Source organism: Chitinimonas sp. BJYL2, assembly GCF_027257935.1.
Lineage (GTDB): Bacteria > Pseudomonadota > Gammaproteobacteria > Burkholderiales > Chitinimonadaceae > Chitinimonas.
The window spans coordinates 1,198,917-1,245,966 of record NZ_JANZKW010000001.1; the positions used below are offsets into that span (position 1 = coordinate 1,198,917).

General features: G+C 61.3%; 43 protein-coding genes, 1 tRNA gene and 2 riboswitches. Of the genes, 31 read left to right on the plus strand and 13 right to left on the minus strand.

The features are described 5' to 3' along the window. Positions 1 to 159 precede the first annotated feature (159 nt). The 4 genes from O9X62_RS05605 to O9X62_RS05620 all read left to right on the plus strand — a co-directional run bounded on the left by O9X62_RS05605 (position 160) and on the right by O9X62_RS05620 (position 2,139). Positions 160 to 411: a type II toxin-antitoxin system prevent-host-death family antitoxin gene (locus O9X62_RS05605; RefSeq protein ID WP_269531782.1), complete on the plus strand. Its 252-nt coding sequence runs from the start codon at positions 160 to 162 to the stop codon at positions 409 to 411. Beyond that, a complete protein-coding gene (locus O9X62_RS05610) occupies positions 401 to 841 on the plus strand; it encodes a putative toxin-antitoxin system toxin component, PIN family (RefSeq protein WP_269531783.1) in 441 nt (146 codons plus the stop codon). Before O9X62_RS05605 ends, O9X62_RS05610 begins: the two co-directional genes overlap by 11 nt. A 144-nt stretch (positions 842 to 985) precedes the next feature. Continuing rightward, on the plus strand, positions 986 to 1,771 hold the full coding sequence (locus tag O9X62_RS05615; RefSeq protein WP_269531784.1) for an HNH endonuclease: 786 nt from the start codon (positions 986 to 988) through the stop codon (positions 1,769 to 1,771). Beyond that, positions 1,768 to 2,139, plus strand: coding sequence for a hypothetical protein (locus O9X62_RS05620; RefSeq protein ID WP_269531785.1), 372 nt, complete (start codon positions 1,768 to 1,770; stop codon positions 2,137 to 2,139). The genes O9X62_RS05615 and O9X62_RS05620 overlap by 4 nt, the downstream gene beginning before the upstream one ends. 152 nt (positions 2,140 to 2,291) lie before the next feature. Here the strand turns inward: O9X62_RS05620 and thiC are convergent, their stop codons facing one another. Continuing rightward, positions 2,292 to 4,208 (minus strand): phosphomethylpyrimidine synthase ThiC, encoded by a 1,917-nt coding sequence (thiC, locus tag O9X62_RS05625; protein ID WP_269531786.1) that lies wholly within the window; start codon positions 4,206 to 4,208, stop codon positions 2,292 to 2,294. Positions 4,209 to 4,248: 40 nt separating this feature from the next. Beyond that, a riboswitch (TPP riboswitch) is annotated at positions 4,249 to 4,349 on the minus strand. A 113-nt stretch (positions 4,350 to 4,462) separates the two neighbouring features. On the opposite strand from thiC, the gene O9X62_RS05630 reads away from it, so the two are divergent. Then, positions 4,463 to 5,113, plus strand: a complete 651-nt coding sequence (locus O9X62_RS05630) for a protein-L-isoaspartate O-methyltransferase (RefSeq protein WP_269531787.1) — start codon at positions 4,463 to 4,465, stop codon at positions 5,111 to 5,113. Positions 5,114 to 5,249: 136 nt separating this feature from the next. Here the strand turns inward: O9X62_RS05630 and O9X62_RS05635 are convergent, their stop codons facing one another. Then, entirely contained in the window at positions 5,250 to 6,119 is an 870-nt protein-coding gene (locus O9X62_RS05635; protein ID WP_269531788.1) for a lysophospholipid acyltransferase family protein, read from the minus strand. Further along, positions 6,116 to 6,982 (minus strand): lysophospholipid acyltransferase family protein, encoded by an 867-nt coding sequence (locus O9X62_RS05640; RefSeq protein ID WP_269531789.1) that lies wholly within the window; start codon positions 6,980 to 6,982, stop codon positions 6,116 to 6,118. Before O9X62_RS05640 ends, O9X62_RS05635 begins: the two co-directional genes overlap by 4 nt. A 90-nt stretch (positions 6,983 to 7,072) precedes the next feature. On the opposite strand from O9X62_RS05640, the gene metK reads away from it, so the two are divergent. The 5 genes from metK to plsB all read left to right on the plus strand — a co-directional run bounded on the left by metK (position 7,073) and on the right by plsB (position 14,094). Beyond that, positions 7,073 to 8,242, plus strand: coding sequence for a methionine adenosyltransferase (metK, locus tag O9X62_RS05645; RefSeq protein ID WP_269531790.1), 1,170 nt, complete (start codon positions 7,073 to 7,075; stop codon positions 8,240 to 8,242). A 60-nt stretch (positions 8,243 to 8,302) separates the two neighbouring features. Continuing rightward, positions 8,303 to 8,371: riboswitch (S-adenosyl-L-homocysteine riboswitch) on the plus strand. Positions 8,372 to 8,477: 106 nt separating this feature from the next. After that, the gene (ahcY, locus tag O9X62_RS05650; protein WP_308446428.1) at positions 8,478 to 9,878 is read left to right on the plus strand and encodes an adenosylhomocysteinase; all 1,401 of its coding nucleotides are present in this window, start codon (positions 8,478 to 8,480) and stop codon (positions 9,876 to 9,878) included. A 56-nt stretch (positions 9,879 to 9,934) separates the two neighbouring features. Beyond that, positions 9,935 to 10,441: a GNAT family N-acetyltransferase gene (locus O9X62_RS05655; protein ID WP_269531792.1), complete on the plus strand. Its 507-nt coding sequence runs from the start codon at positions 9,935 to 9,937 to the stop codon at positions 10,439 to 10,441. Between the two features lie 76 nt (positions 10,442 to 10,517). Next, positions 10,518 to 11,345: a methylenetetrahydrofolate reductase [NAD(P)H] gene (metF, locus tag O9X62_RS05660; protein WP_269531793.1), complete on the plus strand. Its 828-nt coding sequence runs from the start codon at positions 10,518 to 10,520 to the stop codon at positions 11,343 to 11,345. Positions 11,346 to 11,565: 220 nt separating this feature from the next. Then, on the plus strand, positions 11,566 to 14,094 hold the full coding sequence (plsB, locus tag O9X62_RS05665; protein WP_269531794.1) for a glycerol-3-phosphate 1-O-acyltransferase PlsB: 2,529 nt from the start codon (positions 11,566 to 11,568) through the stop codon (positions 14,092 to 14,094). Positions 14,095 to 14,319: 225 nt separating this feature from the next. On the opposite strand, the gene O9X62_RS05670 is transcribed toward plsB, so the two are convergent. Beyond that, on the minus strand, positions 14,320 to 15,063 hold the full coding sequence (locus O9X62_RS05670; protein WP_269531795.1) for a pseudouridine synthase: 744 nt from the start codon (positions 15,061 to 15,063) through the stop codon (positions 14,320 to 14,322). A 120-nt stretch (positions 15,064 to 15,183) separates the two neighbouring features. On the opposite strand from O9X62_RS05670, the gene O9X62_RS05675 reads away from it, so the two are divergent. The 6 genes from O9X62_RS05675 (at position 15,184) to metH (ending at position 23,948) form a co-directional block, all read left to right on the plus strand. After that, positions 15,184 to 15,960 carry a tRNA threonylcarbamoyladenosine dehydratase gene (locus tag O9X62_RS05675; RefSeq protein ID WP_269531796.1) on the plus strand — a complete coding sequence of 259 codons (777 nt, stop codon included), beginning with the start codon at positions 15,184 to 15,186 and terminating at the stop codon, positions 15,958 to 15,960. Between the two features lie 51 nt (positions 15,961 to 16,011). After that, positions 16,012 to 16,476 (plus strand): DUF4124 domain-containing protein, encoded by a 465-nt coding sequence (locus O9X62_RS05680; RefSeq protein WP_269531797.1) that lies wholly within the window; start codon positions 16,012 to 16,014, stop codon positions 16,474 to 16,476. A 188-nt stretch (positions 16,477 to 16,664) separates the two neighbouring features. After that, the gene (glnL, locus tag O9X62_RS05685) at positions 16,665 to 17,726 is read left to right on the plus strand and encodes a nitrogen regulation protein NR(II) (RefSeq protein WP_269531798.1); all 1,062 of its coding nucleotides are present in this window, start codon (positions 16,665 to 16,667) and stop codon (positions 17,724 to 17,726) included. A gap of 16 nt (positions 17,727 to 17,742) precedes the next feature. Then, entirely contained in the window at positions 17,743 to 19,143 is a 1,401-nt protein-coding gene (gene ntrC / locus O9X62_RS05690) for a nitrogen regulation protein NR(I) (protein WP_269531799.1), read from the plus strand. A gap of 89 nt (positions 19,144 to 19,232) precedes the next feature. Further along, a complete protein-coding gene (locus O9X62_RS05695; RefSeq protein ID WP_269531800.1) occupies positions 19,233 to 20,132 on the plus strand; it encodes a succinylglutamate desuccinylase/aspartoacylase family protein in 900 nt (299 codons plus the stop codon). Positions 20,133 to 20,243: 111 nt separating this feature from the next. Continuing rightward, positions 20,244 to 23,948, plus strand: a complete 3,705-nt coding sequence (metH, locus tag O9X62_RS05700; protein WP_269531801.1) for a methionine synthase — start codon at positions 20,244 to 20,246, stop codon at positions 23,946 to 23,948. Positions 23,949 to 23,992: 44 nt separating this feature from the next. On the opposite strand, the gene O9X62_RS05705 is transcribed toward metH, so the two are convergent. The 3 genes from O9X62_RS05705 to glnA form a co-directional block, all read right to left on the minus strand. Next, complete coding sequence (locus O9X62_RS05705) at positions 23,993 to 24,355, minus strand: hypothetical protein (protein ID WP_269531802.1); 363 nt, start codon at positions 24,353 to 24,355, stop codon at positions 23,993 to 23,995. A gap of 107 nt (positions 24,356 to 24,462) precedes the next feature. Continuing rightward, the gene (locus tag O9X62_RS05710; RefSeq protein ID WP_269531803.1) at positions 24,463 to 25,482 is read right to left on the minus strand and encodes a substrate-binding domain-containing protein; all 1,020 of its coding nucleotides are present in this window, start codon (positions 25,480 to 25,482) and stop codon (positions 24,463 to 24,465) included. 376 nt (positions 25,483 to 25,858) lie between these two features. Then, the gene (gene glnA / locus O9X62_RS05715; protein ID WP_269531804.1) at positions 25,859 to 27,268 is read right to left on the minus strand and encodes a type I glutamate--ammonia ligase; all 1,410 of its coding nucleotides are present in this window, start codon (positions 27,266 to 27,268) and stop codon (positions 25,859 to 25,861) included. Between the two features lie 301 nt (positions 27,269 to 27,569). Between glnA and O9X62_RS05720 the strand changes: the two genes are divergently transcribed. Continuing rightward, the gene (locus O9X62_RS05720) at positions 27,570 to 28,022 is read left to right on the plus strand and encodes a rhodanese-like domain-containing protein (protein WP_269531805.1); all 453 of its coding nucleotides are present in this window, start codon (positions 27,570 to 27,572) and stop codon (positions 28,020 to 28,022) included. Between the two features lie 102 nt (positions 28,023 to 28,124). Further along, entirely contained in the window at positions 28,125 to 28,937 is an 813-nt protein-coding gene (gene aroE / locus O9X62_RS05725; protein ID WP_269531806.1) for a shikimate dehydrogenase, read from the plus strand. A 29-nt stretch (positions 28,938 to 28,966) separates the two neighbouring features. Here the strand turns inward: aroE and O9X62_RS05730 are convergent, their stop codons facing one another. Then, entirely contained in the window at positions 28,967 to 29,908 is a 942-nt protein-coding gene (locus tag O9X62_RS05730) for a carbohydrate kinase family protein (RefSeq protein ID WP_269531807.1), read from the minus strand. A 217-nt stretch (positions 29,909 to 30,125) separates the two neighbouring features. Between O9X62_RS05730 and O9X62_RS05735 the strand changes: the two genes are divergently transcribed. From O9X62_RS05735 to O9X62_RS05745, 3 genes are all read left to right on the plus strand, one after another. Then, positions 30,126 to 30,533, plus strand: coding sequence for a thioesterase family protein (locus O9X62_RS05735; RefSeq protein ID WP_269531808.1), 408 nt, complete (start codon positions 30,126 to 30,128; stop codon positions 30,531 to 30,533). After that, positions 30,530 to 31,039 (plus strand): GNAT family N-acetyltransferase, encoded by a 510-nt coding sequence (locus O9X62_RS05740; RefSeq protein ID WP_269531809.1) that lies wholly within the window; start codon positions 30,530 to 30,532, stop codon positions 31,037 to 31,039. Before O9X62_RS05735 ends, O9X62_RS05740 begins: the two co-directional genes overlap by 4 nt. A gap of 145 nt (positions 31,040 to 31,184) precedes the next feature. Continuing rightward, positions 31,185 to 33,992: a pitrilysin family protein gene (locus O9X62_RS05745; RefSeq protein WP_269531810.1), complete on the plus strand. Its 2,808-nt coding sequence runs from the start codon at positions 31,185 to 31,187 to the stop codon at positions 33,990 to 33,992. Positions 33,993 to 34,073: 81 nt separating this feature from the next. On the opposite strand, the gene O9X62_RS05750 is transcribed toward O9X62_RS05745, so the two are convergent. Genes O9X62_RS05750 through O9X62_RS05760 form a run of 3 tightly spaced genes read right to left on the minus strand, consistent with a single transcriptional unit; the run spans position 34,074 to position 35,783 of the window. Beyond that, the gene (locus tag O9X62_RS05750) at positions 34,074 to 34,670 is read right to left on the minus strand and encodes a YqiA/YcfP family alpha/beta fold hydrolase (RefSeq protein ID WP_269531811.1); all 597 of its coding nucleotides are present in this window, start codon (positions 34,668 to 34,670) and stop codon (positions 34,074 to 34,076) included. Continuing rightward, on the minus strand, positions 34,667 to 34,969 hold the full coding sequence (locus tag O9X62_RS05755) for an STAS domain-containing protein (protein WP_269531812.1): 303 nt from the start codon (positions 34,967 to 34,969) through the stop codon (positions 34,667 to 34,669). Before O9X62_RS05755 ends, O9X62_RS05750 begins: the two co-directional genes overlap by 4 nt. Positions 34,970 to 35,012: 43 nt before the next feature. Then, positions 35,013 to 35,783: an exodeoxyribonuclease III gene (locus tag O9X62_RS05760; protein WP_269531813.1), complete on the minus strand. Its 771-nt coding sequence runs from the start codon at positions 35,781 to 35,783 to the stop codon at positions 35,013 to 35,015. Between the two features lie 77 nt (positions 35,784 to 35,860). Here O9X62_RS05760 and pyrE point away from each other — a divergent pair, with 77 nt between their 5' ends. Continuing rightward, the gene (pyrE, locus tag O9X62_RS05765) at positions 35,861 to 36,502 is read left to right on the plus strand and encodes an orotate phosphoribosyltransferase (RefSeq protein WP_269531814.1); all 642 of its coding nucleotides are present in this window, start codon (positions 35,861 to 35,863) and stop codon (positions 36,500 to 36,502) included. 9 nt (positions 36,503 to 36,511) lie between these two features. Continuing rightward, the gene (locus O9X62_RS05770) at positions 36,512 to 37,135 is read left to right on the plus strand and encodes a DUF4124 domain-containing protein (protein WP_269531815.1); all 624 of its coding nucleotides are present in this window, start codon (positions 36,512 to 36,514) and stop codon (positions 37,133 to 37,135) included. 95 nt (positions 37,136 to 37,230) lie between these two features. Here O9X62_RS05770 and O9X62_RS05775 read toward each other — a convergent pair. Next, positions 37,231 to 37,307 (minus strand) — tRNA-Pro (locus tag O9X62_RS05775). A gap of 50 nt (positions 37,308 to 37,357) precedes the next feature. Next, the gene (locus tag O9X62_RS05780) at positions 37,358 to 38,287 is read right to left on the minus strand and encodes a polyprenyl synthetase family protein (RefSeq protein ID WP_269531852.1); all 930 of its coding nucleotides are present in this window, start codon (positions 38,285 to 38,287) and stop codon (positions 37,358 to 37,360) included. A gap of 230 nt (positions 38,288 to 38,517) precedes the next feature. Here O9X62_RS05780 and rplU point away from each other — a divergent pair, with 230 nt between their 5' ends. From rplU to O9X62_RS05820, 8 genes are all read left to right on the plus strand, one after another. Then, positions 38,518 to 38,829, plus strand: coding sequence for a 50S ribosomal protein L21 (rplU, locus tag O9X62_RS05785; RefSeq protein ID WP_269531816.1), 312 nt, complete (start codon positions 38,518 to 38,520; stop codon positions 38,827 to 38,829). 16 nt (positions 38,830 to 38,845) lie between these two features. Then, a complete protein-coding gene (gene rpmA / locus O9X62_RS05790; protein ID WP_269531817.1) occupies positions 38,846 to 39,118 on the plus strand; it encodes a 50S ribosomal protein L27 in 273 nt (90 codons plus the stop codon). Positions 39,119 to 39,238: 120 nt separating this feature from the next. Continuing rightward, a complete protein-coding gene (obgE, locus tag O9X62_RS05795; protein WP_269531818.1) occupies positions 39,239 to 40,363 on the plus strand; it encodes a GTPase ObgE in 1,125 nt (374 codons plus the stop codon). A gap of 25 nt (positions 40,364 to 40,388) precedes the next feature. Next, positions 40,389 to 41,639 carry a hypothetical protein gene (locus O9X62_RS05800; protein WP_269531819.1) on the plus strand — a complete coding sequence of 417 codons (1,251 nt, stop codon included), beginning with the start codon at positions 40,389 to 40,391 and terminating at the stop codon, positions 41,637 to 41,639. 1 nt (position 41,640) lies between these two features. Next, on the plus strand, positions 41,641 to 42,327 hold the full coding sequence (locus O9X62_RS05805) for a hypothetical protein (RefSeq protein WP_269531820.1): 687 nt from the start codon (positions 41,641 to 41,643) through the stop codon (positions 42,325 to 42,327). Then, a complete protein-coding gene (locus O9X62_RS05810) occupies positions 42,327 to 45,146 on the plus strand; it encodes an ATP-binding protein (protein WP_269531821.1) in 2,820 nt (939 codons plus the stop codon). The genes O9X62_RS05805 and O9X62_RS05810 overlap by 1 nt, the downstream gene beginning before the upstream one ends. Before the next feature lie 38 nt (positions 45,147 to 45,184). Then, positions 45,185 to 45,550: an MmcQ/YjbR family DNA-binding protein gene (locus O9X62_RS05815; protein WP_269531822.1), complete on the plus strand. Its 366-nt coding sequence runs from the start codon at positions 45,185 to 45,187 to the stop codon at positions 45,548 to 45,550. Then, positions 45,547 to 46,710 carry a class I SAM-dependent RNA methyltransferase gene (locus O9X62_RS05820; RefSeq protein ID WP_269531823.1) on the plus strand — a complete coding sequence of 388 codons (1,164 nt, stop codon included), beginning with the start codon at positions 45,547 to 45,549 and terminating at the stop codon, positions 46,708 to 46,710. The genes O9X62_RS05815 and O9X62_RS05820 overlap by 4 nt, the downstream gene beginning before the upstream one ends. Positions 46,711 to 47,050: the final 340 nt, after the last annotated feature.

Genomic DNA, 47,050 nt, shown 5'->3' on the forward strand with positions numbered 1-47,050 from the left:
GGTAACAGAATCAATTGCTTAGGGTTGCTTGTCTGCTGGGCGGCGGCACAGCATGACACCGTAGATCGGAGAAGTACTTGATCGAATTGAACGAATCGTTCGATTCGATCAGACTGTTCAGTGTCAACTATCGCCAACGATCACCACTGGGAGCCCGCGATGCAGACATTTACCGCCAACGAAGCCAAGACCCGTTTTGGCGAATTCATCGACCTAGCGCAACGCGAACCCGTGCGCGTGATGCGCCGCGACAGGGTGGTGGGCGTCATGGTATCCGCCGCCGATTACGAGGCCATGCGCGCCTTCTATGCCGACCGCCTGCGCCACACATTGGACCAAAGTGCCGCCCGCGCCCAGGAACAAGGCCTGACCGACGCCAAGCTGGCCGAACTGCTTGCCGATGAAAGCTAAGCGCGCCGTTATCGACACCAATGTGCTGATCAGCGCGGCGCTATCGGCCAACACGCCACCAGCCCAAGTCGTGCGCTGGTTTGTGGCCAACGGCACCATCGTGTTCTCGGCCGACACCTTTGCCGAGTTCGAAACCCGCATCTGGCGACCCAAGTTTGATCGCTACCTGAGCATGGAAACGCGCAAGGCGCTGTTACACGACTTTGGCGCGATTGCCGACTGGGTGGATTTGAGCGCGTTTCCTGCCATTACCGCGCAGACCCACAGCCGTGATGTGGATGACGACAAGTTCATCCATACGGCGCTGGCTGCAGGTGCAGACTATCTCGTCAGTGGAGACGCGGACTTGCTGACGCTGGCGCCGATTACCGGATTGGAGATTGTTGAATCGGCGGTGCTGTGGGGGCGTTTGCTCAGAGACGAATCATGAGGTGCGCCGAGTGCCGAGCAAGTAAACGCCAACCGGTACTCAACCTTCTTCAGCGTCCCCTGCTTGAAACTACTGTCAAACTGAGGGCCCTGAATACAAAGAGCAGGGAAGGTACCGGTTAATCGCTCCAAGGCACTGAACAGCATGGCGACCTCAAAGAACTGGACAAAAGCACAGCTGAAGTTGGCATTTCATTTGTACTGCCAATTGCCATTTGGCAAATTGCACAAAACCAACCCAGAAGTCATACGCCTTGCCACACTGATTGGCCGCACGCCTTCTGCCGTCGCGATGAAACTGGTCAATTTCGCCAGCCTCGATCCCGCCATTACTTCGACTGGACGCAAGGGTTTGGCTGGTGCATCCAATCTAGATCGTGAGGTCTGGGTGGAGTTTCACGCCGACTGGGAGGGGCTTGCCATTGAGTGTGAAATGCTTAGGCGCGATCTTGATCCTTCGCCGACTATGGATGAAGCCGATGAGCTATTCACGTCGGAAGACTTTACTGGCGAAACGCGTACGGTTGTGATGGAACAGCGCATCAAGCAGCACTTCTTTCGCCGTGCTGTGTTGAGTAGCTACGGTGGGCGCTGCTGCATGTCGGGCGTTGCTGAGCCACGCTTGCTAATTGCCAGCCACATTGTGCCGTGGAGTAAGGACAAGCAGAATCGGCTAAATCCGAGTAATGGTCTGTGCTTGTCGGCTATTCATGATCGCGCTTTTGATCAAGGGCTAATCACACTCAGTGACGATCTCAAGGTGATCGTGTCTGATGAGTTAAAGCGGCGCAACGACCAGTTCATTCGCACTGTCTTCCTGCCACTTGAGGGGGGCGTGATCACGATGCCTGATCGTTTCATCCCCGATCCGGCTTTCATTAGCCGTCACCGTAATGAAGCGTTCATAGATAACCGCAAGGCAATAGGATGAAACACAGCATCTTTGAGTACCTCTACCGCGATGCTGGCAACTTCAAGGCATGGGGTGAGCTGTTACTGGACGGCGAATTGACGGATGAGGAAGTTGCCCGGATGTCCGCGCGATTTGAAGGCGGCGAGCTATTCATCGCCGAGCAGATTGGCGTACCCGCACTTTGTGAAAAACTTTGGCGCGAATGCGGGAGCAAGCCTTCAAATGAATTCGACCACGTCTGGCACGAGTTCAGCGGAGTTAGGACGGCAAACAGTGAAGAGTGTGCGCGATTGAAGCTATGGGGTACGGCGTCAGCGTTACTGGCACGGATCGAAAAGGTAGCGTCGTGGGACATAGCATGTTCGCCGAACCGAAGACTTGGTTAATCGCGCTTGGCGGTTCAGACCGAGCCACCAAGCGCGATTAACCAATGTCGTAGCAATACGCTAAGCGCCGCCGAGCGACTAGATATCTCGACCGGCAAGGCCTAGATATTGGCGAATGATGCGGTGGGCAAGGAGCAGTTCGGCATCCATGATCAGGCTTTATGGTAAACCTGCGCTCCGGCCTTCACGAATTCGATGGACTTCACTTCCATCCCCTTCTGCAACGCCTCTTCCGCCGCAATCCCTTCCTTCTCCGCATAGTCACGCACATCCTGCGTAATCTTCATCGAGCAGAAATGCGGACCACACATCGAGCAGAAGTGCGCAACCTTGGCGCCTTGTTGGGGCAGGGTCTCGTCGTGATATTCGCGGGCGCGGTCGGGGTCTAGGCCAAGGTTGAACTGGTCTTCCCAGCGGAATTCGAAGCGGGCTTTGGATAGCGCGTTGTCGCGGATCTGCGCGCCCGGGTGGCCCTTGGCCAAGTCGGCCGCGTGGGCGGCGATCTTGTAGGCCATGATGCCTTCCTTCACGTCGTCCTTGTTGGGCAGGCCGAGGTGCTCCTTGGGCGTGACGTAGCAGAGCATGGCGGTGCCGTACCAGCCGATCTGGGCGGCGCCGATGGCGCTGGTGATGTGGTCGTAGCCGGGGGCGATGTCGGTGGTCAGCGGGCCCAGGGTGTAGAACGGGGCTTCGTCGCACCAGTCGAGCTGCAGGTCCATGTTTTCTTTGATCAGCTGCATCGGCACGTGGCCGGGGCCTTCGATCATGGTTTGTACGTCGTGCTTCCAGGCGATCTGCGTGAGTTCGCCCAAGGTCTTCAGTTCGCCCAGTTGCGCTTCATCATTGGCATCCCAGCCGCTGCCGGGGCGCAGGCCGTCGCCGAGGCTGAAGCTGACGTCATACGCCTTCATGATCTCGCAGATGTCTTCGAAGTGCGTGTAGAGGAAGTTTTCCTTGTGATGCGCAAGGCACCACTTGGCCATGATGGAACCGCCACGCGAGACGATGCCGGTCATGCGCTTTGCCGTCATCGGCACATAGCGCAGCAGCACGCCGGCGTGGATAGTGAAGTAGTCAACGCCCTGCTCGGCTTGCTCGATCAGTGTGTCGCGGAACAGCTCCCAGGTCAGGTCTTCGGCCTTGCCGTTGACCTTTTCGAGCGCCTGGTAGATGGGGACCGTGCCGATCGGCACGGGGGAGTTGCGCAGGATCCATTCGCGCGTTTCGTGGATGTTCTTGCCCGTGCTCAGGTCCATGATCGTGTCGGCACCCCAGCGCGTGCCCCAGGTCATCTTGGCGACTTCTTCTTCGATGCTGGAGGTGACGGCGCTGTTGCCGATATTGCCGTTGATCTTCACCAGGAAATTGCGGCCGATGATCATCGGCTCCGATTCGGGGTGATTGATGTTGGCAGGGATGATGGCGCGGCCGCGGGCGACTTCCTGGCGGACGAACTCGGGGGTGATCACCTGTGGAATCGCCGCGCCAAAGCTCTGGCCCGGATGCTGGCGCGTAAGCAGATCGACCATGCGGTCGGCAAGCTTGCCGCCGGCTACTTTGAGCGACTCGATGTACTGCTCGCGCTGCAGGTTCTCGCGGATGGCGATGTATTCCATCTCGGGCGTGATGATGCCCTTCTTGGCGTAATGCATCTGCGTGACATTGGCGCCGGCCTTGGCGCGCAGCGGTTTGCGTTGCAGATTGAAGCGCAGCACGTCGAGGCTATGGTCGGCTTCGCGCTCGCGACCGTATTGGCTGCTCATGCCGTCGAGCTGTTCGGTATCGTTGCGCTCGGCAATCCAGCCGGCGCGCAGCGGGTTCAGACCCTTGCGCACATCAATGGCGACAGCCGGGTCGGTGTAGGGGCCGCTGGTGTCGTATACATAGATGGGCGGGTTCTGCTCGCCGCCGAAGCTGGTGGGTGTATCGGTCTGGGTGATTTCGCGCATGGGCACGCGGATATCAGGGCGCGAGCCCTCTACGTAGACCTTGCGCGATGCCGGGAACGGCTGCACCGAGGCTTCGTCGACATGGGCGGTTTGCGAGAGGAATTGCTGAGGCGCGTTCATTGCGTACTCCATGAACGGCGCAGGGGCGGGCGAGGGGCGGGTTTGCCTTACGACGCGCTCCCTACGCCGGTATTAACCGGATCAGGTGCTGAGGGTTTGTCTCATCTTCCAGTCATGCTGAAAGAACCCCTGGCGTCTGGCCCTAGGCGGGCAGAATGCCTGCGAAGCTAAGGCAAGTGTGGAATAATTACAAGGATTTGATACCTGTTTTGACCGGTGCCGCGATCAGCGGCATCTAGCGAAAGGAAGCCGCGATGGATTGGGAACAAGCCCGTTACTACATGGTGGAACAGCAGATTCGTCCTTGGGATGTGCTGGATCAGACCATTCTGGGTTTGCTGCTGGAGCTCAAGCGCGAGGACTTCGTGCCTGCCGCGCATCGCGATCTGGCACTGGTGGACATGGAACTGCCGCTGGGCAATGGCCAGCGCATGCTGCAACCCAAGCTCGAAGCGCGCATCGCACAGGAAGTGGCGCTCACTGGCAAAGAGCGGGTACTCGAAATCGGCACTGGCGGTGCTTACCTGACTGCCCTGCTGGCGCGCCTGAGCAAGCAGGTCTACTCGGTGGAAATCGACGCGACCTTGGCCGATGCCGCGCGCCCCAAGCTGGCCAAGGCCGGCATCCAGAATGTGGTGGTTGAAATTGGCGATGCCGCCCGTGGCTGGACCAAGCACGCGCCTTACGATGTGATCGTCGCTTCGGGCTCCTACCCGACCACGCCGGATTTCCTGTTCGATCAGCTGACCGAGGGTGGCCGCCTGTTCGCGATTGTGGGCGAAGAGCCAGTGATGACGGCCACGCTGTATACGAAGACCGGTGGCTCGGTAGTGGCGACCAAGCTGTTCGAGACGGTGGTGCAGCCGCTGCAGAACGTGCCGCAGCCCGAGCGCTTCGCATTCTGATCACGGCACCGACCCGCACAGCAAACGAAAAGCCCGGTTATGTGCCGGGCTTTTTCATGGGCCGCAGGGTGCAATCAGCAACGCGCCTTGCATCAATGGCTGGCATGGCCTTGGCGCTATGCGGCCTTGATGCGGCTCACACCTTGTCGTAAAACCCCGCCTCGCCCTCGGGCCGGGTCTTGAAGCGCTTGTGCAGCCAGAAGTATTGCGGCAGCGCATCCATGATGCGGGCTTCAAGCAGGGCGACCGTGCGGCGCGTGTCGGCAATCGGGTCGTCGCCGGGAAAATCAGCCAGCGGTGCCTCGATGCGGAACACGATGCCCGAGGGGTTGCGGGAGGCAAAGCAGGGCAAGACGACTGCGCCGGATGCCTTGGCCAATCGCGACAGGCCGGTAATGGTGGCCGCCGGTACGCCGAAGAAGGGGATGAACTCTGCATCGCGCGGGCCGAAATCCTGATCAGGGAAGTAATACAGCCGCCAACCTTCCTTCAGAGCCTTGAGTACCGGGCGGATGCCGGCCTGCCGCGATAGCAGCAGCCCATTGCCCAAGCGCGAGCGGCGATTGTGCATCCACGCATCCAGCGCGGCGCTTTTCTGTCTGGAGTAGATATCGACGACGCGAGTCTCCAGTGCCATGCGCATGCCACACAGTTCCAGCGCCGCAAAGTGGCCGGAGAACAGGATGACCGGCTTGCCCTCCTGTGCTTGCAGGTGCTCCAGTCCCTCCAGGTGCACATGCTTGCGCAGCCAGTCAGGCGACGCAAACCAGCTGTAGCCGTACTCCAGGATCGTGCGGGCCATGGCCCGGAAGTGTTCACGTAGTACCTGATTACGTTTGGCTTCCGGCATGTCCGGGAAACACAGCCGCAGATTCGTCTGGCCGACGCGGCGGCGCTCATGCGCAAGCAGGTAAAGCAGATTGCCCAAGCCGCTGCCCAGTACATACACCACCCGGAAAGGCAGCCAGCGGAACAGCCACATCAGGCCAGCCAGCAGACGGATCATGCTTGCTCTCCCAGGGGTGCCGACGCACCGGCTGGTTGCTTGTAACGGTTGTAGCTCCACAGGTACTGGTCGGGAGACCGGCGAATCAGCTTTTCCACGTGCTGGTTCAGCAAACGGGCGTCCGCATCTTTGTCACCACTGAACTCGCTGGTCATGGGCTCGATGTGCACGCGAAAGCCCCGACCCCAATCGAGCCGCTCTGCGTAAAAGAACAGCACGGCCGCGTTGGTAGCCTGCGCCAGGCGCGGTAGCAAGGTCATGGTGTAAGCCGGTTTGCCGAAGAACGGTGCCCACACCCCCTCACCGGCGCCGGGTGCCTGATCGGGCAGGATGACAGTGGCCTCGCCCTGTTTGAGCGCCTTCATCAACAGGCGCACCCCGGCCGCGGTGGCGGGGGCGGTTTTGGCGTTATCGCGCATCCGGCCGGCCTGCATCAGCGGCTCCAGCCAGCTCAGCTTGGGCGGGCGGTACATCGCGGTGAGCGGAAAAGGCAGGCGCGAGCTCACATAGCGCCCGGCGATATCAAAACCACCCAGATGTGGCGTCACGAAAATGATGGGGCGTTGCGCGGCCAGTGCGGCTTCGGCGTGTTCCCAACCTTCACAATGGCGTACCAGCCGGCAAACCCGATCCGAAGGCAAGCCCCAGGCGGCGAGCAGCTCAAATGCCCCTTTGCCGTGCTGGACAATGCTTCGACTTAACAAACGGTTATAATTTTGGGCATCCGCTTGGCGAAGGTTATGGCTGAGCTGTTGGCGATAGCGTTTATCCGCCCGCCAGACCAACCAGCCAACCAGTGCCCCCATGCCATGCAGCATGAACAGTGGCAGACGTGCCAGGCACTTCAGTAGTAAAGTCAGCATCCGATAACCGTTCTTTTGAATCTGCTTATTTTAGCGGGTTTACCTACCCAGCCGCGCACTCTGCGGCACCAGCGACAAGAGGAGTAATCCATGCGCGAGTTTCTGTTTACCTCCGAATCGGTCTCGGAAGGCCATCCTGACAAGGTTGCCGACCAGGTATCCGATGCGATTCTCGATGCGATCCTGAGCCAGGACAAGCACGCCCGCGTGGCGGCTGAAACCCTGGTCAACACCGGCCTGTGCGTACTGGCCGGCGAAATCACCACGCACGCCAATGTCGATTACATCCAGGTTGCCCGCGACACGATCAAGAAGATCGGTTACGACAGCTCGGAACTCGGTTTCGACTACAAGGGCTGCGCCGTGCTCGTCGCCTACGACAAGCAATCGCCCGATATTGCCCAAGGCGTGGATGAAGGCAAGGGTATCGACCTTGACCAGGGCGCGGGTGACCAAGGCCTGATGTTCGGCTACGCCTGCGACGAGACCCCGACGCTGATGCCGGCGCCGCTGTATTACTCGCACCGTCTGGTCCAGCGCCAGTCCGAACTGCGCAAGGACGGCCGCCTGCCCTGGCTGCGTCCCGATGCCAAGTCGCAAGTCACGCTGCGCTACAACGCTGACACCGGCCGCCCGGTGGCGATCGACACCATCGTGCTGTCGACCCAGCACCACCCCGATATTGCTTACGAAACGCTGCGCGAAGCCGTGATCGAAGACATCATCAAGCCGGTGCTGCCGCCCGAACTGATGCAGGGCGACATCAAGTACTTCATCAACCCGACTGGCCGTTTCGTCATTGGTGGTCCGCAAGGTGATTCGGGCCTGACCGGCCGCAAGATCATCGTCGATACCTACGGCGGCGCCTGCCCGCACGGCGGTGGCGCGTTCTCGGGCAAGGATCCGTCCAAGGTGGACCGTTCGGCTGCCTACATGGGCCGATACATTGCCAAGAACATCGTGGCTGCCGGCATTGCTCGCCAATGTCAGGTACAGGTGGCTTACGCCATCGGTATCGCCAAGCCGGTGTCGATCATGGTCGACACCTGGGACACGGGCAAAATCCCGAACGAGAAGATTGTCGAACTGATCCAGCGCCATTTTGATCTGCGTCCCAAGGGCATTGTGCAGACGCTGGACCTGCTGCGCCCGATCTACTCGAAGACTGCCGCTTACGGCCACTTTGGCCGCGAAGAGCCGGAATTCAGCTGGGAGGCTACCGACAAGGCCGAGGCGCTGCGCGCCGACGCCGGTCTGTAAGCAGCTGATTTGGCAGATGAACGCCCCGCCACAGCGGGGCGTTTTGTTTTAGAATGCGCACCTACCGGGGAGCGCTGCGAGGTCGTTCGATCCCAGGCCCGGTTATCTTCAAAACTGCGCTCACCTGACCAACCCCGTGCCGGGCACGGGATGCACAACAGGTGAGAACCGCATCCCGCTGGATTCATGCATCCAGATCCCGGCCACTTTGTTCACGTTTATAAGGACGAACACCGTGGCTGACTTCAAAGATTACGTCATTGCCGATCTCTCCCTGGCCGATTGGGGCCGCAAGGAGATCAAGATTGCCGAAACCGAAATGCCGGGCCTGATGGCCATCCGCGAAGAATTCGCGGCCAGCCAGCCGCTGCGTGGCGCGCGCATCACCGGTTCGCTGCACATGACCATCCAGACCGCCGTGCTGATCGAGACGCTGCAAGCACTCGGCGCGCAGGTGCGCTGGGCTTCGTGCAACATCTTCTCGACGCAGGATCACGCCGCTGCCGCTATTGCCGCTGCCGGCACGCCCGTGTTCGCCGTCAAGGGCGAATCGCTGGCTGACTACTGGGAATACACGCACCGCATCTTCGAATGGGCCGATGGCGGCTACAGCAACATGATTCTGGATGACGGCGGCGATGCCACCGTGCTGCTGCATCTGGGTGCTCGCGCCGAGCAGGATCTGGCTGTACTGAACCACCCGACCAGCGAAGAGGAAACCATCCTGTTCGCTTCCATCAAGGCCAAGCTGGCCGTGGACAAGACCTGGTACTCGACGCGTCTGGCCCATATCAAGGGCGTGACCGAAGAAACCACCACCGGCGTGCATCGCCTGTACCAGATGCACCAGCGTGGCGACCTCAAGTTCCCCGCCATCAACGTCAACGACTCGGTCACCAAGTCCAAGTTCGACAACCTGTACGGCTGCCGCGAATCGCTGGTCGATGGCATCAAGCGCGCGACCGACGTGATGATCGCCGGCAAGGTGGCCGTGGTCGCCGGCTATGGCGATGTGGGCAAGGGCTCGGCACAGGCACTGCGCGCGCTGTCGGCGCAGGTCTGGGTGACCGAAATCGACCCGATCTGCGCATTGCAAGCCGCGATGGAAGGCTACCGCGTGGTGACCATGGATTACGCGGCCGACAAGGCTGATATCTTCGTCACCGCCACCGGCAACTACCACATCATCACCCATGACCACATGGCCAAGATGAAAGACCAGGCCATCGTCTGCAATATCGGTCACTTCGATAACGAGATCGAAGTCGCCGCGCTGGAGAAGTACCAGTGGGAAGAGATCAAGCCGCAGGTTGACCATGTGATCTTCCCGGACGGCAAGCGCATCATCCTGCTGGCCAAGGGCCGTCTGGTGAACCTGGGTTGCGCCACGGGCCACCCGAGCTACGTGATGTCGTCCTCGTTCGCTAACCAGACCATCGCCCAGATCGAGCTGTTCACGCGTACGGCCGATTACCCGATCGGTGTGTACACGCTGCCCAAGCATCTGGACGAAAAGGTTGCCCGCCTGCAGCTCAAAAAGCTCAACGTGCAGCTGACCGAGCTGACCGATGCGCAAGCGGCGTATATCGGCGTGCAGAAGCAAGGCCCGTACAAGCCGGATCACTATCGCTACTAAGCCGTACGGCAACGCCCCGCGCCCTGCGGGGCGTTGCCTATACCGGATGCAAATCGATGAGTCTCAGCCTGCATACCGACCGACTCGATCTGGTGCCGCCCACCGAATCGCACACCGATGCCTATCTGGCGCTGTATGGCGACGAAGCGGCCACGCATTTCATTCCGCACACGCGTGTCGCCACCCGCACGGCGGCCTGGTTCAAAGTGGCCGCACACCTGGGCCACTGGCAGTTGCGGGGTTATGGCTTTTGGGTGGTGCAGCGGCGTGATACCGGCGAGGTCATCGGCAATCTGGGGCTGATGTACCCGGCGGAGAATCCGGCGCTGGAAATCGGCTGGCTGATTGCGCCCATGCACCAGGGCAAGGGCTATGCGCTTGAAGGAACGCGTGCTGCCTTGGCCCATGCGTTTGACGTAATCGGCGCCGACCGCGTCATCGCCCGCATCGACGCCGGCAATACGGCGTCGCAGACACTGGCCCGGCGGCTGCGCATGGTGCCCGATGCCGCCTTGTCCACCGAGTCGCTGGGCGTCTGGCAAGCCTTGCGATCTGCTTCATAAGTACATGCACGCAATTCATTAGCTGCCGTAAAGGGCAGTGTTAGCATTCATCGACCTACTGCACAGAGACTTCGCCGTGAACCCGACCTACAGCTTCGAATTCTTCCCGCCCAAGACCCCTGAGGGCATCGAGAAGCTGCGCAATACGCGGCGTCAGCTGGCCCAGCTCAAGCCCGAGTTCTTCTCGGTGACGTTTGGTGCGGGCGGCACCACACAGCAGGGCACGCTCGATACCGTGCTGGAAATCCAGTCCGAAGGCTTCGAGGCTGCGCCGCATCTGAGCTGCGTGGGTTCCACCAAGGAAAACGTTGCAGCACTGCTCAATACTTACCGCGAGAACGGCATTCGCCGCATTGTCGCGCTGCGGGGCGATATCCCCAGCGGCATGGTCGAGTTCGGTGAATTCCGTTACGCCAACGAGTTGGTCGCCTTCATCCGCGAGCAGCATGGCGACTGGTTCCATATCGAGATCGCGGCCTACCCCGAGTACCACCCGCAGGCCCGCACGGCGCATGACGATATCGCCAACTTCGTGCGCAAGGCACAAGCCGGTGCCGATTCTGCGATGACCCAGTACTTCTTCAACCCCGATGCCTACTTTGCCTTTGTGGACGAAGTGCGCGCACGCGGGGTGGAGATTCCCATCGTGCCGGGCATCATGCCCATCAATAACTTCAGCCAGCTGGCGCGGTTTTCCGATACCTGCGGTGCGGAGATTCCGCGCTGGTTGCGGCTCAAGCTGCAAAGCTATGGCGATGACACCGCGTCCATCAAGGCGCTGGGCCTCGATGTGATCACCGATCTGTGCCGCAAGCTGCTCGATGGCGGCGCACCGGGGCTGCATTTCTATACCCTGAACTCGGCCGGTGCCGTCTCCACGATCTGGCAGCGCCTCGGGCTGTAAGGCGCTCGACGCGTAGGGCCGTGTAGGGTGCAATAAGCGCAGCGCATTGCACCAAGGGGCGGGGCACGGCATCGGTGCAATGCGGCCTCTGACCCTATTGACACCCTACGGCGTTCGCAGCTGAGCGTGCAGGAAAGCGTCACCGTTTGGCCGAGCAAGCATGCGCTTGGCCGGCTGCGGTATATAATTGCACGCTTATCCCAGATTTTGTCCCTATCTGATGCTCAAGTATCTCGGCCTCGACAGGCCGTTTTTATTGCTCGCGCGCAAGCTGCTGTTTACCGTGGTGCGCACACAGATGCTGTCCGAAACCCCGCAGGCGCTGGGGTTGGATCCGGACAAGCCGGTTTGCTACGTGCTGGCGCGGCGTTTTGTGAGCAATATCCTGGTGCTGGAGCGCGAAGTCATGGCCGCCGGCCTGCGCTCGCCGCTCGATGGCATTGCCGCCAATGGCATCCGCGAATCGCGCGCGTTTTTCTTCAGCCGCCGCAGTGAGCCCTGGTTCGGCCGCCGCAAAGATGTCGGCTATTCGCCACGGCTGGAACGGCTGACGCAGGCGGTGCGCAACCGACCCGATTTCGATGTGCAGATCGTGCCGGTCACGATCCTGTGGGGCCGCACGCCCGATAAGGAAAGCTCGATCTGGAAGGTGATCTTTTCCGAGAGCTGGTCGCCCCGTGGCGGCTTCCGCCAACTGTTCACCATCCTGTTGCATGGCCGCCAAACCCTGGTGCGCTTTGGCCAGCCGGTTTCGCTGCGCGAACTGGTCAGCGATGCCGAAGATCAGGAGCGTGCCCTTCGCAAGGTGGGCCGGGTATTGCGTGTGCACTTTCGCCAGCAACGCGAGATGGCGATTGGTCCCGATCTCTCGCACCGCCGCACCCAGGTCGATGGCCTGATCGAGACCGAGGCCGTACGCGGCGCCATTAGCGCACTCGCAGCCGAGAACGGCGGCGGTCCCAACGCGCTGCTCAAGGCCGAGGACAAGGCCCGTCGCTACGCCTGGGAAATTGCCGCCGACTACAGCTACCCGGTCGTGCGCGTGTTCCACCGCTTCCTGACCTGGCTGTGGACGCGCCTGTACGACGGCGTGGAACTGCACAATTTTGATACGGTGACCGGCGTCGCACCCGATCACGAAATCATCTACGTGCCCTGCCACCGCAGCCATATCGACTACCTGCTGCTCAGCTATATCGTGTTCCAGCAAGGTTTGATGATTCCGCATATCGCGGCGGGCGCTAACCTGAATTTGCCTGTGGTTGGCAGCATCCTGCGCCGTGGCGGTGCCTTCTTCCTGCGCCGCTCGTTCAAGGGCAACAAGCTCTACGCCGCCGTGTTCAACGAATACCTGCACATGGTGATCGCCAAGGGCTTCCCCATCGAGTACTTCGTCGAAGGCGGCCGCTCGCGCACTGGCCGCTTGCTGCAGCCGCGCCCCGGCATGCTGGCGATGACGCTGCAGAGTTATCTGCGGGATCGCAATCGACCCATTGTGTTCATCCCGGTCTATATCGGCTACGAGAAGCTGTTCGAGGGCAAGAGCTATATCGGCGAGCTGATGGGCAAGCCCAAGCAGAAGGAATCGTTGTTCAGCCTGCTGCTGACGGTGCGCGAGCTCAAGAAGAACTTCGGCAAGGTGCATGTGAACTTTGGCGAGCCCATCAAGCTCACGGATGCGCTGGCACAAACCCATCCTGGTTGGCGCGATGAACCGCCGCTCGACGAGACGCGCCCCGCCTGGTTTACCCAGTGCGTCAGTGGCGTGGGTGCGCAGATTGCCGATCGCATTAACAATGCCGCCGTGGTGAACCCGGTGAACCTGCTGAGTCTGGCGCTGCTGGCCACCCCGCGCCATGCGATGGATGAAGACCAGCTCGTCGCCCAGCTAGATGGCTATCGCCGCCTGCTGGAGGCGGTGCCCTACGATGCGCGAACCCGCCTGACCAGCATGGATGGCCGCGCCATCATCGAGCATTGCGAACGCCTGAGTCTGCTGCAACGCCATCCACATGCGCTGGGCGATGTGATGCACTTTCCGCAGGAAGAGGCCGTGTTGTGCAGCTATATGCGGAACAATGTGCTCCACTGCGTGGCGATTCCCTCGCTGATCGCCTGCTTGTTCACCCGCAATGCGCAGCTGAGCCGTGAACAGATCGGCAATCTGGCCAAGACCGTGTACCCCTTCCTGCGTGCCGAGCTGTGCCTGCGCTGGCAGCCCGAAGCGCTATGCGAGGCGCTGGATCGTTACCTGGCTGCGCTGGTGGAACTGGGCTGGCTCACGCAGAGCAGCGGCCGCGAAGGCATCTATCTGGCGCCCAACAATATCAGCGACGAATACATCCAGCTCACGCTGCTGGCACAAGCCGTACGCCCGGCGCTGGTACGTTACTTCATCTCGCTATCGATGCTGACCCAGCAGGGTAGCGGCGCGATCAGTGCCGACGAGCTTGAAGCCCTTTGTCACCTGCTGGCGCAGCGGATTTCCTTGTTGCGCGAATTCAGCGCCCCGGAATTTTTCGACCGCGCAATCTTCCGCACCTTTATCGGCACACTCAAACAGGCCGGCTTTGCCAGCGAGGACGATGCCGGCAAGCTGGTCTTCAACGGCGCCTTGCGCGCCGCAGCGGCTGAGTCGCGTTATGTGCTGTCGCCGGATGTACGCCAGAGCGTGCTGCATCTGACGCGGCTGGACCGCGGTACGGTCGAGCAGGCGCTGACGCGATTGGCGGCCAAAGGCAAGGTCTAAGACCGGAGCGCAGGCTGTAGGGATGTAGAGTGCATTAAGCGCAGCGCAATGCACCAAGCATCCGTGGGTGTAACGGTGCAATGTGTCTTTGGGCCTGATTGCACCCTATGTCAGAACCTAAGCCGTAGGGCGCCCTGAGCGTAGCGACTCGTGCTGTACGGAGGAGGGCTGATACCCACGGTGAGATTCAGCCTTCGGCGTCATGACGCCCTGCGCCCGGCCCGATCAGAACTTCTCGTGCGGCCCCAGAAAGCGCCATTGCCCCATGGGCAGATCCGATAAAGGTACCCGGCCGATGCGGATGCGCTTGAGGCCGATCACCTTGATGCCCACCAGCTCGCACATACGGCGAATCTGCCGTTTCTTGCCCTCACGCAGCACAAAACGGAGCTGATCCTCGTTCTGCCAGCTGACCTTGGCGGGCCGCAGTACCTTGCCATCCAGACTCAGGCCATGGTTCAGCAGCTTCAGGCCCTCGTCACTGAGTGTGCCTTCCACACGCACCAGATACTCCTTCTCGATCTTGCTATCGTCGCCAATCAGCGCCTTGGCTACACGGCCGTCCTGCGTCAGCACCAGCAGGCCCGTCGAGTCGATATCGAGGCGGCCGGCGGGCGCCAGGCCGTTGAGATGACGGCGGGTGAACTCGATACCCGAACGGTCACCCACATAGCGGTTTTCGGGACGCACCAACAAGGAGGCGGGCTTGAAGCCTTGCTCGGCCTGGCCGCTGACATAACCGATGGGCTTGTTGATCAGGATGGTCACGCGCTGCGTCTGCGCGGCTTCGGCGCGCTTGTCGAGCACGATCTTCTGATGCGGCAACACCCGGCTGCCGAGCACGTCGACGACGATGCCATCCACCGTTACCCAGCCTTGTTCAATGTATTCATCCGCCTCGCGGCGCGAACACAGGCCAAGTTCGGCCATGCGTTTGGATAGACGGACGGACTCTGGAACGTCGCTCATGGTCAGGATTCCGGTGCAAAACGGCATTCTAACGCCAGCCATCCCGGCTGCCAGATGAAGTTACGCGCGGCGACCCACAGTTAAGCGTGGGTTCACCCGCAAGCACGGTAAAATCCACCCATGACTGCAAGTGATGATCTGGACTACGCACGCCGCTTTGGTGGCGTGGCGCGACTCTATGGCGATGCCGCCCTGGCGCGGTTTCAAGCCGCGCGCGTTTGCGTGATCGGCATCGGCGGCGTGGGCAGCTGGGCGGTGGAGGCGCTGGCACGCAGTGCCATCGGCCAGCTCACTCTGATCGATATGGACCATATCGCGCCGTCCAATGTGAACCGCCAGTTGCATGCGCGCACCGATACGCTGGGCCAGGCCAAGACGGGTGCCATGCGCGACCGCATCCTCGCCATCAACCCGCGTGCGCAGGTGGCCGAGATTGACGACTTCCTCACCGAAGAAAACCTGCCCACGCTGATTGCGCCTGGGCGCTTTGATTACGTAGTCGACTGCATGGACCAGATGCGCGTCAAGGTCGCGCTGGTTGCGCACTGCCGCCGCCACAAGGTTCCACTGATCGTCTCCGGCGGTGCCGGTGGCCGTACCGATGCCACCCGCGTGGCGCTGGCCGACCTGGCGCTGACCAGCGGCGATGCATTGCTGGCCCGCGTGCGCGCCGAATTGCGCAAAAAGCATGGCTACGCGCGCGAAGGTAAAAAGTTCGGCATCGAAGCCATCTACTCCACCGAGCCCATTGTTCGCCCGCCGCAAAGCTGTGAGGCCGATGCCCCCGGCGGCGGCCTCAACTGCGCCGGTTATGGGTCGGCCGTGGCCGTGACCGCCAGTTTCGGCATGGCGATGGCGGGGCGTGTACTGAACCAGTTGGCGAAGCAGTTGGTCTGAACCGATGATGCCGGCATACTATGCACCGCCGATTTAACTGATTGATCGCACATGCTGTTTCGCCACCTGATCCCCACGTCTTTTGCTGCGCCTGCCACGGCGCTGATACTGGTGCTGCCTGCCGCGCATGCCGATATCTACAAGCATGTGGATGCAGAGGGCCGGGTCACTTACTCGAATATCCCGATCAAGGGCGCCAATAAGCTGGACCTGGGGCCTTCCCCCATGTCTGTTCCGGCGCCCCGCCCCCGTTCGGGTACCAGCAGCGGCGCCCCCCGCGCCAGTGCCACGCCGACACCCGGCTACTTCCCGCGTGTCGATAGCGCCACCCAGCGCCAGCGCGATATGACCAAGCTGCAAATCCTCCAGGACGAAATGAACGGCGAGCAGCGCCTGCTCGATGCCGCACGGCAGAAGTACGCCGCCAATCCGTCCGATCCCCGCCAGCGCGAGAACGTGCTCATGCACGAAAAGAACATCGAAGCGCTGCGCAAGGAAATGTCCCGCGTTCAATAAACGTGCATGCTCAGCACGCGCCCGGTTAATGCACTAAGATGGTGCATCAACGGCGTGCCGCACTGCGCCGAAACGGCGCGAACCCGTCCTGGCATTTTCAAGTCTTTGTTATTGCTGGGTAAAAATCGCGAACTTTTGCTGGCCTGCTCCTTGCTAAGGCCTGTCCTGATCCTGATTTTTACCTTGATATGTCACCTGCCAGTTTTACCGGACTCGATCTGCTGGAAACCGCCGTCATCGTGCTCGATGCGGCGCGTGTTGTCCGCCATCTGAATCCTGCCGCCGAGAACCTGTTCGAGCTGCCCGCGCGGGATGCGGTGGGTCGGCCGCTGTCGGCCTGCTTTGCCGAGCCCGGCGAGATCAATGCCGCGCTCGATGCCGCTGAGCGCCAGAACGCCAGCGTGACCGAGCATGATGTGGCGCTGGCCGTGCGCCTGGGCAGCATCATCCACGTGGGTTTCACGGTTCGCGAGGTGGAAGCGGCGGCGCTCACGGTGCTGGAATTCCGCCGTACCGATCAGCAGCGCCGCATTGCCAACGAAGAGCGGCTGGCCAAGCAGCAGCAGGCCAATCGCCAGCTGATCAGCAATCTGGCACACGAGATCAAGAACCCGCTCGGTGGTATCCGCGGCGCGGCGCAGCTATTGCGCAAGGAGCTCGACGACCCGGCGCTGTGCGAATACACGCAAGTGATCACCAGCGAGGCCGATCGCCTGCAAAGCCTGCTCGACCGCCTGCTGACGCCGCATCGCCTGCCGCAGCTCGGAGAGCTGAACATCCACGAAGTCCTTGAGCGCGTGCGCAGCGTGGTGCTGGCCGAGTTCCCCAATATGGCCGTGCGCCGCGATTACGACACCAGTGCGCCCGACCTGTACGGCGACAAGGAACAGCTGATCCAGACCGTGCTCAATATCGCCCGCAATGCCGCGCAAGCCATGCATGGCGTGGGCCAACTGGTGTTCAAGACGCGCGTGGCGCGCCAGGTCACGCTCAATCGTCAGCGCTTTCCGCTGGGGCTGACGCTGGACATCATCGACAACGGCCCCGGCGTGCCCGAGCACATCCGCGAAACGATTTTCTACCCGCTGGTCTCGGCCCGCCCCGGCGGCACCGGCATCGGCCTGCATCTGGCCCACACCTTTGTCCAGCAGCATGGCGGCACCATCGAGTTCGCAAGCGAACCGGGCCGCACCTGCTTCACCCTGACCTTGCCACTGAACGGCTACTCGCCGGTCAATGGCGGCAAATAGAACAGATCGCCTGCCCATGAAACCCGTCTGGATCATTGACGACGACCGCTCCATCCGCTGGGTGTTCGAAAAAGCCCTGGGACGCGAAGGCATCGCTTTCCGCAGCTTTGCCTCGGTAGCCGAAACGCTCGATGCCCTGCAGCGCGAAACACCGGCCGTGGTGGTCAGCGATATCCGCATGCCCGGCGAATCGGGCCTGGACCTGCTTGCCCAGATCAAGGAACGCCATCCGCGTTTGCCCGTGATCATCATGACCGCGCACTCCGATCTGGATTCGGCGGTGGCCGCATTCCAGGGTGGTGCGTTCGAGTACTTGCCCAAGCCGTTCGATGTGGACCACGCAGTCGAGCTGATCCGCCGTGCGCTCGACGAGAGCCTCAAGCAGGATGTCGAGGACGAGGTGCCCGAAGACGCCCCGGCGATCTTGGGTCAGGCACCGGCCATGCAGGAGGTGTTCCGCGCGATTGGCCGGCTGAGCCAGAGCGCTGCCACCGTCCTGATCACCGGCGAATCCGGCTCGGGCAAGGAGCTGGTGGCGCGTGCCTTGCATCGCCATAGCCCGCGGGCAGGTCGCCAGTTCGTGGCCATCAACACGGCCGCCATCCCCAAGGATCTGCTGGAGAGCGAGCTGTTCGGCCACGAACGCGGCGCGTTTACCGGCGCCCAGGCGCAGCGTACCGGTCGCTTCGAGCAGGCCGAGGGCGGCACGCTGTTTCTGGATGAAATCGGCGATATGCCGCCCGAGCTGCAAACCCGCCTGCTGCGCGTGCTCTCGGATGGCTTCTTCTACCGAGTGGGCGGCCATGCGCCGATCAAGGCCAATGTGCGCGTGATTGCGGCCACCCATCAGGCGCTGGAAGAACGCGTCAAGAACGGTCTATTCCGCGAAGACTTGTTCCACCGCCTCAATGTAATCCGCCTGCGTCTGCCCTCATTGCAGGAGCGACGCGAGGATATCCCGCTGCTGGCACGCCACTTCCTCGCCAAATCGGCGCGTGATCTGGGCGTAGAGGCCAAGCGGCTGACGGACGATGCCATGCGCGTGCTCACCGGCTTTGCCTTCCCCGGCAATGTGCGCCAGCTCGAAAACCTGTGCCACTGGATCACCGTGATGGCACCGGGCCAAGCCGTCGGCCCGGCCGATCTGCCGCCCGAACTCAAGCAGGAAGGCAGCAGCAGTGTCAGTGGCGATTGGGTGGAGCAGCTCGCGCAGGAAGCCGACCGCCGCCTGCGCCAGGGCGAGCGCGGCTTTATCGAGGCGCTGACCCACCAGTTTGAACGCACGCTGATCCTGCGTGCATTGGCGGCCACCGGCGGCAAGCGGATCGAGGCTGCCGAGCGGCTAGGTCTGGGCCGCAACACGCTGACACGCAAGATCCAGGAGCTGGATCTGGAGCGGGAAATTGGCGGCGAATAGATCGTAGTTATTGGTGGCAGGTAAAGCGGCAGGGCCGTATTGCCCGGTGGCGGCGTATCGTAAAAGCCCGTTCCGTTAGACGAGTGCTCATGCTGCCACCCGCACAACTTCGCTGGCATACCCTTGCCCACGCCGAGCCCGGCTCCCGTCTGATCATCACCGGTGCTGTGCATGGCATCGAAACCTGCGGCACCCGTGCAATCCAGCGGTTGCTGGCCGAGCTGGATCGCGGCGAGCTGGCCTTGTGCCGTGGCCAGCTCACTCTAGTGCCGGTTTGCAATCCGCTCGCCTATGCGCAGGGACGGCGGGAGGGCGAGGGCGACCTTAATCGCAAGATCGCCGTGCGTGATGCGCCCGCCAGCTTTGAAGAGCGCCTCGCCAACCAGCTTGCGCCGCTGCTGCTGGCGCACGATGTGCTGCTGGACCTGCACTCCTTCCAGAGCCCCGGCCAGCCCTTTGTGGTGCTGGGGCCCGATACCCCGTTTGTCCGCGCTGCGGATGAGGTGGCACTCGCCAGATATCTGGGCGTGAGCCGATTCGTGGAAGGCAGCCTCATCCGCACCGAGCGCGTAGTGCCGCCGCCCGGTGGTGCCAGCATGGCCAACTGGATGCGGGCGCATGGCAAATATGGCCTGACGCTCGAGTGCGGCCAGCATGCCGACCCGGCCGCGCCCGAGGTGGCGTATCGCGCCATCCGCCACACGCTCGCCTATCTGGGTCTGGTGGACGAGCCCGAGCCGGCTGCTGCCGAGGCGCCGCTCTCGGTACGCTTTCGTCAGACCATACTGCGGCGTAGCGAGGCAGACCAATTCAGCCGCGCCTGGCAGAGTTTCGATGCCGTGCAGGCCGGTGAGCTGATCGGCACCTTTGGCGATGGCAGCGTCTTGCGTGCGGAAGCCGATGGCTATCTGGTATTCCCCGATCCGCTGTGCAAGGTGGGTGCCGAATGGGTCTATCTGGCGGATGCTGGGACACGCTTCACCGATTGAGCAGGCTGGCTGCATGAGGGGAATTCATGTGCTTAGGCCGAATGGTCTCAAGGCGCACACCTGCTGCGTGCTAAAATTCCGCCGTTTCCCTCGCAATATCAGCCACTTGCCATGACCCAGCGCCGCACACAGATCGAAGCCCTGCTACAAGACCGCATCCTGATGCTCGATGGCGGCATGGGGACGATGATCCAGCGTCACAATCTGGGTGAGGCGGACTACCGTGGCGAGCGCTTCAAGGATTGGCCCAGCGACCTCAAGGGCAATAACGATCTGCTGGTGCTGACCCAGCCGGCCATCATCGGCGGCATCCATCAGGCCTATCTCGATGCCGGTGCCGACATCATCGAGACCAACAGCTTCAACGCCACCAGCATTGCCATGGCCGATTACGACATGCAATCGCTGGTGCACGAACTCAACGTGGCGGCCGCCAGGCTGGTCAAAGATCTGTGCGTCGCCCAGACGGCCAAAACCCCGAACAAGCCGCGCTTCTGCGCTGGCGTGCTCGGCCCCACCAACCGCACCTGCTCGATCAGCCCCGATGTGAATGACCCGGGCTATCGCAATGTGACCTTCGATCAGCTCGTCGAGAGCTATCTGGAAGCGATTGATGGCCTGGTTGTGGGTGGCGCCGACCTGCTGCTGGTCGAAACGATTTTCGACACGTTGAATGCCAAGGCCGCCGTTTTTGCGATCCACAAGTATTTCGACGAACGCCCGGACATTGAGCGCTTGCCCATCATGGTGTCAGGCACGATTACCGATCAGTCCGGCCGCACGCTGACGGGTCAGACGACCGAGGCTTTCTACAACTCGTTGCGCCATGCCGATGCTGTCAGCTACGGTCTCAACTGCGCGCTGGGGCCGGATTTGCTGCGCCCTTATGTGGAAGAGATGGCGCGGGTTTCCGAATCGTTTGTGTCGGTGCACGCGAATGCCGGTCTGCCTAATGCGTTTGGCGGCTACGACCTCACGCCCGAGGTCATGGCCGTGCAGGTGCGCGAATGGGCCGAGTCGGGCTTGGTGAATATCGTCGGCGGCTGTTGTGGCACCACGCCCGACCATATCGCCGCCATGGCACAGGCGCTGGCGGGTCTGAAGCCACGCGCGCTGCCCCAAATCGAGGCCAAACAGCGCCTGTCGGGCCTTGAGCCGTTCAATATCGGCGATGGCGATCTGTTCGTGAACGTGGGTGAACGCACCAATGTGACCGGCTCGCGCGCGTTTGCCAAGCTGATCCTGGCCGGCGATTACCCGGCCGCGCTCGAGGTGGCCCGCCAGCAGGTGGTAGCCGGCGCACAGGTCATCGACGTGAACATGGACGAGGGCATGCTCGATGCCGAAAAGGCCATGGTCACCTTCCTGAACCTGATCGCCTCCGAGCCCGATATCTCGCGCGTGCCGGTGATGATCGACTCGTCCAAATGGAGCGTGATCGAGGCCGGCCTCAAGTGCGTGCAGGGCAAGTGCATCGTCAATTCGATCTCGATGAAGGAAGGCGTGGCCGAGTTCATCAAGCACGCCCGTCTGTGCAAGCGCTATGGCGCGGCTGTGATCGTAATGGCGTTTGACGAGGTCGGCCAGGCCGATACCTACGCGCGCAAGATCGAGATCTGCGAGAAGAGTTACCGGATTCTGGTCGATGAGGTCGGCTTTGACCCGGCCGACATCATCTTCGACCCGAACATCTTTGCCGTGGCCACCGGTATTGAAGAACACGCGCGCTATGGTCTGGATTTCATCGAAGCCACAGGCTGGATCAAACAGCATCTGCCACACGCGAAGATTTCAGGCGGTGTGTCGAACGTGAGCTTCAGCTTCCGCGGCAACAACAAGGTGCGCGAGGCGATCCACGCCGTGTTCCTGTATCACGCGATCCAGCGCGGCATGACCATGGGCATCGTCAATGCCGGCGCGCTGGAGGTGTATGAAGAAGTCGAACCCGAGCTGCGCAATGCGATCGAGGATGTGGTGCTCAACCGGGCGCGCGCCGATGGTGCCGACACCACCGAACACCTGATCGCGCTGGCCGAGCGCTTCAAAGGCGACGCCAACGCTGCCAAGGGTGAAGACCTGAGCTGGCGCAACGGCAGCCTGCAGGAGCGCATCACCCATGCGCTGGTCAAGGGCATTACCACCTATATCGTTGAGGACACCGAAGAAGCCCGCCAGAGCCTGCCGCGCCCGATCAATGTGATCGAAGGCCCGCTGATGAACGGCATGAACCACGTAGGCGACCTGTTCGGCTCGGGCAAGATGTTCCTGCCGCAGGTGGTCAAGTCGGCACGTGTCATGAAGGCCGCTGTGGCCTATCTGGAGCCGTTCATCGAGGAAGAAAAGGTACGGCTGGGCATTGCCGACGCCAAAGCCAAAGGCAAGATCGTGATGGCGACGGTGAAGGGCGATGTGCACGATATCGGCAAGAACATCGTCGGCGTGGTGCTGCGCTGTAACAACTACGAGGTCATCGACCTGGGCGTGATGGTGCCCGCGCAGAAGATTCTGGATACCGCACGTGAAGTCGGCGCGGACATCATCGGCCTCAGCGGCCTGATCACCCCGTCGCTCGAAGAAATGGCCCATGTGGCCAAGGAAATGCAGCGCCAAGGGTTCACGATTCCGCTGCTGATCGGCGGTGCCACCACGTCCAAGGTGCACACGGCCGTGAAGATTGCGCCCAATTACGATCAGCCCGTGATCTACGTGCCCGATGCCTCGCGCGCGGTGGGCGTGTGCTCGAACCTGCTTTCCGAAGACCTGCGTGCCGACTATGTGGCCGGCATCGCCAGCGAATACGAGAACATCCGCACCATCCACGCCAATCGGGGCAAGCTCGATCTGCTCAAGATCGCCGACGCGCGCGCCAATGCCTTCAAACCCGACTGGGCCGGCTACACGCCGCCCAAGCCCAAGCAGCTGGGGGTGATCCGTTTCGAGCAGTATCCGCTGGCCGAGATTGTCGAGTACATCGACTGGAGCCCGTTCTTCAACGCCTGGGAGCTGTTCGGCAAGTACCCGAAGATTCTGCAGGACGAGGTGGTGGGCGAGTCGGCGCGTGCGTTGTTTGCCGATGGCCAGGCCATGCTCAAGCAGATGGTGGCCGAGAACTGGGTGCAGGCCAATGGGGTGATCGGCCTGTTCCCGGCCGCTAGCGTAGGCGACGACATCGAGCTATACGACCCGGTTTCGGGCAACAAGCTGATGGCCATGCACTGCCTGCGCCAGCAGAACCGCAAGGCCGAGGGCAAGCCCAACTGGAGTCTGGCCGATTTCGTCGCGCCAAAAGACAGCGGCAAGAACGATTACGTGGGTTTGTTTGCCGTCACTGCCGGCTTGAACGTGGACCCGCATGTCGCGCGCTTCGAAGCCGCCAATGACGATTACAACGCCATCATGGTCAAGGCGCTGGCTGATCGCCTTGCCGAAGCCTTTGCCGAGCTGATGCACGCCAAGGTGCGCCGCGAGCTCTGGGCTTATGCCCACGAAACCGGCCTGAATGTGGATGACCTGACCGAGGAGCGCTACCGCGGCATCCGCCCGGCACCGGGCTATCCGGCCTGCCCGGATCACACCACCAAGACCGATCTGTTCCGCGTGCTCGATGCCGAATCGATCGGCATGCAGCTGACCGAAGGCTATGCCATGCTGCCCACGGCGGCGGTCAGCGGTCTGTACTTCAGCCATCCCGATGCGCAGTACTTTGCGGTGGGCAAGCTCGACAAGGATCAGGTCGAAGACTACGCAGTGCGGCGTGGCGTGAGTGTGCAGCAGGCCGAGCGCGATCTGGCGCCTAACTTGGCGTACAACGCCTGAGTGCAGGAAAAAGGGGCGCTGGATGCGCCCCTTTTTTCATCGCCTTATTTCAGGGAAACGTACTCTTCCTTGATGGCTTCCACCCCGGTGTGGGGTGAGGGCAGCATCAGGCGGATTTCCTTGAAGACGCTGCCATCAATCTCGAAACGGTAGCCATCAATCAATTCAGCCTTGTCGCCATGGCGGCTGACGATACGGTAGTTGCCACGCGGCAGGATGGCGGGCACACGCCAGGCAAAGGTGCCTGGGCTGATGCCGGGACCATCGTGGAAAAGTGGATGGGTCTGTTTTTCCCAGCCTTCCAGCAAGGTGGGCTGCTGGTTGGCGTCGGCTGCGTGAGCGGAGATAGCCGCGATACCCAGCAGGCTGGCGTACAGCAGTGCACGAATGGGTGGGTTTGCGATCATGAGATGCCTCCCTGTCTGATGAGGTTGCAAATGGCCGGACATGCCCACAGGCTGTGCCGGCGCTTACCCTTCTGATACGGCCACGCGTAAAAAGTGCCCGAGTCGTGTCAGTCCATGCACGGCCCGTCAGACTCGCCGATCTGCAGGGCGGGCTGGCTGAGCATTTGCAAATCTTCGAGCGGATGGTTGCCTTCCATCACCATGCGGATCAGTCGGGCCATGTGCTGGCCGGCATTCTGCTGTGTAGGCTGGATGACCGAGGTGATGTTCACCCCGGCAAGCAGGGTGTCGGGCGGGCTGCCGTCGTAAATGATGATGGACAGCTCACGTCCGAGGCTCACGCCGCGGTCCAGCAAGGCCCTTACAGCGCCTTCGCCGGCCAGGTTGTTGTCCACGATCAGCGCTGTGGGGCGATCGGCTTCGTCGAGCATCGCCAGCATCGTGGCGTAGCCGCTATTGCGCGACAGGCCGGCCGGACGCAGCCAGTGCTCGTTCGGGGTGATGCCGGCCTGCTCCAGCCCATGCAGAAAACCCATGCGGCGCTGGTAGGCAAAGTTGTAGTGCTGGGCGGCATAGAGGTAGCCGATGCGCTTGTGGCCCAGGCTCACCAGTCGCTCCACGGCCAGACGCGCGCCGGCTTCGTTATCAAAGTCGAACCAAGGGTAGCGCGCGCAATCGTCGCTACGGCCGTAGGCCAGAAAAGGCACGCCTTCATCAAGCAGGTATTCGATGCGCTCATCCTGCCGCTTGGTGCGCGCCACGATAAAGCCATCCACCCGCTTACCATGCACGAGGCGCTCATAGGTATCGAGCTCGCCCTTGTGGGTAGCCGAGGCAATCAGCAAGTCCATCTGCTTGGGCGCCAGCCCCTCGGTCAGCCCCGCCACCACATCCAGAAAACGCGGGTCGGCCACGTCGCCGTCTTCCAGCGGGTGAACAATGCCGATGGCGTTGGCGCGTCCCAGCGCCAGGCTGCGGGCAATCGGGTTGGGTTGGTAGCCAAGCTCCTTGGCTGCCTCGGCTACGCGCTGGCGGGTTTTTTCGCTGACGTCGGAATACCCGTTCAGCGCCCGGCTGACGGTAGTCATGGAGAGGTTGAGGCTGGCAGCCAGTGCTTTGAGATCCATCGTGGCTCAAGTCTTACGGAGGAATTGGGGCAGGTTCCAGGCGGCCAAGGCAAAAAAATTGGCGCGGGCCAGCCTTGCTGAGGGGCTAGCATACCGCGCCAGAGAGGAGTGAACGATAGGTGCAACGCTAAGGGTTGCGACCCGAGATCTCTCGATGCCTTGCATCGTTGCCTTGCCGTGGGTGAGTTGCGTTGACGTGCCATCATACCCAAAGCGGTTTGGATAGTAACCAAAACGCTTTGGTAAGTAAACTACGTTGCGTCGCTGCCATCGCGCAGCGGTCCGCCCTGCCGCGTACGAGCCAAGAAAAAACCCGCAACAGCAAGATTGTTGCGGGTTTCGGGCTGCATATCCTGCTCGCCAGGCGAGCCGGAAATTACAGCGAGTAGTACATGTCGAACTCGACCGGGTGGGTCGTCATGCGGATCTTGTTCACATCGTTCATCTTCAGTTCGATGTAGGAATCAATCCACTCGTTGGTGAACACGCCACCGCGAACCAGGAACTCGCGATCCTTGTCGAGTGCGTCCAGCGCTTCGTCGAGCGAGGCGCACACGGTCGGGATCAGCTTGTCTTCTTCCGGCGGCAGGTCGTACAGGTTCTTGTCGGCCGGATCGCCGGGGTGGATCTTGTTCTGCACGCCATCCAGGCCGGCCATCAGCAGGGCCGAGAATGCCAGGTACGGGTTGGCCAATGGATCCGGGAAGCGGGCTTCGATACGGCGGCCCTTGTCGGATGCCACGTGCGGAATACGGATCGAGGCCGAACGGTTGCGGGCCGAGTAAGCCAGCTTCACCGGGGCTTCGTAGTGCGGCACGAGGCGCTTGTACGAGTTGGTGCCCGGGTTGGTGATGGCGTTCAGTGCCTTGGCGTGCTTGATGATGCCGCCGATGTAGTACAGGGCGAACTCGCTCAGGCCGGCGTAACCGGTACCGGCAAACAGGTTCTTGCCATCCTTCCAGACCGACTGGTGCACGTGCATGCCGGAGCCGTTGTCGCCAACGATGGGCTTGGGCATGAAGGTGGCGGTCTTGCCGTACTGGTGGGCTACGTTGTGCACCACGTACTTGAGGATCTGGGTCCAGTCGGCGCGCTGAACCAGCGTGCTGAACTTGGTGCCGATTTCGTTCTGGCCGGCGTTGGCGACTTCGTGGTGGAACACTTCGACGGGCACGCCGAGTTCTTCCAGGGCGATGACCATGGCGGCGCGGATGTCTTGGTGGCTATCGACCGGGGGAACCGGGAAGTAGCCGCCCTTCACGCGCGGACGGTGGCCGTGGTTGCCGCCATCGGTGGCGTCGTTGCTGGCCCAGGCACCCTCGTCCGAGGTGATCTTCAGGAAGCAGCCGGTCATGTCGACGTTCCACTGCACGCCGTCGAAGATGAAGAATTCGGGTTCCGGACCGAAGTAGGCGGTGTCGCCCAGGCCCGATGCCTTCAGATAGGCTTCAGCGCGCTTGGCGATGGAGCGGGGGTCGCGGTCGTAGCCCTTACCCGTGTCGGGTTCGATCACGTCACAGGTCAGGAACACGGTCGGCTCGTCAAAGAACGGGTCGATATTGGCGGTGGACGGATCCGGCATCAGCAACATGTCGGAAGCCTGGATACCCTTCCAGCCGGTGATCGAGGAGCCATCAAAGGCGTGGCCGCGTTCGAACCATTCCTCATCGACCACGTGCGAAGGCACGGTCACGTGCTGTTCCTTGCCGATGGTGTCGGTGAAACGCAGGTCGACAAAGCGGATATCGTTTTCTTGGATGAGCTTGAGTACGTCGGCGACCGCCATTTTGCATAACTCCTGAAGATGATGAAGTGCCGGCGTGGGGTACACCAGCGGGCTGGGATTGTAAGCTTGTCCGGGTGGCTAGTCGCCAGCCGGAACAGAGTCGGGCCAACAAAAAGCAGAAACCATGCCACTCGCTATCCACTGCATTCATGCGCCATCTATGGGCATGGCCAAGGCATTTTCGCACCGAAATGGTGCTTGATTATGGTGCGCGCACCGATATTGTGCGAACCCGCCGACGGGCGTGATCTTTGCCATAATCCAGTCTGAACATGACACGTTGTTTGCGGAGACCTAGCCCATGAGCCTGACCAACGAAATCCTCCAGCGCGCGCGCGCGCGCGCCGAGCAACTGGGGCTGGCGTACTCCGGCGCGCTGACGCCAGAGGAGGCGCATACCCTCCGCGCTACCCTGCCCAATGCCAAGCTGATCGATGTACGCACGGCGGCCGAGTGGCAGTTTGTCGGCGCGCCGCCCGATGCGGTCAAGATCGAGTGGAAGTCCTGGCCCACCATGGGCGTGAATCCCCATTTCCTGGAGCAGCTACGCCATCAGGTCGATAGCGAAGATGTGCTGATGTTCCTGTGCCGCACTGGCGGCCGCTCGCACGAAGCCGCAGTACTGGCGGCCGACCATGGCTTTGCCGAGTGCTACAACGTGCTCGAAGGCTTTGAGGGTGATCGCAACGAGGCTGGGCAACGCGGTCAGAGCAACGGCTGGAAGGGGCGTGGCTTGCCTTGGTCGCAGGGTTGATCTGCGCCGTTGCTGCACTGTATTCCGCTTTGCACGTCGCCAGATTGGATTGGCGGCGTAGCAGCGTCTGTTTTTTCCTTTGAATGATGGATCCCGCTCTTCATGACTGACCGTTACGCCGTTGTCGGCCACCCCGTGGCTCACAGCAAGTCGCCCGCCATTCACGCTGCCTTTGCCCGCCAGACCGGCGAAAAGATCGACTACACCACCCTCGAAGCGCCCCTTGATGGGTTTGTCGATACGGTGGCGATGTTTCTGGCTATGGGGGGTGCGGGCTGCAATGTGACCGTGCCGTTCAAGGAAGCGGCGTATGAGTTTGCCAACCAGCTGACCGAGCGTGCCGAACAGGCCGGTGCGGTGAATACGCTGTGGCTGGATGATGATGGCGTGGTGGGTGACAACACCGATGGCGCCGGGCTGGTGCGCGACCTGCGGCGCCATACCGTGCTGGCGGGCAAGCGCATTCTGTTGCTGGGCGCAGGCGGTGCGGCGCGAGGGGTGATCGGCCCGCTGCTGGCCGAGCGGCCGACCGCGCTGGTGATCGCCAACCGCAGTCAGGATAAGGCCGATGCGCTGGCGGCACACTTTGCAGATATCGGGCCGATCAGTGCGGCGCGTTATGACGCGTTGGCCGGGCAGGTGTTCGATATCGTCATCAATGCCACATCGGCCAGTCTGGCGGGCGAACCGCTGCCGGTGCCCGATACGCTCTGGCATGAGGGCGTGCTGGCTTACGACATGATGTATGGCAAGGAAGAAACGCCCTTCCTGAAGCAGGCGGCCGCGGCATCACAGCGGCTCGACGGCCTGGGCATGCTGGTCGAGCAAGCCGCGGAGGCGTTCTTTGTGTGGCGCGGTGTGCGGCCAGATACCGCGCCGGTACTCGCTTTGCTACGCGAGCAGTTGCAGGGCTGAGTCATATCAGCCCTGCGCTTGTCTACGGATCAATACGCCGGCAGCTCGCAGCCAAATGCAGTGCGATAGGCGGTGGCGAGGCTGTCGCGGTCGAAGTGATGGTTCTGGCCGCCGCGATGGGCGATCTTGAGGGCTCCCAGCAGGGAGGCAAGGCGACCTGTGCTTTCCCAGTCCCACCCCTTTTCAATGCCGAACAGCAGGCCGGCGCGATAGGCGTCACCGCAGCCCGTCGGGTCCAGCACTTCCGTCGCCTTGGCAGTGGGGATGAGGATTTCCTTGCCGTCGGCATGCATCGTCGAGCCTTCGGCGCCACGCGTCACGACCAGCATCTTCACCATCGCTGCCAGATCGGCAATTGACTTGCCGGTGCGCTCTTCCATCAGCGCGGCTTCGTAGTCGTTGAGTGCCACATAATCGGCTGCCTGCACGCAGGCTAGCAGTTCGGCGCCGCTGAACAGCGGCATGGCCTGACCCGGATCGAAAATGAAGGGGATCTTGGCGGCGGTCAGTTCGGCAACGCGTGCCAGCATGCCTTCACGACCATCCGGGCCGACGACCGCGAGGGTGATGCCGGGGACGTGGTCGAAATGGTTCTCGTGCGAGAGCGACATCGCCCCCGGATGGAAGGCAGTGATCTGGTTATCGTCCAGATCAGTGGTGATGAAGCACTGGGGTGTGTAGTGGTCCGGCAGGGTGCGGATGCATTCCTGGCGGATCTGCAGCTCGTCCAGACGCTTGGCGTAAGGCGTGAAGTCCTGCCCCACGGTGGCCATGGGTAGCGGATCGCCGCCCAGCAATTTGAGGTTGTAAGCGATATTGCCCGCGCAGCCGCCGAATTCGCGGCGCATCTGCGGAACCAGGAACGACACCGACAGCATATGCACCTTGTCGGGCAGGATGTGGTGCTTGAAACGGTCCGGGAAGACCATGATGGTGTCGTAAGCGACCGAACCGCAAATCAGCGTGGGCATTGCACAAAATCCGTTATTTCAGGTTAACCGGTCGATTTTACCGGGTTGGAGGCCTGCCGCGCAGCCCTTGTGTCGATTGGGCAGCAAGCAGTGTGGTACGGGTAGGCGCAGGACACAGTCGCATTCTGCCCACAGCGCGGCCTGTGGCTTGTTCCCCCGTGCGTTATTGGTCGCGACGATCTAAGCTAGCGGCTGATCAAGCGGCTGGGAGCTGAGGATGTTGCTGGGTACCGAGCGTTTTCCCATGCGCTGGGGCGATATGGACGCGCTGGGACATCTGAACAACACGCTGTACTTCCGCTTCTGCGAAGAAACCCGGGTGCGCTGGCTGGATGCGCGTGGTTGGCGGGTTGATACCGCTGCCGGTGCCGGGCCGATTCTGGCCGCCACCAGTTGCCAGTTCCGCGTACCCCTGGTGTATCCCTGCGATATCCGCATCGAGACCTCGGTTGCCCGAATCGGCAACAGCAGCTTTACCCTGCGCCACCGTATCTGCCGTGATGATCAACCCGACATCACCGCGGCGGAGGCCGAGGCGGTGATCGTGTGGTGCGATTATGCGAGCGGCAGCTCGCTCCCCCTGCCCGACGCGCTGCGTCAGCAACTGGAGGTAAACCCTGCATGAAGACCGCGTTCAAGGTGCGCGATGCACGCCCGGGCGATGCGCCCGCTATCTACGAGCTGGTGCGCGAGCTGGCGGCCTACGAAAAGCTCACCCATGTATGCACGGGTACGCCTGAGCAACTGCATGAGCATCTTTGGGGGCCACGGCCTTATATCGAGGCCTTGCTGGCCGAGGTAGAGCGGGGCGGGCGTATGCATGCCGTGGGTTTTGCCCTTTATTTCCACAACTATTCCACCTTTCTGGCGCAGCCGGGCTTGTATCTGGAAGACCTGTTCGTGCTGCCCGAATATCGCCGCAACGGTATCGGCGAGGCCCTGTTCCGCGAAGTGGCGCATCGTGCGGTCGAGCGTGGCTGCGGTCGTTTCGAGTGGGCGGTGCTCGACTGGAACACCCCTGCGCTCGATTTCTACCGCAATCTCGGCGCAACCATCATGCCCGAGTGGCGTATCTGCCGCGCCACCGGCAGCACGCTCAGGGCCATGGCGGCGGGCGGCACATCAGCCTGAGCCGCAGCCTGTCATCGTTTTTCCGGGGGTTGGTCGCATCCGGCGCGGAGAGCAGCGCGCTGCGTACTATCCTCGGCTTTGTCCTGTTTACCCCGTCACCCCTGCATGCCAAAAAGCCCCATGAGGGCAACAAGAAGGAGATTCCATGCGCTTCACCACGCTGAGCCTCGTGCTCGCCACTTCCTTGGGCTTTGCCCTGCCGCTGCACGCCGCCGAATCGGCAGTGCAAGACCCGCGACCCGCACAGCTGCTTGCTGGCGCCAAGGCAAGCAAGTTCACCGCCGTTGAGGGGATTACCGAGTACCGGCTCGCCAACGGCCTGCGCGTCTTGCTGTTCCCTGATGCCTCCAAGCCTACGACCACGGTCAACGTGACCTATATGGTTGGGAGCCGTCACGAGAATTACGGCGAAACCGGCATGGCCCACTTGCTGGAGCATCTGGTGTTCAAGGGGACGCCCAGCCTGCCGGGCAAGACCATCGTCGAAGAGTTCGCCAAGCGTGGCATGCGCTTCAATGGCACCACCTTCTACGACCGCACCAATTACTTTGAAACCTTCGCCGCCAGCGACGACAACCTCGACTGGGCGCTCAAGATGGAAGCGGACCGCATGGTCAACAGCTACATCGCCAAGTCCGATCTGGAAAGCGAATTCACCGTGGTGCGCAACGAGATGGAGTCGGGCGAGAACAACCCCGGCCGCAATCTGTGGGAGCGCATGACCGCCACGGCCTACCAGTGGCACAACTACGGCAAGTCCACCATCGGCGCACGGACCGATGTGGAGAACGTCAAGATCGAGAATCTGCAAGCCTTCTATCGCACCTACTACCAGCCTGATAACGCCACCCTGATCGTGACCGGCAAGTTCGATGAGGCCAAGACACTCGCGCGCATCGAGCAATACTTCGGCGCCATTCCCAAGGCGACGCGCGCCCTCCCGCAGCTCTACACCAAGGATCCGGTACAGGATGGCGCACGTGAAGTCAGCGTGGTGCGTGTGGGCGATACCCAGCTGATCGGTGCCATCTACCACATCGCACCGGGCGCACATGTCGACGCCGCGCACGCCGAGCTGCTGGCCTTCATCCTCGGCGACACGCCGACGGGTCGCCTGCACAAGGCGCTGGTCGAGAAGAAGAAAGTGGCTGGCATTGAAGCCGAATCCATGGGTCTGCACGACCCCGGCTATATTCTGTTCTTCGCTAATCTCAACAAGAGCCAGTCGCGCGACGAAGCCAAAAAGGCCATGTTGCAGGTGATTGAAGGCGTGAAGAAACAGCCGATCACCGAAGAAGAACTCAAGCGCGCCAAGACTGCCATCCTCAACAATTTCGAGAAGACGCTGTCTGATCCGGTTGCTGCGGGTATTAGCCTGTCTGAATCGGTGGCCAACGGTGACTGGCGCCTGTTCTTCCTCACGCGCGATCGCATCGAGTCCGCCACCGTGGCCGATGTGCAGAAGGTGGCCGAAAACTACCTGATCGAGAACAACCGCACCTTCGGCCAGTTCATTCCGGCCGACAAACCCGTGCGCGCCAACATGCCGGCCGCGCCGGAACTCGGCAAGCTGCTGGCCGATTACAAGGGCAAAGCGGCCGTGGCCGCTGGTGAAGCCTTTGACCCCAGCCCCGCCAACATCGACAAGCGCACCGTGCGCCTGACACTCGCCAACGGCGCCAAGGTAGCCCTGCTACCCAAGGTGACGCGCGGCAATACCGTCAACGGCCAGATCGTGTTGCGCATGGGCGACGAGAACAGCCTGTTCGGCAAGCGCGAAACCGCGCAGCTGGTTGCCGGCATGCTGACCCGCGGTGCCGGCAAGCTTAACCGCCAGCAGATCTCCGACCGCCTTGATGAGCTCAAGGCCAAGCTCTCGGTGGGCACGGCCGATGGCAATACCGTGTCGGTGAGCTTTGAGACCAAGCGCGACAAGCTGGCCGAGACGCTGGCGCTGATCCGCGATGTGCTGCGCGCGCCCACCTTCCCCGAAGCTGAACTGGAACAGTTCCGTACCGAATGGGTGACCGGCGTGGAAGAGCGTCGTCGTCAGCCCGATGCCATCGCCCAGAACGAACTGACACGTCACGACAACCCGTACAAGAAGGGTGATGTGCGCTACGCCGGTACGTTTGAGGAGCAGATTGCTGCCGTCAAGGCGGTCAAACTGGCTGATCTGAAGGCGTTCCATCAGCAGTTCTACGGCGCAGGCAATGCGCAGGTATCGCTGGTGGGCGATTTCGACCAGAAGGCCGTGGAAGCCCAGCTCAAGACGGTGCTCGGCGACTGGAACAGCAAGGCCAAGTATGCCCGCGTCGCCAACCCGTTCCGCGCCAGCAAGGCCGCAACGCTGAGCTTCGAGACACCCGACAAGGCCAACGCGTTCTACATCTCCGGCATTGCACTGCCGGTGAAGGACGATGCCCCCGAAGCGCAGGCGCTGCAGGTTGCCAACCGCGTACTCGGTGGTGGCGGTCTCAAGAGCCGGATCGCGGACCGTCTACGCCAGAAGGACGGTATCAGCTACGGTGCGGGTTCGTTCATGCAACTCAGTTCGTACGAGTCCACGGGCGCGCTGGGCATGTTCGCCATTTACGCCCCGCAGAACCTCGCCAAGCTCAAGCAGGGTGTCAGCGAAGAAGTGGCGCGCCTGATCAAGGACGGCATCACCGAGCAGGAACTGGCCGATGCCAAGAGCGGCATCCTGCAAGGCCTGCTGATCAGCCGTACCCAGGACGGATCACTGGCCAGCGCCTTGGCCACCCAGCTGAATCTCGGCCGGACCATGCAGTTCGTGGCGGACAATGAGGCCAAGCTCAAGGCGGTGACGGTGGCCGATGTGAACGCGGTGATCCAGAAGTATCTGGACCCGTCCAAGCTGGTTCAGGTGTATGCCGGCGACTTCGCCAACGCCGCCAAGAAGGCGGAAGCTGCTGCCGCACAAGCCAAGTAAGCTGCTTTGGCCAGCCTGCTAGGGCTGGCATGAAAACGCCCGGCGATGGCCGGGCGTTTTTTTGGTCCGAACGGTGATGGATCAAGCTGCGTGGCCTGGCTCCGGTGCGGGAAAACCCGCCTCGTCTAGCACACTCGGCAGCAGCGCTTCCCAGCGCTGGAAGCTATGGTCACCGCCTTCGTAAATGCTCTGGCGGCAGCCAGCGTAATAATCCACCGCTTCACGGTAGTTGAGCACTTCGTCGGCTGTTTCAGCCAGCAGCCAGTAGCGGTCGGGATGAATCTGCGCCGGTTCGAGGGCACGCAGCTGATCCATATGCCCAGCGGTGACGACAAAGCGCTCGCCGGTATACAGGTTCTCATGCTCACCCAGCAGATTGGCCAGATGCTGGTAGGGGCGCACTGCCGGATTGACCAGCACGGCGCGGCACGCGACCTTTTCTGCTAGCCATGTCGCGAAGAAGCCGCCGAGCGAGCTGCCGACCACAGTCAGACCCGCCGGATCAAGGCGGGTAAGCAGCTCATCAAGCAGGGCAATCGCGCCATCGGGTGTATTGGGGAGTGCCGGACAGTGAAAGTGCTTGGCGTAGCCGCGACGCCGCATTTCGGCCGCAGTTTGCTGCGCCTTGATCGACGCAGGACTGCTGCGAAAACCGTGCAGATAGAGTAGCTGCCTCATACGGGCATATCGAACAGGCGGCTGAAGTTGGCGACTTCCAGTACGGTCCGCACCGGACCGTGCGTATTGAGCAGGCGAACGCTCCGCTGGGCCATGCGCTCGCGCAGGAGCAGCAGCATGCCGAGGCCGGAGCTATCGAGGTAATCCACCCCGGCAAAATCGACATCGAGCCGGTCGATCTCGGGGTTGCTCACGATATCGGCATAAGCCGCACGAAAAGCGCGATGCGCCTCAAAGGTAAAGTGACCCACCAGCACGATGCGGGCGTAATTGCCGTCAGTCTGTGCGCTTGCTTCCATGAGGCCTCCTCATCATGTCTTGTTTTTTTCCAGCCGCACGGGCTCAGGGCTGGAAGTCATAGTCGACGGTCAGCGGCGCATGATCCGAAAACTTGATGTCCTTGAAAATGCTCGCCACTTTGGCCGTGGCCGCAATGCCCGGCGTGGCGATGTGATAATCGATACGCCAGCCTACATCCTTCGCGTAGGCTTGACCACGGTTACTCCACCAAGTGTAGCCGGGTGCCTCAGGATACAAGGTCCGCCAGACATCCACCCAGCCTTGCCCCAGGACATCGGTCAACCACGCGCGTTCCTCGGGCAGAAAACCTGAATTCTTGAGATTGCCCTTCCAGTTTTTCAGGTCGAGCGGTTGATGGGCAATATTCCAGTCGCCACACAGCACAATCTCGCGACCTTCGGCCATCAGGGCCTGCATATGCGGCATGAAGCGAGCCATGAAGGCGAACTTGACCTGTTGGCGCTCCTCGCCTGACGAGCCCGAGGGGAGATACAGCGAAATCACACTGAGCCTGCCGAAATCCGCTCGCAGGTAACGGCCCTCGCTGTCGATATCGGCAATGCCCACGCCTTCGATCACGCGATCAGGCTTGACGCGGCTGTAGAGGCCAACACCGCTGTAACCTTTTTTCTCGGCAGGATGAAAATAGCCGTGATAGCCCGCAGGCGCCTGCATCTGCGCACTCAGATCAGACAGCTGCGCCTTGATTTCCTGCAAGCAGACCACATCCGCGCCGGTGCCGGGTAACCAGTCGAGAAAGCCCTTGTTGGTGGCAGAGCGGATACCGTTGAGATTGGCGGAAATAATGCGCATGGCGACGGCTGTCAGGGGAAATGGTGGTGCCGGGATGATATGCTATAAATTCTCGAAACCCGCTTGAATACGCGTTCATGAGCCTGTCCCGCACCGATTTCATAGCCTTCGCCGTCGCCCAGAATGTGCTTCGCTTTGGTCAGTTCCAGACCAAGGCTGGCCGTCAGTCGCCCTACTTTTTCAATGCGGGCCTGTTTCAGGATGGCGCCAGCATTGGCCGTCTCGCCAAGTTTTACGCCCAGGCGGCATTGGCCTCGGGTGTCCCGTTCGACATGCTGTTCGGCCCCGCCTACAAAGGCATCACGCTAGCGGCCACCACGGCGGTTGCACTTGCCGAAAATGGGCGCAATGTGCCGTTTTGTTTCAATCGCAAAGAGGCCAAGGATCATGGCGAAGGCGGCACCCTGGTTGGTGCGCCACTCAAGGGCAAGGTACTGATCATCGATGATGTGATCTCGGCCGGCACTTCGGTGCGTGAATCGGTTGAGCTGATCCGCGCCAATGGGGCCGAACCCGCAGGCGTACTGATCGCACTGGATCGTCAGGAACGCGGGCAGGGTGTGCAGTCTGCAGTACAGGAGGTGTCCAGCCAGTACGGGATTCCCGTTGTGGCGATTGCTACCTTGCATGATTTGATCGACTATCTGCATGGCCAGCCCGAACTGGAACGCAATTTGCAGGCGGTTGAACGTTATCGCGCCGAATTCGGCGTTGCCTGAGGAAAACCGATGCCCCTTCGTTGGCATGCTGCCTTACTGCTGATCTTGCCGTTATGTGTAACGGCAGGGGAGCGCTTGTACAAATGGGTCGATGAAAACGGCAAAATCCAGTACAGCGACAAGCCGCCCCAACAACAGACGGAAAAGGGCACCACCATCCTCAACAAGCAGGGTGTTCCCCTCAAAAAGACGGATGGCTATCTCAACGCCGAACAGCGCATTGCCCGCGAGGCCGAGCTGGCAAAGCGGCGTGCTGAAGCACAAAAGGCAGAGGATGCCCGCCGCCGTGACAAGGCCTTGATGAGCAGCTTCAACAAGACCAGCGAGATCGATGCGATTCGTGACCGGAATATCGAGCAGCTCAATGCCGGTATCCAGTCCGACAATATCCGCAGCGAAGTCGTCCGCAAGCGGCTGGATGGCTTGGAGAAGCGTGAAGCGAGCATGCTCAAAGCCAATAAGCCTGTGCCGGATAACCTGCAGAACGATATCAAGTCGGCCAAGGATGAGCTGGGCAAGATTGCTGCACATATCGAACAGCAGAAGAAAGACATAGAGACCACGCGCCAGCGTGCTGAAGCCGACAAGAAGCGCCTGATCGAACTGCGCGGCGAGAGCGTGCGCGACAAGTGAGTACTTCTTGTCTTTGGCGTATGCCATCTGTAAGTTAGATCGACACCAAACAAAAAAGCCGGATCGACATCTCGATCCGGCTTTTTGTTTGATTCTGGTCGGGGTGAGAGGATTCGAACCTCCGGCCTCTACGTCCCGAACGTAGCGCTCTACCAGGCTAAGCTACACCCCGATGAAGGCGCGCACTATAGCTGGCCGGCGCGATTCTGTAAATGACCAGCCTTAGCTGCTGCGGTCCACCGCGAACGTCGCCAGCGCCCGTAGGGACTGGCTGTGTGGGTTGTCAGGCAGGTTCGCGATGGCGTCGAGCGCGAGGGCGGCTTCGGCGCGGGCGGCGATGAGGCTGGCCTCCAATGCGCCGCAGCTTTGCACCGCGGCGAGCACGGCGGGGAACTGTTCGCCTTGGGCTTCGGTGATGGCTGTGCGTACCAGCGCCGCTTGCTCGGGGTTGGCCAAGCGCATGGCGTGGATCAGGGGCAGGGTGCACTTGCCCTCGGCGAGGTCGTCGCCCAGGTTCTTGCCGATTTCGCCCGCGTCGCCGGAGTAGTCGAGCACGTCGTCAACGATCTGGAAGGCGGTGCCGAGGTGAATGCCGTAGCGAGCCATGGCGTCTTCGGTGTCGGCATCTGCGCCGGCGAGGATGGCGCCCAAGCGTGAGGCGGCTTCGAACAGCTTGGCAGTCTTGTAGCGGATGACCTTGAGATAGGCGGCTTCGTCGAGATCGGCATCGCCGATGTTCATCAGTTGCAGCACTTCGCCTTCGGCAATGATGTTGGTGGCATCAGCCAGCACCTGCATCACGCGCATGCTGTTGGCGCCCACCATCATCTGGAAGGCACGCGAATACAGGAAGTCGCCCACCAGTACCGAGGCGGCATTGCCGAACAGCGCGTTGGCGGTCTGCCGGCCGCGGCGCAGGTGCGATTCATCGACAACGTCGTCGTGCAGCAGCGTGGCGGTGTGGATGAATTCGACCACGGCAGCCAGTTCGTGGTGATACTTGCCGGGATAGCCCAGTGCGCCAGCCGAGAGCAGCGTGAGTATGGGACGCAGCCGCTTGCCGCCCGAGGAGATGATGTATTCGGCAACCTGGCTGACCAGCAGGACTTCGGATTGCAGGCGGGCGCGGATGATGCTGTCCACGGCCTGCATATCCTGCGCGACGGTGGCTTTGACGAGTTCGATGGACACGTTGGGGGCTTGCTGCAAGATTGGGTGAATGGCGCGATTATAGCCGACGCGGCCGCAGCCCCGTTTGCGGCACTGCAAAGTGCGCGCAAGTCCTTGCTTACACTAAGAAATCCTTGACCGCTTGACTGGCGGTTCGGTATAGTGCGCGGCTCCCTGCGTGTCACGCGGGGTGTATTTACAGGAGTTCATTTATGTACGCGGTCGTAAAAACCGGTGGCAAGCAGTACAAAGTTGCCATTGGCGAAAAACTTAAAGTAGAACAGATTGCCGCCGACATCGATGCCCAAATCGTGCTTGAAGAAGTACTGATGGTGGTTGACGGTGAAGCGGTCACGGTTGGTACGCCGGTTGTTGCTGGCGCCAAGGTGCAAGCTACCGTGGTGTCGCACGGTCGTGGCGAGAAGGTGCGTATCTTCAAGATGCGTCGCCGTAAGCACTACCAGAAGCGCATGGGCCATCGTCAGAATTTCACTGAAATTCGCATCGACGCCATTACCAAGTAAGCAAGGAGTCTGAAACATGGCACACAAAAAAGCTGGCGGTAGTTCGCGCAACGGCCGCGACTCAGAAGCCAAACGACTTGGCACCAAGGTTTATGGCGGCGAGCTGATCCCTGCTGGTTCGATCATCATCCGTCAGCGTGGCACGCGTTTCCACGCTGGTGAGAATGTCGGCATGGGCAAGGATCACACCCTGTACGCCAAGGTGGATGGCTACGTGAAGTTCGTTGTGAAGGGTGCGCTCAAGCGCAAGACCGTTGTGGTCGAGCCCTACACCGGCGTCGAAGCCTGATTCACTGTTCTGGCGAATCCCGTCCCGCCGGGCCGGGCATTCGCCTAGAATGAAAAGCCCTATCTCACCGGATAGGGCTTTTTCGTTTCCCCTCATCACTCATTATCAGGTTGTCCGCACATGAAATTTATCGACGAAGCCCGCATTGAGGTCATCGCTGGCGACGGCGGCAATGGCTCTGCCAGTATGCGCCGCGAAAAATTCGTGCCGCGTGGCGGCCCGGATGGAGGTGATGGCGGCAAGGGCGGCAGCATCTGGGTGCTGGCCGACAAAGACATCAACACCCTGGTCGACTACCGCTTTGTGAAGCAGTACCGGGGCAAGCATGGAGAAAACGGCCAAGGTCGCGACTGCTATGGCAAGGGCGCGGACGACATCATCTTGCGCATGCCTATCGGTACGGTGATCAGCGATCTGGAGACCGGTGAAACGATCGCCGATCTGACCGATGATGGCCAGATGGTGCTGTTGGCCAAGGGCGGCAAGGGTGGTCTGGGCAACCTGCATTTCAAGACCTCCACCAACCGTGCGCCACGCAAGTTCACGCCTGGCGAGGAAGGCGAGCGTCGGGAGCTGAAGCTGGAGCTGAAAGTGCTGGCCGACGTGGGCCTGCTGGGCATGCCCAATGCAGGCAAGTCGACGTTCATCCGTTCGGTTTCCGCGGCCAAGCCCAAGGTGGCGGACTATCCGTTCACCACGCTGCACCCCAATCTGGGTGTGGTGCGCATCGATCACGAGCGCAGCTTCGTGATTGCGGATATTCCCGGCCTGATTGAAGGCGCCGCTGAAGGTGCAGGTCTGGGCCATCGCTTCCTCAAGCATTTGGCGCGTACCGGTGTGCTGCTGCATCTGGTGGATATGGCCCCGTTTGATGAAACGGTGGATCCGGTGCGTGAGGCCAAGGCCATTGTGGAGGAGCTGCGCAAGTACGACGAAGCGCTCTATAACAAGCCTCGCTGGCTGGTGTTGAACAAGCTCGACATGGTGCCGCTGGAAGAACGCGAAGGCCGTATCAATGCTTTCCTCGAAGGTTTTGGCTGGCCCAAGGCGCAGCCTGATCCGCTGGCACCGTTTGATCCCTTTGCCAAGCGCTGGTTCTGTATCTCGGGTCTGACCGGTGAGGGTACCCAGCATCTGATCTGGGCGCTGATGGATTATCTGGATACGACCCGCGGCGCTCGCCGTGCAGCCGAAGAGGGCGAAGCGCCGCCCGAGTTTGAGCCTTATGACCCGACCAAAGGCTAAGCCACGCGGGTAAACTGCGGCTTCCATGCAGAACGACTCGCTTTCCGAATTCTTCCAGCCGGGTTTTGATCCGCGCGACCTGACGCCGCTGGCGTCGCTGTTGCGGGCCAAGCCCTATCTGGATGCCCTGATCACCCTGTTTCGGGGTGGCGAAGATGAAGTCCTGTTGCGCCTGCTGTTGCTGCGCGAAATTGGCGCTCGCGCCGAAGCCCCGCGATGGTCGCCACAGGAACTGGATGCGCACTTTGCCTATGTGCATCCCGCCAAACTCAATACCGCGCTCAATCGCTTCCGCAAGGAAGGTTTGCTGAATTGGGATAGCGATACCAGCTTGTATTCCTTGTCCGAGGCGGGCCGCGTCGCACTGGCGGCGATTGCCACCTTGGTGCAGTTTGCAGATGGCGAAGCCGAGCTGGGTTACCTGACGGCGCAGGTGGCGGCCGGCCAGGCCATGGGCCAAATCGCGCCGGAGACACTGCAGCATTTGCTGGCGCGCCTGACTGAGCTGCATGCCGATTTCGAGACTGCACTCGAATCCCAATCCGAATTCCAGATCCGTGAAGCGCGCGCCAAGCTCGATAGCGTGTGGCGATGGGTGGCCAAAGGCACCGACGTGATACGCGATGTGCTGGCGAGTGAAGACGCGGATCGCCATGTGCAGCACATTGCCCAATCGATCGCACTGGCGCAGGGCCGCATGCTCCGGATGACCGGCGTGTTCCAGCGCCGCCTGGCCGAGCTGGCGGCCCAGCGCGTGCATCTTGGGCAGTCCGGCCTCACGTCCAGTCATGTGGCCGACTGGCTGCGTGGCCGTAGCCAGGAGCAATTGGCTGCGCTGGGCCGAGACCTGCTGAGCTTTCATCCTGAACCATCGTTTGCGGTATCGGACATCCTGCTCGACGTGACCGAGTTCGAGTTGCTGGAGCGCGAGCGTGAAGATGTCGTGCAGGTGGCGCTGCCGGCCTCCAGCCTTGCGGCATCGGTCTCGGCCGTGGAAGCCGAACGTTTGATTCTGGCGGAATCCCTGCACGACGAACTCGCCGCGCTGACGACCGAGACGACGCTAAGCAATGCCGTTCTCGCGGATACCTATCCCGAAACAGCTTATCGCTTGTCGCTACTGGCATTGCTTGGCGATGCCGAAGCGGCACTGCCCGGCAGTGTGCTGGCCAATCTGGTGCGCCTGCCACTGGCACTGGAAATCGACGCCGAAGTCGAACACCTCGATCACCCCGAAGTCGCGACCCTGAGCCGCGGCCGACTCTTGCCTGACTGACATGGATCAAGCCCTCAATATCCTGCTTGCCCGCTTGATGGTGCAGCGCTTCATCCCGCGCCGCGATCCGCTGGCCCGCCGCGCACTGCTCGATGAACACTTCCGCGAGGCGCTCGAAGCGCGGCTCGACGAATGCGGCATGCGCTTGCTCGAAAACCCCTACGCAGAACACATCGCCATCGGCCTCAAACCGGAGATGGAAGAGTGGGTGTTCGGCGAGGGCGAAAACTGGCTGTCTAATAATATGGGCCTGCCGCGCGATGCGATTGCACTGCTGGTGGTGGTCTGGGCACTGATCATCCTGCCCAAGCGCGAACGGCAGATTACCCGCGCGGCCTCATCGGGCGACACGCAGACCGATATGTTCGGTGCCGGCAAACCCATCACCACCCATGGCGAAGAAGTGGCCCCCGGCGTGCCCGAAGACGCAATCTATGCCGACTTCGGCAAGAAACTCGGCGGCAAAACGCGCTTCAGTACCAACCTGGGGCAGCTGGCCAAGCTGGGTTTCATCGTACGCCGTAACAAAATGATTTATGAGGGGCCGCTACTTGATCTGGTGCTGGATTACGCCAAGCTGGCGCCGCGCATCATTGATGGTGCCTTGGCCGAAGTGCTGAAACTATCGGGCACCGCGCTGCTGATCGAACCGGATCTGGTCACCAACGACGACGAGGAAGCCGCCTGATGTTCCAGATACGCGAAGTCGAAATGATTCACTGGGACTACTGGCGCGCCATCCGTGTACCGCTGGATGCCCAGATTGTCACGATCGTCGGCCCTAATGGTTCGGGCAAGACCACACTGCTCGATGCGATGCGCACGCTGTTGGCACTCAAGTGTTCTGGCCGCCGTGATTACAAGCGCTATGTGCGCAACAACCGCGAGCAATACGCGTGGTTACGCGGCGTGGTCACCAACCCGCAGCGCAGCACGGGTGGCTTGTTCCCGTTTCTGTTCTTCCCGCTGACCAGCGACGAAGTTACCTTGTTCTGCCGTATCAAGAAGCAGGGCGGTGACTGGGTGCGCCAATACGCCATCGCCGAGGGCAATATCCCGCTGGAACCGGATACGGAAAACCGTCTGCAATGGCTGGGTGTGAACGAATACAAGCGCCGCCTCGAACAGGCCGGCCTGACGGCTGCGATTGCCGAGGTGCTCGCGCTGGAGCAGGGCGACACCGACAAGCTCTGCGAATACAGCCCCAAGGCCTTGCTGGACCTGGTTTTCCAGGTGTTCGGCGACAAGCAGGTGCTGGATCACTACGCCGAAGCCAAGCTGCGTCTCAAGGAAACCGAAGGCGAGCTGGTGCGGCTGGAGCAGCAGGCCAGCCAGCTGGGCCTGGATGTGGAACGTCTGCGCCTGCGTGCCAACAACCATATTGAGTGGTGCTCACTGCAGGAAGAACTGAACCTGCTCGAACAGCGCGCCGTACCGGCGCTGCGTTATGTGGAGCGGTGGGACAGCCTTCGTGGCTATATCGCCCAGTTCCGCGGTGCGCGCCGTTTGCTGCGCCAGCGCCAGGATGAGCTGGATCGCGTTGACGCCGAATTCCGTGAGACCGACAGCGCGCTGGAACACGCCGGCGCAGCCGAGCGCGAAGCACATGCGGCTTATGAGAGCGTACAAGCCACGTTCCAGCAACTGCGAGACCGCGCCCGCGATACCGAAAAGCAACTGAAGGACGAAGAGCGCCTGCGCGCACTGGCCGAAACCGAGCACGGTGCGGATGCGGTAGCGCTGACCGACAAAGTCGCCAGCAAGCGCACCCAAGCCGAGCAGCTCCGTGCCTTAATCCGTGAGCTCAAGCGCGAGCGTGAATCGTTGACCGAATCGCAATTTGCGCTCCAGCAAGGCCGTCAGCCGCAGCCGGACTTCGTGCGCCAGATGCGCGCTGCGCTGGACTCGGCCGGCGTACCGCACCAGTTGTTGGTCGAGATAGTTGAGGTGCGCGATCCCAAGTGGCAGAGCGCCGTCGAAGCACTACTGGCACCGTATCGCCACATCATTTTGCTCCAACGCGAGAGCGACAAGCAGCAAGCCTGGGAAATCGGCCAGTCGCTGCGCTACAAGCACTTTGTGGTGCCGGAGCGGGAGGTCGTGGGGACGGTCAGCCGCAACAGCATGCTGGAGGTGGTGGACTTCAAGGCATCGGCGCCGGGCTGGCTGATCGGCTTGCTCAATCGCACCCAGCGTGCCGACAGTGTGGCGGATGGCCGCAGGATTGATGGCGACTGGATCACCCGCGAGGGCTATCACCGCGAGCGTCGCGGCGCGCGCGATATCGGCGTGCGCCCCGGCGACTTCGCGTTTGGCGAGGGCGCGCGTCAGTCACGCCTTCGCGAGATCAGTGAGCGGCTGCGAGATATCAATCAGCAGTTGCTCAAAGAAGAATCCACGCTGGTTGAACTGGAAAGCGGCATCTCGCAGCTGACCCAGTCGCTCATGGGCATGCAAGCCGTGGTGCAGTTGGCGGCGCGTCAGGAAGAGTTCGCTGCCGCCGCTGCGCGCTGGCCGGATGAACAAGCCGCAGTGCAAGAAGCCGCTGCGCGCCTCGGGCTGATCAAGCAGCAATGGGAAAGCCAGCGCGAGGTCTTCAGCGAACAGCGCGTGCGTTACGAAAAGCTCAAGGATCGACGTGCCGAGTTGGCGAGCTTGGTGGATCAGCAGCTGGATCAGGCCGCTCGGCAGCGCGATGAGCAGAGTCGACAGCTGCGTGCGCTACGTGAAGCCCGCGCCAATCTGCCGGCCGAGCTGGTCGATGCGGCTGCGATGCGCGCCCTGCGCGACAAATATGGCTCGGTGCGCGAAGTGCAACACTTGATCGAGCATGAGCGCGCGCGCCTGTCGGAAAGCCAGTGGGAAACCGACGCGACGGTTCCGGCGCGGCGGGATCGGTTGGCCGCGGAGCTGGCCTCGCTGGAGCGCGACACCCAGCGACATCGCCATGAAGTGGAACGCACCCGCGAACTCACCGATGAGGCTCGTGCGGCATATATCAATAAGTTGCGCGCGACAGTACGCGCCTATGGCCGCAATCTGCGCCACCTTGGCGAGCTGGCTGGCATTGGTGTTGAGACCAATCCACCGCAGCTTGAGAACGAAGACATTGCCTTGGCACAGGCCGGCCTGGAGGTCAGCTTCAACTTTGACCAGAAGGGCATGATGGGCTTGAATGACGGGGAGGCCTCGGGCGGCCAGCAGGTCATGAAATCCCTGATCCTGTTGATCGGCCTGATGATGGACGAATCGAATCCGGCGGGCTTTGTGTTCATCGATGAGCCCTTCGCCCATCTGGACATCTTCAACATCGATCGCGTCGGCGCTTTCCTCAAGGCCACGCAGGCCCAGTACCTGATCACCACGCCGCTGACGCACAACACCAATGTCTACGGCCCGTCCGAACTCACCTTGCTGACCCGCAAGAAGCAGCCCGGCGAGACATGGGCACCGCTAATTGCGCAAACCCGCCGCAGAGTCCGGGCGGCGGAACCGACTACTGCCTGAGATCATCAGACCATGGCACATAGAACAGGATCGCGCGCGTGACCCATCAGGATATCGAGGCCTATTGCATGGCTTTGCCAGGCGTGACCGCTGACATCAAGTGGCAGTCTGACCGCGTGTTCTCCGTGGGCGCCAAGATGTTCTGTGTGATGTGTGCAGACCCGGCGCAATCGACCGCGCTGTCTTTCAAGGTCGATCCGCAGCGCTATCTGGAACTGACCGATCAGCCCGGCATCGTTCCTGCCCCCTATCTGGCGCGTCATCACTGGGTACAGCTGGATCATCCATCGCGTCTGCCGACCGCGCTGCTCAAGCAACTGCTCACCCAGTCGCATCAGTTGGTCGTCGCCAAACTACCCAAGAAACAGCAATCGGGCCTGACCCTGGCATCGGATATCACATGAAACAGCAATTCAATTACTTCGCCCCTTGTCCGCGTGGACTCGAAAGCATCCTGGCTACCGAGCTAGCCACACTGGGTGCCGAGCGACTTCAGGCTACCGATGGGGGCGTTGCATTCCAGGGCGCGTGGTCGATGGTCTACAAGTCGAATCTGCATAGCCGTTACGCGAGCCGGATTCTGTGGCGCTTGGCCGAGCGCAACTATCGTGGCGAAGATGACTTATATGTACTGGCCAAGTCCATCGACTGGCACCAGCTGTTCGATGTGTCGCGCACGATCAAGGTGGTAGTCACCAGCACGGGCAGCAAGTTGCGCAGCCTCGACTTTGCCGGCCTGCGTATCAAGGATGCCGTCTGCGATGTCTTCCGCCAGCGTGTCGGCTCCCGCCCGAGCGTGGACACCAGCCACCCGGATATCCGTATCCACCTGTTCCTCACCGAACAAACCGCCACTATCTATATGGATACCAGCGGCGAAGCATTGTTCAAGCGTGGCTATCGCCAGGATGCTGGCGAAGCACCGCTACGCGAGAACCTCGCCGCAGGGATTCTGGCGCTGAGCGGCTGGCAACCCGGCGAGACCTTGCTCGACCCTATGTGTGGTAGCGGCACTTTCCTGATTGAGGCCGCCATGCAGGCTCGCAATATTGCACCCGGCCTGCGCCGTATGTTCGCGTTCGAGAAGCTGACCATGGTGGATATGGATGAATGGCGAAAAATCTGGGAAGCCGCCGATGCCGCCATCCTGCCCAGTGGATCCGTACATCTCTATGGCAGTGATATTGATCGCGGCGTCCTGGACGTTGCGCAAGCCAACTTGGAAGCAGCCGGCCTTGCAGATGATGTTTCGCTGGCGCAGGCCAACATTCTCGACTGCATGCCACCGGCACCTACGGGCGTCATGGTGTGCAACCCACCTTACGGTATTCGCCTGGATGAACAGGAGCGACTCGCTGCCTTCTATCCGGAGTTGGGCCATACGCTTAAACAGCACTTCAGCGGCTGGCGCGCCTACTTCATTACAGCAGACCTGCGCTTGGCCAAGCTGATCCGCTTATCCGCAAGCAAGCGGACACCCTTGTTCAACGGTGCGCTCGATTGCCGGCTGTTCGAGTACCGCATGGTAGCGGGCAGCAATCGCCGCAATGATGCTGCGGCTTAGCCTTCAGACGTCTGTATATAGATATACGGCAGCCCATATCTATATAGATCGCTAGGCAATCCGCCGGGCAAACCACCTCAAATCAAGCAAAACGCCCCGGTTCCGGGGCGTTTTGCTTGATTTGACGACTTCAGGCGTATCGATCCACCCAAGGCGAATACGCAGCAGGCGTTGCCTACCCAAAGAATCGCAGAGCGCTGTTATTTGAAAAAACAGTCACTTACGTATTTGGTGTAAAAATCTTGCTGAGAGGGTGTTGACGGTTGTTGGGGTGGTGCGTATAGTTCGCATCTCTGCTGCTGATGCAGACGAAAACGAAGCGAAACAGACGATGTTAGCT

Coding starts and splice junctions, on each gene's coding strand:
- O9X62_RS05735 (WP_269531808.1), top strand. CDS start 30,126: ATGTTGCTGGGTACCGAGCGTTTTCCCATGCGCTGGGGCGATATGGAC.
- metH (WP_269531801.1), top strand. CDS start 20,244: ATGACCCAGCGCCGCACACAGATCGAAGCCCTGCTACAAGACCGCATC.
- O9X62_RS05720 (WP_269531805.1), top strand. CDS start 27,570: ATGAGCCTGACCAACGAAATCCTCCAGCGCGCGCGCGCGCGCGCCGAG.
- O9X62_RS05750 (WP_269531811.1), bottom strand. CDS start 34,670: ATGAGGCAGCTACTCTATCTGCACGGTTTTCGCAGCAGTCCTGCGTCG.
- pyrE (WP_269531814.1), top strand. CDS start 35,861: ATGAGCCTGTCCCGCACCGATTTCATAGCCTTCGCCGTCGCCCAGAAT.
- aroE (WP_269531806.1), top strand. CDS start 28,125: ATGACTGACCGTTACGCCGTTGTCGGCCACCCCGTGGCTCACAGCAAG.
- O9X62_RS05820 (WP_269531823.1), top strand. CDS start 45,547: ATGAAACAGCAATTCAATTACTTCGCCCCTTGTCCGCGTGGACTCGAA.
- O9X62_RS05680 (WP_269531797.1), top strand. CDS start 16,012: ATGCTGTTTCGCCACCTGATCCCCACGTCTTTTGCTGCGCCTGCCACG.
- O9X62_RS05655 (WP_269531792.1), top strand. CDS start 9,935: ATGAGTCTCAGCCTGCATACCGACCGACTCGATCTGGTGCCGCCCACC.
- O9X62_RS05695 (WP_269531800.1), top strand. CDS start 19,233: ATGCTGCCACCCGCACAACTTCGCTGGCATACCCTTGCCCACGCCGAG.
- O9X62_RS05740 (WP_269531809.1), top strand. CDS start 30,530: ATGAAGACCGCGTTCAAGGTGCGCGATGCACGCCCGGGCGATGCGCCC.
- glnA (WP_269531804.1), bottom strand. CDS start 27,268: ATGGCGGTCGCCGACGTACTCAAGCTCATCCAAGAAAACGATATCCGC.
- O9X62_RS05800 (WP_269531819.1), top strand. CDS start 40,389: ATGCAGAACGACTCGCTTTCCGAATTCTTCCAGCCGGGTTTTGATCCG.
- O9X62_RS05710 (WP_269531803.1), bottom strand. CDS start 25,482: ATGGATCTCAAAGCACTGGCTGCCAGCCTCAACCTCTCCATGACTACC.
- plsB (WP_269531794.1), top strand. CDS start 11,566: ATGCTCAAGTATCTCGGCCTCGACAGGCCGTTTTTATTGCTCGCGCGC.
- O9X62_RS05805 (WP_269531820.1), top strand. CDS start 41,641: ATGGATCAAGCCCTCAATATCCTGCTTGCCCGCTTGATGGTGCAGCGC.
- O9X62_RS05605 (WP_269531782.1), top strand. CDS start 160: ATGCAGACATTTACCGCCAACGAAGCCAAGACCCGTTTTGGCGAATTC.
- O9X62_RS05760 (WP_269531813.1), bottom strand. CDS start 35,783: ATGCGCATTATTTCCGCCAATCTCAACGGTATCCGCTCTGCCACCAAC.
- O9X62_RS05705 (WP_269531802.1), bottom strand. CDS start 24,355: ATGATCGCAAACCCACCCATTCGTGCACTGCTGTACGCCAGCCTGCTG.
- ntrC (WP_269531799.1), top strand. CDS start 17,743: ATGAAACCCGTCTGGATCATTGACGACGACCGCTCCATCCGCTGGGTG.
- O9X62_RS05640 (WP_269531789.1), bottom strand. CDS start 6,982: ATGCTGACTTTACTACTGAAGTGCCTGGCACGTCTGCCACTGTTCATG.
- O9X62_RS05780 (WP_269531852.1), bottom strand. CDS start 38,287: ATGCAGGCCGTGGACAGCATCATCCGCGCCCGCCTGCAATCCGAAGTC.
- thiC (WP_269531786.1), bottom strand. CDS start 4,208: ATGAACGCGCCTCAGCAATTCCTCTCGCAAACCGCCCATGTCGACGAA.
- rplU (WP_269531816.1), top strand. CDS start 38,518: ATGTACGCGGTCGTAAAAACCGGTGGCAAGCAGTACAAAGTTGCCATT.
- O9X62_RS05730 (WP_269531807.1), bottom strand. CDS start 29,908: ATGCCCACGCTGATTTGCGGTTCGGTCGCTTACGACACCATCATGGTC.
- rpmA (WP_269531817.1), top strand. CDS start 38,846: ATGGCACACAAAAAAGCTGGCGGTAGTTCGCGCAACGGCCGCGACTCA.
- O9X62_RS05620 (WP_269531785.1), top strand. CDS start 1,768: ATGAAACACAGCATCTTTGAGTACCTCTACCGCGATGCTGGCAACTTC.
- O9X62_RS05675 (WP_269531796.1), top strand. CDS start 15,184: ATGACTGCAAGTGATGATCTGGACTACGCACGCCGCTTTGGTGGCGTG.
- glnL (WP_269531798.1), top strand. CDS start 16,665: ATGTCACCTGCCAGTTTTACCGGACTCGATCTGCTGGAAACCGCCGTC.
- O9X62_RS05770 (WP_269531815.1), top strand. CDS start 36,512: ATGCCCCTTCGTTGGCATGCTGCCTTACTGCTGATCTTGCCGTTATGT.
- obgE (WP_269531818.1), top strand. CDS start 39,239: ATGAAATTTATCGACGAAGCCCGCATTGAGGTCATCGCTGGCGACGGC.
- O9X62_RS05810 (WP_269531821.1), top strand. CDS start 42,327: ATGTTCCAGATACGCGAAGTCGAAATGATTCACTGGGACTACTGGCGC.
- O9X62_RS05670 (WP_269531795.1), bottom strand. CDS start 15,063: ATGAGCGACGTTCCAGAGTCCGTCCGTCTATCCAAACGCATGGCCGAA.
- O9X62_RS05610 (WP_269531783.1), top strand. CDS start 401: ATGAAAGCTAAGCGCGCCGTTATCGACACCAATGTGCTGATCAGCGCG.
- O9X62_RS05755 (WP_269531812.1), bottom strand. CDS start 34,969: ATGGAAGCAAGCGCACAGACTGACGGCAATTACGCCCGCATCGTGCTG.
- O9X62_RS05745 (WP_269531810.1), top strand. CDS start 31,185: ATGCGCTTCACCACGCTGAGCCTCGTGCTCGCCACTTCCTTGGGCTTT.
- metK (WP_269531790.1), top strand. CDS start 7,073: ATGCGCGAGTTTCTGTTTACCTCCGAATCGGTCTCGGAAGGCCATCCT.
- O9X62_RS05635 (WP_269531788.1), bottom strand. CDS start 6,119: ATGATCCGTCTGCTGGCTGGCCTGATGTGGCTGTTCCGCTGGCTGCCT.
- O9X62_RS05630 (WP_269531787.1), top strand. CDS start 4,463: ATGGATTGGGAACAAGCCCGTTACTACATGGTGGAACAGCAGATTCGT.
- O9X62_RS05615 (WP_269531784.1), top strand. CDS start 986: ATGGCGACCTCAAAGAACTGGACAAAAGCACAGCTGAAGTTGGCATTT.